Origin of the sequence: Actinokineospora enzanensis DSM 44649 (genome assembly GCF_000374445.1) — a bacterium.
In the GTDB taxonomy this organism is placed as follows: Bacteria; Actinomycetota; Actinomycetes; order Mycobacteriales; family Pseudonocardiaceae; genus Actinokineospora; species Actinokineospora enzanensis.
In genome coordinates this window covers 173015-229280 of sequence record NZ_KB894409.1, presented here as the reverse complement: position 1 = coordinate 229280, position 56266 = coordinate 173015, and the positions used below count along the sequence as shown (strand labels likewise).

The 56266-nt window shown below is 70.7% G+C and carries 57 protein-coding genes (1 of these 57 only partly in view); 27 read left to right on the top strand and 30 right to left on the bottom strand.

Annotated elements, in window-relative coordinates; translation table 11 throughout:
• Positions 1-936, bottom strand: the 5' portion of a protein-coding gene (locus C503_RS0112000) for a coiled-coil domain-containing protein (protein ID WP_084477040.1). 288 nt of this gene lie to the left of the window's left edge; only the first 936 of its 1224 coding nucleotides appear in the window; the start codon lies at positions 934-936; its stop codon lies beyond the left edge, outside the window.
• A 285-nt stretch (positions 937-1221) separates the two neighbouring features.
• On the opposite strand from C503_RS0112000, the gene C503_RS0111995 reads away from it, so the two are divergent.
• Positions 1222-2325 carry an adenosine deaminase gene (locus C503_RS0111995; protein WP_051114804.1) on the top strand — a complete coding sequence of 368 codons (1104 nt, stop codon included), beginning with the start codon at positions 1222-1224 and terminating at the stop codon, positions 2323-2325.
• A 643-nt stretch (positions 2326-2968) separates the two neighbouring features.
• Here C503_RS0111995 and C503_RS0111990 read toward each other — a convergent pair.
• The 5 genes from C503_RS0111990 to C503_RS0111970 form a co-directional block, all read right to left on the bottom strand.
• Positions 2969-4204, bottom strand: coding sequence for a hypothetical protein (locus C503_RS0111990; RefSeq protein ID WP_018682448.1), 1236 nt, complete (start codon positions 4202-4204; stop codon positions 2969-2971).
• A gap of 86 nt (positions 4205-4290) precedes the next feature.
• Complete coding sequence (locus C503_RS0111985; RefSeq protein WP_018682447.1) at positions 4291-4941, bottom strand: YbaB/EbfC family nucleoid-associated protein; 651 nt, start codon at positions 4939-4941, stop codon at positions 4291-4293.
• Positions 4938-5363 carry a YbaB/EbfC family nucleoid-associated protein gene (locus C503_RS0111980; protein ID WP_018682446.1) on the bottom strand — a complete coding sequence of 142 codons (426 nt, stop codon included), beginning with the start codon at positions 5361-5363 and terminating at the stop codon, positions 4938-4940. Before C503_RS0111980 ends, C503_RS0111985 begins: the two co-directional genes overlap by 4 nt.
• Before the next feature lie 40 nt (positions 5364-5403).
• Entirely contained in the window at positions 5404-6504 is a 1101-nt protein-coding gene (locus C503_RS47285; RefSeq protein ID WP_245572455.1) for a C40 family peptidase, read from the bottom strand.
• Between the two features lie 8 nt (positions 6505-6512).
• Positions 6513-6863, bottom strand: a complete 351-nt coding sequence (locus tag C503_RS0111970; RefSeq protein ID WP_018682444.1) for a hypothetical protein — start codon at positions 6861-6863, stop codon at positions 6513-6515.
• A gap of 177 nt (positions 6864-7040) precedes the next feature.
• Here C503_RS0111970 and C503_RS0111965 point away from each other — a divergent pair, with 177 nt between their 5' ends.
• Both C503_RS0111965 and C503_RS0111960 read left to right on the top strand, forming a co-directional pair.
• Positions 7041-7631 (top strand): Panacea domain-containing protein, encoded by a 591-nt coding sequence (locus C503_RS0111965; RefSeq protein WP_018682443.1) that lies wholly within the window; start codon positions 7041-7043, stop codon positions 7629-7631.
• A gap of 37 nt (positions 7632-7668) precedes the next feature.
• Complete coding sequence (locus tag C503_RS0111960; protein WP_018682442.1) at positions 7669-8247, top strand: Fic/DOC family protein; 579 nt, start codon at positions 7669-7671, stop codon at positions 8245-8247.
• A gap of 155 nt (positions 8248-8402) precedes the next feature.
• On the opposite strand, the gene C503_RS0111955 is transcribed toward C503_RS0111960, so the two are convergent.
• The 6 genes from C503_RS0111955 to C503_RS0111930 form a co-directional block, all read right to left on the bottom strand.
• Positions 8403-9305: a dioxygenase family protein gene (locus C503_RS0111955; protein WP_018682441.1), complete on the bottom strand. Its 903-nt coding sequence runs from the start codon at positions 9303-9305 to the stop codon at positions 8403-8405.
• 131 nt (positions 9306-9436) lie between these two features.
• Positions 9437-10351 carry a helix-turn-helix transcriptional regulator gene (locus tag C503_RS0111950; RefSeq protein WP_026316202.1) on the bottom strand — a complete coding sequence of 305 codons (915 nt, stop codon included), beginning with the start codon at positions 10349-10351 and terminating at the stop codon, positions 9437-9439.
• 109 nt (positions 10352-10460) lie between these two features.
• Positions 10461-11327 carry an aldehyde dehydrogenase family protein gene (locus C503_RS0111945; RefSeq protein WP_026316201.1) on the bottom strand — a complete coding sequence of 289 codons (867 nt, stop codon included), beginning with the start codon at positions 11325-11327 and terminating at the stop codon, positions 10461-10463.
• The gene (locus C503_RS0111940) at positions 11320-12750 is read right to left on the bottom strand and encodes an aldehyde dehydrogenase family protein (RefSeq protein WP_018682438.1); all 1431 of its coding nucleotides are present in this window, start codon (positions 12748-12750) and stop codon (positions 11320-11322) included. The genes C503_RS0111945 and C503_RS0111940 overlap by 8 nt, the downstream gene beginning before the upstream one ends.
• Positions 12751-13692 carry a deoxyribose-phosphate aldolase gene (gene deoC / locus C503_RS0111935; protein WP_018682437.1) on the bottom strand — a complete coding sequence of 314 codons (942 nt, stop codon included), beginning with the start codon at positions 13690-13692 and terminating at the stop codon, positions 12751-12753. It lies immediately after the preceding gene.
• A 358-nt stretch (positions 13693-14050) separates the two neighbouring features.
• Positions 14051-14653, bottom strand: a complete 603-nt coding sequence (locus tag C503_RS0111930; RefSeq protein ID WP_018682436.1) for a DUF4386 family protein — start codon at positions 14651-14653, stop codon at positions 14051-14053.
• 56 nt (positions 14654-14709) lie between these two features.
• On the opposite strand from C503_RS0111930, the gene C503_RS0111925 reads away from it, so the two are divergent.
• A complete protein-coding gene (locus C503_RS0111925; RefSeq protein WP_018682435.1) occupies positions 14710-15354 on the top strand; it encodes a TetR/AcrR family transcriptional regulator in 645 nt (214 codons plus the stop codon).
• 2 nt (positions 15355-15356) lie between these two features.
• Here the strand turns inward: C503_RS0111925 and C503_RS0111920 are convergent, their stop codons facing one another.
• Positions 15357-15995 (bottom strand): DUF1707 SHOCT-like domain-containing protein, encoded by a 639-nt coding sequence (locus tag C503_RS0111920; RefSeq protein ID WP_018682434.1) that lies wholly within the window; start codon positions 15993-15995, stop codon positions 15357-15359.
• A 103-nt stretch (positions 15996-16098) separates the two neighbouring features.
• Here C503_RS0111920 and upp point away from each other — a divergent pair, with 103 nt between their 5' ends.
• Positions 16099-16722 (top strand): uracil phosphoribosyltransferase, encoded by a 624-nt coding sequence (gene upp, locus C503_RS0111915; RefSeq protein WP_018682433.1) that lies wholly within the window; start codon positions 16099-16101, stop codon positions 16720-16722.
• A gap of 55 nt (positions 16723-16777) precedes the next feature.
• Here the strand turns inward: upp and C503_RS0111910 are convergent, their stop codons facing one another.
• Complete coding sequence (locus C503_RS0111910; protein ID WP_018682432.1) at positions 16778-17368, bottom strand: TetR/AcrR family transcriptional regulator; 591 nt, start codon at positions 17366-17368, stop codon at positions 16778-16780.
• Between the two features lie 61 nt (positions 17369-17429).
• On the opposite strand from C503_RS0111910, the gene C503_RS0111905 reads away from it, so the two are divergent.
• The 5 genes from C503_RS0111905 to C503_RS0111885 are packed head-to-tail and all read left to right on the top strand — an operon-like array spanning position 17430 to position 20479.
• On the top strand, positions 17430-17636 hold the full coding sequence (locus tag C503_RS0111905; RefSeq protein WP_018682431.1) for a ribbon-helix-helix protein, CopG family: 207 nt from the start codon (positions 17430-17432) through the stop codon (positions 17634-17636).
• Between the two features lie 23 nt (positions 17637-17659).
• A complete protein-coding gene (locus tag C503_RS0111900; RefSeq protein ID WP_018682430.1) occupies positions 17660-18040 on the top strand; it encodes a type II toxin-antitoxin system death-on-curing family toxin in 381 nt (126 codons plus the stop codon).
• A 53-nt stretch (positions 18041-18093) separates the two neighbouring features.
• Positions 18094-18489, top strand: a complete 396-nt coding sequence (locus C503_RS0111895) for a MerR family transcriptional regulator (protein WP_018682429.1) — start codon at positions 18094-18096, stop codon at positions 18487-18489.
• Positions 18486-19466 (top strand): aldo/keto reductase, encoded by a 981-nt coding sequence (locus C503_RS0111890; RefSeq protein WP_018682428.1) that lies wholly within the window; start codon positions 18486-18488, stop codon positions 19464-19466. The genes C503_RS0111895 and C503_RS0111890 overlap by 4 nt, the downstream gene beginning before the upstream one ends.
• Positions 19467-19483: 17 nt before the next feature.
• Positions 19484-20479, top strand: coding sequence for an aldo/keto reductase (locus tag C503_RS0111885; RefSeq protein ID WP_018682427.1), 996 nt, complete (start codon positions 19484-19486; stop codon positions 20477-20479).
• 75 nt (positions 20480-20554) lie between these two features.
• Here the strand turns inward: C503_RS0111885 and C503_RS0111880 are convergent, their stop codons facing one another.
• The 3 genes from C503_RS0111880 to C503_RS45870 all read right to left on the bottom strand — a co-directional run bounded on the left by C503_RS0111880 (position 20555) and on the right by C503_RS45870 (position 23545).
• The gene (locus C503_RS0111880) at positions 20555-20938 is read right to left on the bottom strand and encodes a peptidase inhibitor family I36 protein (protein ID WP_018682426.1); all 384 of its coding nucleotides are present in this window, start codon (positions 20936-20938) and stop codon (positions 20555-20557) included.
• A gap of 334 nt (positions 20939-21272) precedes the next feature.
• Positions 21273-22796, bottom strand: a complete 1524-nt coding sequence (locus tag C503_RS39080) for an FG-GAP-like repeat-containing protein (RefSeq protein ID WP_018682425.1) — start codon at positions 22794-22796, stop codon at positions 21273-21275.
• Between the two features lie 581 nt (positions 22797-23377).
• On the bottom strand, positions 23378-23545 hold the full coding sequence (locus C503_RS45870) for a hypothetical protein (protein ID WP_018682424.1): 168 nt from the start codon (positions 23543-23545) through the stop codon (positions 23378-23380).
• Positions 23546-23947: 402 nt separating this feature from the next.
• On the opposite strand from C503_RS45870, the gene C503_RS47820 reads away from it, so the two are divergent.
• The gene (locus C503_RS47820; protein WP_018682423.1) at positions 23948-24922 is read left to right on the top strand and encodes an AraC family transcriptional regulator; all 975 of its coding nucleotides are present in this window, start codon (positions 23948-23950) and stop codon (positions 24920-24922) included.
• On the opposite strand, the gene C503_RS0111860 is transcribed toward C503_RS47820, so the two are convergent.
• The 5 genes from C503_RS0111860 to C503_RS0111840 are packed head-to-tail and all read right to left on the bottom strand — an operon-like array spanning position 24919 to position 29153.
• Complete coding sequence (locus C503_RS0111860) at positions 24919-25371, bottom strand: flavodoxin family protein (RefSeq protein WP_018682422.1); 453 nt, start codon at positions 25369-25371, stop codon at positions 24919-24921. The genes C503_RS47820 and C503_RS0111860 overlap by 4 nt on opposite strands.
• Positions 25371-27011 (bottom strand): phospho-sugar mutase, encoded by a 1641-nt coding sequence (locus C503_RS0111855; RefSeq protein WP_018682421.1) that lies wholly within the window; start codon positions 27009-27011, stop codon positions 25371-25373. The genes C503_RS0111860 and C503_RS0111855 overlap by 1 nt, the downstream gene beginning before the upstream one ends.
• The gene (locus C503_RS0111850) at positions 27008-27820 is read right to left on the bottom strand and encodes a purine-nucleoside phosphorylase (protein WP_018682420.1); all 813 of its coding nucleotides are present in this window, start codon (positions 27818-27820) and stop codon (positions 27008-27010) included. The genes C503_RS0111855 and C503_RS0111850 overlap by 4 nt, the downstream gene beginning before the upstream one ends.
• A complete protein-coding gene (locus C503_RS0111845) occupies positions 27817-28263 on the bottom strand; it encodes an ABA4-like family protein (protein ID WP_018682419.1) in 447 nt (148 codons plus the stop codon). The genes C503_RS0111850 and C503_RS0111845 overlap by 4 nt, the downstream gene beginning before the upstream one ends.
• On the bottom strand, positions 28260-29153 hold the full coding sequence (locus C503_RS0111840; protein WP_018682418.1) for a hypothetical protein: 894 nt from the start codon (positions 29151-29153) through the stop codon (positions 28260-28262). The genes C503_RS0111845 and C503_RS0111840 overlap by 4 nt, the downstream gene beginning before the upstream one ends.
• Before the next feature lie 90 nt (positions 29154-29243).
• Between C503_RS0111840 and C503_RS0111835 the strand changes: the two genes are divergently transcribed.
• The gene (locus C503_RS0111835; RefSeq protein WP_018682417.1) at positions 29244-29903 is read left to right on the top strand and encodes a MerR family transcriptional regulator; all 660 of its coding nucleotides are present in this window, start codon (positions 29244-29246) and stop codon (positions 29901-29903) included.
• Positions 29904-30064: 161 nt separating this feature from the next.
• On the opposite strand, the gene C503_RS0111830 is transcribed toward C503_RS0111835, so the two are convergent.
• Positions 30065-31711: a serine/threonine-protein kinase gene (locus C503_RS0111830; protein ID WP_033400532.1), complete on the bottom strand. Its 1647-nt coding sequence runs from the start codon at positions 31709-31711 to the stop codon at positions 30065-30067.
• 154 nt (positions 31712-31865) lie between these two features.
• Here C503_RS0111830 and C503_RS0111825 point away from each other — a divergent pair, with 154 nt between their 5' ends.
• The 5 genes from C503_RS0111825 to C503_RS0111805 all read left to right on the top strand — a co-directional run bounded on the left by C503_RS0111825 (position 31866) and on the right by C503_RS0111805 (position 38720).
• Positions 31866-33719: a methylmalonyl-CoA mutase family protein gene (locus C503_RS0111825; protein WP_018682415.1), complete on the top strand. Its 1854-nt coding sequence runs from the start codon at positions 31866-31868 to the stop codon at positions 33717-33719.
• The gene (scpA, locus tag C503_RS0111820) at positions 33716-35896 is read left to right on the top strand and encodes a methylmalonyl-CoA mutase (RefSeq protein ID WP_018682414.1); all 2181 of its coding nucleotides are present in this window, start codon (positions 33716-33718) and stop codon (positions 35894-35896) included. The genes C503_RS0111825 and scpA overlap by 4 nt, the downstream gene beginning before the upstream one ends.
• 19 nt (positions 35897-35915) lie before the next feature.
• Positions 35916-36902, top strand: a complete 987-nt coding sequence (gene meaB, locus C503_RS0111815) for a methylmalonyl Co-A mutase-associated GTPase MeaB (RefSeq protein WP_018682413.1) — start codon at positions 35916-35918, stop codon at positions 36900-36902.
• 39 nt (positions 36903-36941) lie between these two features.
• Positions 36942-37214, top strand: a complete 273-nt coding sequence (locus C503_RS39070) for a hypothetical protein (RefSeq protein WP_018682412.1) — start codon at positions 36942-36944, stop codon at positions 37212-37214.
• Positions 37215-37415: 201 nt separating this feature from the next.
• Positions 37416-38720: an amidohydrolase gene (locus C503_RS0111805; protein ID WP_026316197.1), complete on the top strand. Its 1305-nt coding sequence runs from the start codon at positions 37416-37418 to the stop codon at positions 38718-38720.
• A gap of 126 nt (positions 38721-38846) precedes the next feature.
• On the opposite strand, the gene C503_RS0111800 is transcribed toward C503_RS0111805, so the two are convergent.
• Entirely contained in the window at positions 38847-40598 is a 1752-nt protein-coding gene (locus C503_RS0111800) for a glycerol-3-phosphate dehydrogenase/oxidase (protein WP_018682410.1), read from the bottom strand.
• A gap of 173 nt (positions 40599-40771) precedes the next feature.
• Between C503_RS0111800 and C503_RS0111795 the strand changes: the two genes are divergently transcribed.
• The gene (locus C503_RS0111795) at positions 40772-41512 is read left to right on the top strand and encodes an MIP/aquaporin family protein (protein WP_018682409.1); all 741 of its coding nucleotides are present in this window, start codon (positions 40772-40774) and stop codon (positions 41510-41512) included.
• 34 nt (positions 41513-41546) lie between these two features.
• Positions 41547-43058 (top strand): glycerol kinase GlpK, encoded by a 1512-nt coding sequence (gene glpK / locus C503_RS0111790; RefSeq protein ID WP_018682408.1) that lies wholly within the window; start codon positions 41547-41549, stop codon positions 43056-43058.
• Positions 43059-43219: 161 nt separating this feature from the next.
• Here the strand turns inward: glpK and C503_RS0111785 are convergent, their stop codons facing one another.
• Positions 43220-43540, bottom strand: coding sequence for a hypothetical protein (locus C503_RS0111785; protein WP_018682407.1), 321 nt, complete (start codon positions 43538-43540; stop codon positions 43220-43222).
• 825 nt (positions 43541-44365) lie between these two features.
• The gene (locus C503_RS0111780) at positions 44366-45766 is read right to left on the bottom strand and encodes an NAD(P)H-quinone dehydrogenase (RefSeq protein WP_018682406.1); all 1401 of its coding nucleotides are present in this window, start codon (positions 45764-45766) and stop codon (positions 44366-44368) included.
• Positions 45767-45906: 140 nt separating this feature from the next.
• Here C503_RS0111780 and C503_RS0111775 point away from each other — a divergent pair, with 140 nt between their 5' ends.
• Both C503_RS0111775 and C503_RS0111770 read left to right on the top strand, forming a co-directional pair.
• On the top strand, positions 45907-46371 hold the full coding sequence (locus tag C503_RS0111775) for a gamma-glutamylcyclotransferase family protein (protein WP_084477022.1): 465 nt from the start codon (positions 45907-45909) through the stop codon (positions 46369-46371).
• Positions 46372-46456: 85 nt separating this feature from the next.
• Positions 46457-46999, top strand: a complete 543-nt coding sequence (locus C503_RS0111770; RefSeq protein WP_018682404.1) for an AMIN-like domain-containing (lipo)protein — start codon at positions 46457-46459, stop codon at positions 46997-46999.
• A 122-nt stretch (positions 47000-47121) separates the two neighbouring features.
• Here the strand turns inward: C503_RS0111770 and C503_RS43235 are convergent, their stop codons facing one another.
• The 4 genes from C503_RS43235 to C503_RS39050 all read right to left on the bottom strand — a co-directional run bounded on the left by C503_RS43235 (position 47122) and on the right by C503_RS39050 (position 50320).
• A complete protein-coding gene (locus tag C503_RS43235; RefSeq protein WP_018682403.1) occupies positions 47122-48441 on the bottom strand; it encodes a PPE domain-containing protein in 1320 nt (439 codons plus the stop codon).
• A complete protein-coding gene (locus tag C503_RS39055) occupies positions 48441-48812 on the bottom strand; it encodes a hypothetical protein (RefSeq protein ID WP_018682402.1) in 372 nt (123 codons plus the stop codon). Before C503_RS39055 ends, C503_RS43235 begins: the two co-directional genes overlap by 1 nt.
• 145 nt (positions 48813-48957) lie before the next feature.
• The gene (locus tag C503_RS0111755) at positions 48958-49494 is read right to left on the bottom strand and encodes a GNAT family N-acetyltransferase (protein WP_018682401.1); all 537 of its coding nucleotides are present in this window, start codon (positions 49492-49494) and stop codon (positions 48958-48960) included.
• Between the two features lie 121 nt (positions 49495-49615).
• Positions 49616-50320 (bottom strand): hypothetical protein, encoded by a 705-nt coding sequence (locus tag C503_RS39050; protein ID WP_018682400.1) that lies wholly within the window; start codon positions 50318-50320, stop codon positions 49616-49618.
• Positions 50321-50450: 130 nt separating this feature from the next.
• Between C503_RS39050 and C503_RS0111745 the strand changes: the two genes are divergently transcribed.
• The 6 genes from C503_RS0111745 to C503_RS0111725 all read left to right on the top strand — a co-directional run bounded on the left by C503_RS0111745 (position 50451) and on the right by C503_RS0111725 (position 55870).
• Positions 50451-52223: an acetyl/propionyl/methylcrotonyl-CoA carboxylase subunit alpha gene (locus C503_RS0111745; protein WP_018682399.1), complete on the top strand. Its 1773-nt coding sequence runs from the start codon at positions 50451-50453 to the stop codon at positions 52221-52223.
• Between the two features lie 54 nt (positions 52224-52277).
• The gene (locus C503_RS43230; protein WP_018682398.1) at positions 52278-52733 is read left to right on the top strand and encodes a DUF1707 SHOCT-like domain-containing protein; all 456 of its coding nucleotides are present in this window, start codon (positions 52278-52280) and stop codon (positions 52731-52733) included.
• Between the two features lie 52 nt (positions 52734-52785).
• Positions 52786-53304: a DUF1707 SHOCT-like domain-containing protein gene (locus C503_RS0111735; RefSeq protein WP_018682397.1), complete on the top strand. Its 519-nt coding sequence runs from the start codon at positions 52786-52788 to the stop codon at positions 53302-53304.
• A 394-nt stretch (positions 53305-53698) separates the two neighbouring features.
• On the top strand, positions 53699-54313 hold the full coding sequence (locus C503_RS0111730) for a Maf family protein (protein ID WP_018682396.1): 615 nt from the start codon (positions 53699-53701) through the stop codon (positions 54311-54313).
• Positions 54314-54377: 64 nt separating this feature from the next.
• Positions 54378-54461, top strand: coding sequence for a putative leader peptide (locus C503_RS48855; protein WP_425393520.1), 84 nt, complete (start codon positions 54378-54380; stop codon positions 54459-54461).
• A gap of 41 nt (positions 54462-54502) precedes the next feature.
• Positions 54503-55870: a dicarboxylate/amino acid:cation symporter gene (locus C503_RS0111725; protein WP_018682395.1), complete on the top strand. Its 1368-nt coding sequence runs from the start codon at positions 54503-54505 to the stop codon at positions 55868-55870.
• The last annotated feature ends 396 nt before the right edge of the window (positions 55871-56266 follow it).

The window sequence follows — 56266 nt, the reverse complement described above, 5'->3', positions numbered from 1 at the left end:
GCCGCGCTCGATCGCGCCGCCCAGATCGCCCAGTCGCGCGGTGAAACCGTCCTCGACGGTGTCCAGCCGGGTGGCCATCTCGTCCAGGCGCGCGGTGACCTTCTCCAGCCGCTGGGCCAGCGACTCCAGGCGGTCGCTGGCGTCCACCGTCTCCTTGGTCTCGCGGAGCGCGTCCTGCAGCGCGCCGGTCGCCTCGTCCAGCTTGCCGTGCACCGCCGAGCGCGACTCGCCCACCGCGTCCCGGATGCCGGACAGCACCTGCGCGGCCGCGTCGTGCTTGCCGTGCAGCGCGTCCGAGGTCTCGGTGAACCGGCCCTGCAGCGCGTTCGTCGACTCGGCCACCGCGCCGCGCACCGCGTCGCCCTGCTCGCCGACCGCGCGGGCCAGCGCGTCCTTGGTGCCGTCGAGGTGCTCGTGCACGCCCTCGTCGACCTCGTCCAGACGGCCGCGCAGCGCGGTCTCCAGGATCTCGATGCGCTCGCGCACCGGGCCCTGCACCGCGCCGGGCACCTGCTCCAGCCTGCCGTCCTGCTTGTCCAGGTGGTGGTCCAGCTCGTCGATCCGGCGGTGGATGTTGGCGAGCTTGTCCTCCAAGCCGTCCATCCGGCCCGCGACCCCCTCGAACCGCCCCGCGACCCCGTCCAGCCGACCGTCGAGCTGCGCGAACGGGGTGGCGAGCTTGTCCACGATGCTCTCCACCGCGCGCCCGATCGCCGCGATCGCGGTGTCCTGCGCCTCCAGCTTGCCCATCGCCTCGTCCAGCCGCTCGGCGAGCACGCTCACCTCGGTGCGGTCGGGCATCTCGGACAGCCGCTTGCGCACCGACCCGATGGACTCCAGCGGCGACAGTCGCGCGTGGATCTCGTCCAGGGCGTCGAAGATCTGCTGCTGTTCGCTCTCACGAATCTCGGCCGCGCGCGTGAGCATGTTGCGCATCCGGTCGAACGACACCGTCGGGTTGTTTTCGTTCACGGAGGTGACCTTCGTCCTGGGGAGGGGAGAGGGAGTCGGTGGTGCGGGAGACGGAGCGGACGCAGGGGAGCCTAGCCAGTCCCAGAAGGCGTCCATACACCACCCGTTGCTCAGTCGTCGGTCCGGACACGCCAGATTAATCCGTTTGGTGGACGGCCATCCAGCGGTATCCCGTGCTCTCAACACACCTTACGTGACCACCCAGCTACCCGATCGGGTGGCGCCTCGGTGCTGGGTACCGTGGTGCCCATGTCGATTCCCGCGGCCGCGCCGGTCAGTCTGGACACCATTCGCAGCGCGCCGAAAGTGCTGCTGCACGACCACCTCGACGGCGGTCTGCGCCCCGGCACGGTGATCGACCTCGCCGAGGCGAGCGGCTACCGCGACCTGCCGACCACGGACGTCGCGGAGCTCGGCAGGTGGTTTCGCGCGGCGGCCGACTCGGGGTCGCTGGTCCGGTACCTGGAGACCTTCGCGCACACGTGCGGTGTCATGCAGGACATAGATGCACTCGTTCGGGTGGCGGCCGAATGCGCCGAGGACCTGGCGGAGGACGGAGTCGTCTACGCCGAAGTGCGGTACGCCCCGGAACTGTTCACCGAACGAGGCCTCGGCCTCGACCCGATCGTGGAGGCCGTCCAGGCGGGCTTCCGCGAGGGCGAACGCCGCGCGGCGGCGGCCGGGCGGACGATCCGGATCGGAACCCTGCTGTGTGCCATGCGCCAGAACGCGCGCTCGTTGGAAATCGCCGAACTCGCGGTGCGCTACCGGGACGCGGGCGTGGTCGGGTTCGACATCGCCGGGCCGGAGGCGGGCTTCCCGCCCACCCGCAACCTGGACGCGTTCGAGTACCTGCGCCGGGAGAACGCCCACTTCACCATCCACGCGGGCGAGGCATTCGGCCTGCCGTCCATCTGGGAAGCAATCCAACACTGCGGCGCGGAGCGCCTGGGCCACGGCGTTCGGATCGTCGACGACATCAAGGTCGGTGCGAACGGCGAGGTCGAACTGGGATTGCTCGCGTCCTACGTGCGCGACCGGCGAATCCCGCTGGAAATGTGCCCGACCTCCAACCTCCAGACCGGCGCGGCGGCCTCGATCGCCGAACACCCGATCGGCCTGCTGACCAAGCTCCGCTTCCGCGTCACGGTCAACACGGACAACCGCCTGATGAGCGGCTGCACGGTATCCAGCGAGATGGCAGCCCTGTGCGACGCGTTCGGGTACGGGTGGGCGGACCTTCGGTGGTTCACCATCAACGCGATGAAGTCCGCCTTCATCGGCTTTGAAGAGCGACTGGACATCATCAACAACGTCATCAAACCGGGCTACGCCAAGCTTCTGGGCGAGTGACTCAGCTGCACCGGGTGACGAGAGCTTCGCCCGACCGGGCGCTGTGGATACGGAACTATGCACTCTGATCAATTCGTTCGCTCAAATGAAACAGTGGCGGGCGAGCGGGGCGGGAGTGTGCGTGCGGGCCGAGGATGCCGACCGTCGCGGGCTGGTGGTTAGACGCTGACAGCCGCGGCGCAGACAGCAGTGACAGTCAGCTCCGCCTCCGGCCAGTCAGAAGTTGCCAGTGCCGACAGCCACTCGGTCGATCTGAGCCGCGATGCCGATAGCCACTCGCGTCAGGTGGCCTCGGCCTTGGGCAGCCGGGGCCGGCCGCCTTGGACCGGGCTGACCGGCCCGGGGGCACGGTGCCTGCGGGGTGGTGTCACGGGTTGGCGAGGGACTCGGCGTCGGGGGGAGTCGGGGCTGGCTGCCGGCCCGGGGTGCGAGTTTCCGTGGACTGGGCGTTGCCGGGGCGGCCCTCGTGGACGTGGCGGCTGAGGTCGGGAAGCGCGGGTGCGGGACGAGGCGGGGTGGCCGCGGGGACGAGGTCGGGTACGGGCAAGGTCGGGTGTGGCGGCGGCCAGGAGGTTGCGCCGGGGCTGGAAACGCGGAACGGGGGAGGCCCGGTGGACGGGCCTCCCCCGTTCGCGAGGAGTGGTTAGCGGGTGACCAGGCGGTCTTCCAGGTTTTGGACGAGCTTGGCCCAGCCTGCGGACTCGGTTTCGAACGGCGGGCTGGGGGCCAGCCGGGTGGGGTCGGGGGCCAGGATGAAGCTGACCAGCCAGCCCAGGCTTTCGGACTGGTTGAGGGCCTCAGCCACCGATTCGTCGCCTGCCCAGTCGGCGGCGTCGGTGAGGAGTTCGACGGCGAGGTCGAGCTGGACCGGGTCGACGGCGTCGACGCCCTCGCCGAGGTCGTCGGTCAGGCCCTGCAGCACGTAGGTGTTGTCGGTGTCGACGGCCAGGTCGAGGCTGCCGTCGGTGGCCTTGGCGGCGACATCGGACCAGGTGGAGACCTCGGTGAGGTCGTTGTCGGACAGGTCCTCGGTGGCCAGGTACTTGGCCAGGGCGCGCGGCGAGGTGGCGACGTCGATCTTGCCCGCGGTGCCCAGGAAGACCGGTTCGTCGTCGAGGTAGCAGCGCAGCGTGTAGTACTCGGCGCCGTCGGTGATGATCTTGATGGGGTCGATGCCGACCTCGGCCCAGAAGCCGACCGGGCCGGTTTCCTCGGCCTCGGGCTCCTCGGCCTCCAGGTCGTCGGCGTCCTCCGCGTCGGCGGACTCGGCGGCCTCGGCGTGGAAGGCGACGAGCTCCTCGGCGCTCTTCTCCAGCGCGGCCTCGTCCACGTCGGGGACGGCGATGACCGAGTCGAGGGCGTCGAGGACCTCGTCCCAGCGTTCGGAGATGGTCTCGGCCATGTCGGTCCACAGGCGTTCGCCGTCCCGGCCGGTGAACGGGAAGGTGCCCTGCTCCAGCACGGCGAAGCCGTCGGTGGCGTTGAGGACCTCGTGCACCTCGTCCAGCTCGCACACGTCGGCGAGCGCGCGGACGATGGTGATGATGTCGGCCAGCTCGTTGACCGTCCAGGTGTCCGGTTCCTCGGCGACCAGCTCCGGCACGCCGACCAGGTCGTACTGGTGGGCCTCGTCCGGCATCAGCTCGGCCACCGACAGCGCGGGCACCAGGTGCCAGGCCGGGTGGTCGGACAGGTCGTGTTCCTCGGTGGTCCGCACGAACGCCGCCAGGTGCGCGGCGTCGGGGAACGCGTAGAGGTCGTCCTCGTGGCCGAGGAACGCCTCCCACTCCTCACCGTCTTCCCGCCACCGCGGTGCCCACAGCGTGACGACGTCACCCTGGGGCAGCCCCAACTCGATCGGGACGATGTCCTGGGCCATTGGAGGTCCTCCTGGTCGCGCAGCCATCGGCGTACGTCGCGCCCCGCGGACAACGCGTGGCGCGACGGCAGCCTACGGGGTGCGGATCACCGGTCGGAACGTAGGGAGGACAGGTCGAAGGAGAGTGGGTCGTCGGGATCGAAACCGTCGTTTTCGACCGTGTCGCGGCCCACTCGCGCCGGGCCGGTGCCGTTGCCATCGGCCGGTCGGGACGACCCCGCGCCGGGTAACGGGTTGCCTTGTCCGGCAACCGAAGGCGCGGTGTCGGACCGGGTGGTCCAGTCCGGTTGGGACAGTGTGCTCGCACCGCCATGCGCGTGCATCCGCTCGTCGCGTCTGCGCTGGAACTCCTCGGCCGTGATGCCGGGGCCGGTATCACGGCGCGCGGGCGCCGCTCGACCGGACAGCATCTCGATCGCGTAGGTCATCGAGTCGCCGAGCAGCGGGGCCAGCCGGTTGTAGCCCGCCTGGGTGGCCTGGTCCATGGCCGCCTCGGCCACCAGGACGATCAACCGGCCCAGCTGTTCCGGGCCCCAGCGCACCGCGTCCGGGCGCAGCCACAGCTCCAGCAGCTTGCCGCGGCCGTCCACGGTGACCTTGATGCTGCCGTGGTTGTCGTACGCCGTGCCGCGCACCTCGGCCAGCACGGTGTCCACCGACGCCAGCGCCTCCTGCCGGGCCCGGCCGTCGGCGATGAGCTGCCGGGTGCTGCGCTCCACCGGCTCCCGCTCGGTCATCTGGACCCCCGCTTCGGCGGCCGGGCGCCCAGCGGGGCGTCGAAGACGGCGTTCTCCGGCGTGTCGGCCGGGTCCTCGGGGGCGGGCTCGTAGCCGAGCGAGCTGAGGTGCTTCTCGCCCTCCGGACCCAGCACGGGCGCCAGCGTGCGGTGCATGTTCGCCCCGGCGCGCCGGGTGGCGCGCTCGGCCACGGCCATGACCTGCGCGGCGAGCGCGTCCGCCCCGGCGTCGAGCGCGGCGGCGGTCAGCTTGACCTCGGAGAGCAGCCCGCCAGGGCGCACGACGACCGAGACCGAGCCGTCACCGCTGGTCGCGCGGCCGACCACCGGGCCGAGCCGCTCGACGCGCTCGCGCGCCTCCTCGGCCACCCGGTCGACCCGCCGCACCACCTGCTCGGCCTCGTACTCGACATCGATCTCCACGCGCTCGCCTCCCAGTTCGTCCTACCCGGCCCGTGCCCGGTCAACCCGTCGGGCGGAAGAAGCCCACGAAGGGCATCCCCATGTTGGTCGTGCGCAGCGGCCCGACCTGCACCGGGTCGCCCGCCTCGACGATCTGCCCGTTGCCGATGTACATCGCCACATGCCCCTCCCAACACACCAGGTCGCCGGGCAGCAGCTGGTCGGCCGACGGCACCTCGGCGCCGATGTCCTGCTCCCGCGAGGTGCGCGGCAGCTCCAGGCCGCCCTCGCCGTAGGCGTACTGGGTGAGGCCGCTGCAGTCGAGCCCCACGCCCGGGGTGGTGCCGCCCCACACGTAGGGCACGCCGAGCTGGCCCAGCGCGGCGCGCACGGCGCGGGCGGCGGTCTCGTTGGGCGCCTGCACGGTGCTGCCGTCGGGCAGGTTGACCGCCACGCCGGTGCCCGGCTGCGGCGGGATCGCCATCGGCAACCTGCGCTTGGTGACCGCGCCGCCACCACCCCCGCCGCCGTGGAAGCCGCCCCCGCCACCTCCGCCTCCGCCACCACCCCCGCTATTGCGCTGGGTGTAGGCGGCGGGTGCTGGCGGCGCCGAGGCCGACGCGGCCGATGTGGACCCGCTGTCTCCGCTCAGCCGGGTGACGACCCCGGTGAGCTGGGTCATCACCGACTCCAGGTTGGTGGAGGTGTCGCCGGTGAGCTGGGCGGCGTAGCGGGCCAGCTCGGTGAGCTTCTGCTGCGCACCCGCCGGGTCGCCCGCCTGCCGCAGCGCCGCCGCGGCCTGTAACAGCTCCGCGGCCTTCCGGTGGAACTCGTCGATCTGGTCCTGGTTGACCTTCTGGCCCACCTTGAGGATGTCGCTCGCCTCGCGCACCGCCTGTTGCACGTTGGCGCTGTACTGGCCCAGGTCGGCGCCGGTGGCCTGCTGCGCGGTGACATCCTGCTGGTGGCGCAGCGAGCTCTGCCCGGACCAGCCCTCGCGCAGGGTGGCCGCGTGCCGGGACGCGTCCTGGTCGAGCGTGGCCAGCGTGTTCGTGACGCCCGCGTGCGCCCGGCCCAGGCTGTCGATGGCGTCGTCGTCGGTGGCCAGGTGCCGCTGCGCGGTCGCGGCGGGCTGGACCATCGGGTCCAGCAGATCGCGCACCCCGGGATTCACGACGGTTCACCCGCCGCGCGGCGCAGCGCGGCGGCCGCGTCGTCCTCCGTGCCGGACAGGTTCGTCCAGGTGTTGCGCACGGCCTCGGCCGTGCCGCCCATGCTGTCGGCCAGCCCGCGTACCCCGTGCAGCTGCCGGGTGGTGGCCGTGCGCAGCGCGTCCGCCAGCCCCACCTCGCTGCCGATCCTGGAGAACGCGTGCTCGTGGAACCCCGCGTGCCCGTCCAGGTCGCGGTCGGCCACCCCGCGCAGCCGTTCGGCCAGCGGGGCCACCCCCGCCGTGTACGCGTGGAACGCCTCTTCCTCGCCGCGGTAGCCGCCCGAACCGCCCATGCCCGACTCGCCCATTGCCGCCTCCCCATTCCCCGCGCCGCCCCAACCGCCGCGAGCCCCGTCCGGAACGCTCCCCGCGCCCGGTTTCCCAAGGTTAGGACACCGCGCTCGACGGGGCGGCGAGTTGTCCACATGCCCTGGTCAGGGCCGGTATGATGGGGTCGTCCAGCGGTACGGCGGAGGGAGCCAGGGGTGGCCTCGGTGCACGATGTGGCGGCGGCCGTGCTGGCCCGCACGGGTCCCGAGTCGCCGATGAAGCTGCAGAAACTCCTCTACTACGTGCAGGGCTGGCACCTGGGGCGGTTCGGCGAGCCGCTGTTCCCCGACCGGATCGAGGCCTGGCGGGCCGGGCCGGTGGTGCCCGAGGTCTACCGGCGCCACGAGGGCAGCCGGGAGGTGGCCGACTGGCCAGGGGGTGATCCCGGAGCGCTGTCCGAGGCGGACGGCGAGCTGGTCGACACGGTGGTGGCCCGCTACGGCGGCTTCGACCGCCACCAGCTCAGCGCGATGACGCACGAGGAGGAACCCTGGCGGGCCGCCCGCGGCGACCTGCCGGACCACGCGCCCAGCCGGGCCCGGCTGTCCGAGGCGGTGATGGCCCGGTTCTTCGGCCGGTTGATGGCCGACCCGGCCACGGCCGCCGCGGAGGCGGAGGCGAACACCCGGCTGGAGGGCCTGACGGTCTCCCCGGCCGCGACCGCCGCCGCCCGCGAGGTCGCCGACGGCGCGCTCAGCACCGACGAGGCTGTCCAGCGGCGCCTGCGGGAGCTCCTCGGCACCTGATCCACCGGACCGAGCGACAACAGAACACGGGTATCGCGTGACCGACCCCTATCTGGACCCCGAAACCGGCGTGCTGCGCAACATCCATGGTTTCACCGACGCCACCACGCTGGCTGACGCCGAACGGGACCTCGCCTATCTTCGCGATGAAGAATTAAAGCGCTTACCCTTACCCGGCGGCTACGACACCGCGCATCTGCGCGCATTCCACCGGCACCTGTTCGGCGACATCTACGACTGGGCAGGCAAACCCCGCCTGGTCGATATTTCCCGCGGCGACTCGCCTTTCGCGCATTGGCGGCACGTCGAACCCGCGCTGGACGACCTGTTCGCGAAACTGCGCGCCGAGCGCCTGCTGTCCGGTCTGGACCCGGCGGCCTTCCTGGCGCGGTTCACCTACTTCTTCGCCGAGGTCAACGCCGTGCACCCGTTCCGCGAGGGCAACGGTCGCGCGCAGCGGGCCTTCTTCCGCCAGCTCGCGCTGTTCGCGGGCTGGCGCCTGGACTTCGCCCGCCTGGACCGGGCGGGCTACCTGGCGGGCTGCGTGGCCGCCATGGTCGGCGAGTTCGACGTGCTGGCCGTCCAGTTCGAACGGGCGCTCGTCGGGCCCGCCTGAACGGGCCGGTGCCCCCGCAGCGACCTGGACGGATCGCGACGGGGGCACGCGGTGGACTCCTCCCCGGCACAGGGCCACCGGGGGCGGTAAGCCCGTCTGACCTGCTCTGTCGGCGTCAGCAGCCGCCGGACTCGGCGAAGGCCAGACCGTGTCGACTAGGCCACGCGCCAGAGAGCGGGCACGTTCGGCGGCTCCCAGCCCGGCTGGGCCTGGTGGCCCTGCAGGCAGACGTAGTTCACGCCGCCGTAGCTGACCTTGGCGCCCGCCGCGTAGTTGGTGCCCGCGGCCCAGGTGCCGCTCGGCGGTGCGGTGGTCGTGGTCGGGTTGGTGGTGCTGGTCGGACCCGTGGGGCGGGTCGTGGTGGTGGTGGTCGGCGGGGTCCCGTTGACGTTCAGCACGAAGTCGTAGGACGCCGTCTTGCCGTTGCCCACGGTCTGCACGTTCATCAGCAGCCGGGGGTCGTAGATGGTGTCGGTGTTGTTGCGCGGCTCGCCCGGGAAGTACAGCTGGGTGGTGACGATCCGGCCGTTCGCGTTCTGCAGCTTGACGTGGATGTGCCGGGTGCGGCCGGGGTAGAGGCCGGGCACGATCGTGGTCAGGGTGAACTTGCCGCTGGCGTCGGTGTACTGGTGGCCGCGGTAGCGGTAGGTGGTGTTGTCGTAGTTGCCGCCGTTGTCGGCCTGCCAGAAGTCCAGCAGGACGTGGGCGAGCGGCTGGCACTGGCGGCCGAACACGTAGCCGCTGACGGTCAGCGCGGTGCCCGGGTAGCCGGGCTCCACGATCGAACCGCGCTCCGGGGAGCCCGGCTTGAAGTACGGGCCCTCGGTCTGCTCGATGGTCGGCGAGTCGCCGTCGTTGCAGTCCGGGGTGAGCTCCAGGAGGGTGCCGTTGGCGGCGTCCTCGGCCTTGGTGCGGGCCAGCGCGGGTACGCCGACCAGCGCGATCGGGGCCGCGACACCGGCGGCGATGGCGGCCCGCAGGACAGCCTTGCGGCTGACCTTGCCGTCGTGTCCGGGTGTCTGTTCAGGTGTGGGTTCGCCGTGCAGGGGCGCGTCCATGCCTAGCTCCTTGTTTGGTGGGGGCGCCGGGGAATGAACACGAACCTACGTAGACGATTCGTTGTGGACGATGGACTCAAACGGTCGGACATGGTGAATATCGCGGGGTCTGTTACCACTGTGAACGCCACTCACAGGTCGTCGGATCGGCTCCCGGAACCGGTACGGCGGAAATCTCCCGGGCTGACCCCGGTTTCCCGGCGAAAGAAACGGCAGAAGTAGGCGGCGTCGGCGAATCCCACCCGTCCGGCAATCTGCCGAACGGTCAGATCCGTTCGGACCAACAGCCGTTTGGCCTCGTGCGCGCGGGCTTCCCTGACCAGTTCGGACGGTGTCCGGCCGGTGGCCGCTTTCACCGCCTCAGTGAGATATCCGGGGGTCACGCCGATGCGTTCCGCGTACGCCCGGACGGACCACAGGTCGAGGTCGATCCGGGTCGTCAACCGGGTGAACTCCTCGGCGACCGAGCCCGCGCGGGCGGGCGCGGGCGGGGCGGCGGGCGGCGTCTCCGGGAGCCTGCTAGCGCGCACCACCAGGACGTGCAGCAGCGCCCGCAGCACCGTGTGCACGCCGTCGGCACCGCGCCGGTACTCGTCCTTGAGCTCGGCGAACAGCCAGGACGTCTGCCGGTGGGCGTCCGGGTCCAGGGTCAGCCAGGGGCGCTCGCTGAGCCTGCGCAGCAGGTCGCGGTCGGCCGGGTGGTCGAGCAGGAAGTCGTCGGTGAACAGCACGATGTCGCCGGTCAGGTCCCGGGCGTCGGCCCAGTAGTGCACCTGGCCGGGGGCGATGGCGCACAGGTGCGGCGGCCGCAGCTCCCAGCGGGCGAGGTCGACGACGTGCGTGCCGCTGCCGCCGGTGACGTGCACGATCTCGTGGAAGGTGTGCCGGTGCGGGAAGTCCGCGCTGGCCAGTGGGCCGAGCGAGGCGAAGGTGCCGACCACGAACGGCAGGGTGTTCGGCTCGGCCACCTCCAGCCGGTGCATCGGCAGCTCGCCCGCGCGGGGCGTCAGGCAGGGCGTCCCGGGTAATACTGTCGTGCCGCGCATTGTCCGATCCCCTCGCTTGCCGGACTGAAGGTCCAGACCAATCGTTCGCAGCTGCCACCTTGGCACGCGCGTCGCTCAGTGTGAACACGAAGGGGCATAACAGGAACCACTAGATCCCCATGGGATGCCACACCGTTTTGGTCTCGACCAGCGCCCGGAGCCTGCCGATATCCGGCTGGTCGGTCCACTCCGGTTCACTCGTGGGCACCCTGAGCACGCGTTTCACCGTGCCCGCCGCCGCCTTCTCCAGCTCGACGCGCTGGTCCGCGTCCGCGCCGGTCAGGTCGAGCGCGTTCACGTCCGCGTGCGCGGCCAGCCAGGGCGCCAGCTCGGCGGTGTGCCCGGTGAGCAGGTTGACCACGCCGCCTGGCACGTCCGAGGTGGCCAGCACCTCGGTCAGCGTCACCGCGGGCAGCGGCCGGTCCCGGCTCGCCACCACGACCGCCGTCGCACCCACCGCCAACACCGGCGCCACCACGCTGACCAGGCCCAACAGCGACGAACCCTGGGGCGCGAGCACCCCGACGACACCGGTCGGCTCGGGCACCGAGAACGAGAAGTACGGCCCGGCCACCGGGTTCGCCGCGCCAAGCACGGTCGCCAGCTTGTCCGTCCACCCCGCGTACCACACCCACCGGTCGATCGCGGCGTCCACAAGCGACTGCGCACGCTTGCCCGGCACGCCCTCGCCCGCCGCCACCTCGGCGGCGAACTGCTCCCGCCTGCCCTCCAGCAGCTCGGCCACCCGGTAGAGCACCTGGCCCCGGTTGTAGGCGGTGGCCCCGGACCACTTCCCGAACGCCGCCCGCGCGGCCACCACCGCCTCCCGCAGGTCCTTGCGCGAGGCCTGCGCCGCGTTGGCCAGGAACCGGCCGTGCGCGTCGGCCACCGGGTAGGTGCGGCCGGACTCCGAGCGGGGGAACGCACCGCCCAGGTAGAGCTTGTAGGTCTTGGACACCGTCACGCGGTCAGACATCGAGGTACGCCTCCAGCCCGGTCCGGCCGCCCTCGCGGCCGAAGCCCGACTCCTGGTAGCCGCCGAACGGGGCGGTCGGGTCGAAGCGGTTGAACGTGTTGGCCCACACCACGCCCGCGCGCAGCCGGTTCGCCATCCACAGGATGCGCGAGCCCTTCTCCGTCCACACACCCGCCGACAGCCCGTACGGGGTGTTGTTGGCCTTGGCCACGGCCTCGTCCGGGGTGCGGAACGTGAGCACGGACAGGACGGGACCGAAGATCTCCTCCTGGGCGATCCGCATCGACTGGGTGACATCGGCGAACACCGTGGGTGCGAAGAAGAAACCCTTGTCCGGCAACGGACACGCGCTTGTCCAGCGGTGCGCGCCCTCCTGCTCGCCCGCCGCGACCAGCTCGTGGATCTTGTCCAGCTGCGCCCGCGAGTTGATCGCGCCGACATCGGTGTTCTTGTCCAACGGATCGCCCACGCGCAGCGTCGACACGCGTTTGCGCAGCTTGTCCAGCAGCTCCTCGGCGATCGACTCCTGCACCAGCAGCCGCGAGCCCGCGCAGCAGACGTGCCCCTGGTTGAAGAAGATGCCGTTGACGATGCCCTCCACCGCCTGGTCCAGCGGCGCGTCGTCGAACACCACGTTCGCCGCCTTGCCGCCCAGCTCCAGGGTCAGCTTCTTGCCGGTGCCCGCGAGCGACCCCTGGATGATCTTGCCGACCTCGGTGGACCCGGTGAACGCCACCTTGTCGATCCCGGGATGGTTCACCAGCTGCGCACCGACGTCGCCCGCGCCGGGCAGGATGTTGACCACGCCCGGCGGCAGCTCCGCCTGCTGGATGATCTCGGCCAGCACCAGCGCGGTCAGCGGCGTGGTCTCCGCGGGCTTGAGCACCACGGTGTTCCCGCAGGCCAGCGCGGGGGCGATCTTCCAGGCGGCCATCAGCAGCGGGAAGTTCCACGGGATCACCTGACCCGCCACGCCCAGCGGCCGGGGGTCCGGGCCGAGCCCCGCGTAACCGAGCTTGTCGGCCCAGCCCGCGTGGTAGAAGAAATGCGCGGCGGCGGTCGGGACGTCGGTGTCGCGGGACTCCTTGATGGGCTTGCCGTTGTCCAGACTCTCCAGCACGGCCAGCTCACGTGCCCGCTCGGCGATCATGCGCGCGATCCGGAAGATGTACTTGGCCCGCTCGGTGCCGGGCATCCGGCCCCACACCTTGTCGTAGGCGCGGCGGGCGACCTTGACGGCGTGGTCGACATCGGCCTGACTCGCCGTGCTGACCTCGGCCAGCACCTCCTCGGTGGCCGGGTTGACGCTCTTGAGCGGCTCGCCCTTGCCCTCGACGAACTCGCCGTCGACGAACATCCGATAGCTCGGCTTCAGGTTCGCGATCGCCCGCGACTCGGGCGCGGGGGCGTATTCCCAGGTCATCTAGTCCACCGTCACATAGTCCGGGCCGCTGTAGTGGCCGCTGAGCTGGGTCTGCCGTTGCATCAGCAGGTCGTTGAGCAGGCTGGAGGCACCGAAGCGGAACAGCGCGGGCGTCAGCCACTCCGGCCCCGCGACCTCGTGCACCGCGACCAGGTGGCGGATGGCGTCCTTGGTGGTGCGGATGCCGCCCGCGGGCTTGACCCCGCGCAGCTGGCCGGTCGCGGCGTGCCAGTCGTGCACGGCCTGCAGCATGACGTTCGTGACCGGCAGGGTGGCCGCGGGGGAGACCTTGCCGGTCGAGGTCTTGATGAAGTCGCCGCCCGCCAGCAGCGCCAGCCAGGACGCGCGCCGCACGTTGTCGTAGGTGGCCAGCTCGCCGGTCTCCAGGATGACCTTGAGGTGCGCGTCCCCGCAGGCCGCCTTGATCGTGCGGATCTCGTCGAACACCTGCCCGTACCGCCCGGTCAGGAACGCGCCGCGGTCGATCACCATGTCGATCTCGGTCGCACCCGCCTCGACGGCCAGCTCGGTGTCGGTGAGCTTGACCTTCAGGCTGGACCGGCCGGACGGAAAGGCGGTGGCGACACTGGCGATGTTCACGCCGGTGCCGTCGAGCTTCTCGACCGCGGTGGCGACCATGTCGGGATAGACGCAGACCGCCGCCACCTTGGGTGTTCCCGGGGCGGGATTGCGGGCCTTGGCGCACAGGGACCGGACCTTGCCCGGCGTGTCCGCACCCTCCAAAGTGGTCAGATCGACCATGGCGATCGCGGTGTCGATCGCCCACAGCTTGCTGTCCTTCTTGATACTGCGGGTCGCCAACCCCGCACTCCGCTGCTCGACCCCGACCGCGTCGACCCCCGGCAACCCCTGCAGGAACCGCCGCAGCGACGCCTCGTCCCGGGTCGCTCCGCTGAACTCGTGCACTGTCGTGGCGGACATGGGCACGAGTCTAGGGGGCTCCTGCTCTTCTGGCGGTTTCCGCAGGTCGTAGGTTTTCGGTGGGGGTGGGGTGCCCGGATTTTCACTCCGGTGGGCGACAGAAGTTATCCACAGGCCGGGCCCTCTGAAGATCGACACTGGGGTCCCTGTCGGCCCCTCGCGGTAGAATGGCTGGAGGGGTGCCCCCGGGATGGGTGGGGGCTTGCGTAGGGGCCGGTCGGGGTTTCGTGGCTCGTGGCTCATGGGGTTGTCCGGATTCGGAATGTCAGGCATTCGGTGTGGGCGCGGTCATGCGTGCGCGTCGCTCGATGCCTTGGGCGTTGTCGCCGACTCGTGCGAGTGACCGGGGCTGGCTGGGTCAGGCGATCGCGGTCCGGACCCGGGCCGGGCGCCAGAGCTTGACGGCGAGGACGACGAGCCAGACTGTCCACAGGAGATAGCCCGCGAAGTTGGCCTGCTTGGTGCCAGGCACGTCCAGGGGGATGAGCACGCCGCAGGCGACCAGGACGGCGGCGGGCCAGGCCAGGAGTCTCGGGCCGAACTGGCGGGCGACCACGAAGGTCCAGGCGGCGGTGAGGGCGTAGCCGAGGGTTTCGCCGATCGCGGTTCCGAGCACTGTGGACAGTGCGCGGAAAGTGCCCGGGTCGTCGATGAACGGGACGATCAGCGGCCACCGGAGCAGGCCGATGACCTGCACACTCGCCGCCGCGATGCCGAGCGGGACGATCCAGCGGGGGTGCTCGGCGCGGCGGGCGAGGTGGATCGAGATGGGGGCGACCAGGCCCGCGGAGATGGCCAGGAGCAGGAAGAGTGCCGACACGGCGACCCGGTGTTGGGCGAATTGGGCGAGTACCTGGTCGGCTGGTTCGGCCAGGACGTCCGGGTAGTCGAAGACGCTGCCGAGGCCGAGGAAGGCGAGGTTGGCGCCGACGGCACCGGCGATGAGGAGCAACGGGAGCATGGTCGGGTCCTATCTCTGTACGGTGTTCGATATTGCACACTGTACAGTGTTGCCTCGTGGAAGAGAAGACCACCCGACCCGGGCCCAAGCGGAGCCTGTCGGCGGAGCAGATCGTGACCACCGCGATGGACCTCTTCGACGGCGAGACCCCCTCGATCCGGGGCGTCGCCGCGCGGTTGGGGGTACGGCCGAACACGCTGTACACGTACCTGCCGGACCGAGCGGCGTTGGAGCGCGCGCTGGTCGATCGACTGCTCGCGGAAGCAGACCCGGATCTACTACTCGGCCGCCGTTCATGGCGCCGCCGGATCGAGGACTACGCGTGCTCCCTGCGCACGGTGTTGCTACGCCGCCGGGGCGCTGCGGCGTTGTTCCATTCCGCGCCGATGGACGGTCCGAACGCGATGTTGGTGGGTGAGCGCCTACTGGCTCTGTTCACGTCGGCAGGACTGTCGCCGTCGGATGCTTCTCGCGCTACATACGCGGTGATCGTGCACGTACTGGGCTCGGCAACGTTGACAGCAGCCGACTTGGACGGTCACACGGAGGAGGAGGTCGTCGCCGCACGACAGGCAGTCCAGATCGACCCGGAACTCCTACCACTCACCGCGGCCGCGTGGTCGACAACGGCGACGTGGAACACCGAGACCCAGTTCCGCTGGTCCCTGCACGCCCTACTCGACGGCTGCGCCGCCCGCTGAGGTCAGGACTCCTCGATCTCGCGGGGTGCGTCCTTGTCCTTGCGCTTCTTCGGCGACCGCACCTCGACCCCGCCCATCAGTGCGAAACCGGTGATCCGGACGACCGGGCCGTTGTTGAACTGCTGGCCCTTCATGCTGTTCGCGAACGCGCCCATGAAACCGGAGCCGGTGACGTGCACGGTGACGTCCGGCGGGACGGTGATCTCGATGCCGCCCATCATGGCGAAGGCGTGGATGACGGTCTCGCGGGCCTCGAACCGGGCCTGGGTGAGGTCGATCTCGACACCGCCCATGACGGCGATGGCGTTGAACGTGGGCGGGATCGTCCACGGGCCTTTGACCTCGGACCCGGACAGCACCGCGATCGCCGAGGACTGGGTGCCGCGGCCGCCGACCCGGTTGGGCAGCGCGGGCTGCGGGGCGACGGCGGGTGCTACCTGTTGGCCGGGGAGGTCGCGCACCAGCGGTTCGAGCTCGCCGAAGGTGCGGGCGGAGTAGACGCTGTCCAGGCGTTCCTCCAGCTCGTTGACCGTGAGCCTGCCTTCGGCCATGGCGTCGTGCAGGACCTTCGCGAAGCGCTCGCGGTCCGCGTCCGAGGCGCGCATCTCGCGGGGGCCGGGCAGGTTGGGCTGCTCACTCACGGACAAGAGGGTAGCGCTATCGGGTGGTGGATTGGGCTGGACCTCGCGCTCGGTTAAGCGGACCAAGGTAGCGCTCCCCGTTCACCGGCTACCGTGTCGCCCCATGGACGTGCTCACCGTGGACCACCCGCTGGCGAAGGCCCGGCTCACCGTCATGCGCGACGCCCGGACCGACAGCGCCACGTTCCGGGCCGCCCTGCACGAGCTGACCGTGATGCTCATCTACGAGGCCACCCGCACCGCGCCGCTGCGTACCGAGCGCATCCACACCCCGGTCGCGCGCACGGACGGCCACTGGCTGGCGAACCCGCCGCTGCTGGTGCCGGTGTTGCGGGCGGGCCTGGGCATGGCCGACCAGGCGCACAAGCTGATCCCGGACGCCCAGATGGGCTTCGTCGGCCTGGCCCGCGACGAGACGACGCTGCAGCCGACCCCCTATATGGAGTCCCTGCCGGAGAGCCTGTCCGGCCGCCCGGTGTTCGTCCTGGACCCGATGCTGGCCACCGGCGGCTCGATGGTCCACACCATTCGCCTGCTGGTGGACCGGGGCGCCACGGACGTGACGGCCATCTGCGCGCTGGCGGCCCCGGAAGGCATCGAACACCTGGCCGCGGCCGCCCTCCCGGTCCGCCTGGTCACGGCCAGCGTCGACGACCGGCTCAACGACTCGGGCTTCATCGTCCCCGGGTTGGGTGACGCGGGTGACCGACAGTACGGAGCTGTCTGAGTTCACGCCCGGCGTCTGGGCGCCGTCACACTCGGGTGCACGTCCCATCCCGGGTTTACCGGTTCGACCAGCCGCGGACGTTGGCGCGGAGGGAGTGTTCGTAGGCGGTGGTGGTGTCGAGGTCCGGGGGGAGGCTGCCGCACAGTTCCAGCGAGACCAGGCCGTGCACGATGCCCCAGCAGCCGACGGCCATGGTGTTGTGCGGGTCGGTGAAGATGCCGGTGTGGACGCCGGTCTCGATGACCTCCAGGAGGGGCGATAACGCGGCCCTGGACTGTTCCGCGGCCGATTCGTCCGGTTCGAAGCCGGGGAGGGCGGCGCCGAACATGATCGAGTACAGGTGGGGGTCGGCGAGGGCGCTGGTGCGGTAGGCGAGGCCGAGCTGGATCAGGTCCTCGGCCGGGTCGCCGGTCGGGGTGACGGCGCGGAGGTGGGTGCCGAGGCGGCGGAAGGCTTCCACGTACAGCTCGCGCATCAGGGCGGGTTTGCCGCCGAACAGCGAGTACACGGCCGTGGTGGAGGTGCCCGCGTCGGCGGCGAGGCGGCGCAGGCTCAGCGCGGCCGCGCCCTCGTTCGACAGCAGTTCGCCCGCTCGGTCGAGCAGTCGTACCCGCAGCGCCTCGTCGTGGGTCCTGGGTCTGGGCACCGGGTGAGTCTACCGTTTTGTAACAGCGTCACAGTGGTATCACGGTGGTACCGTCGAGCGCATGGCGATGACACTGCGGTTGACCGAGGAGGACAACGCCCGCCTCGACGAGCTGGCCGCCGCCGAGGGGCGGTCCAAGCAGGAGGTGCTGCGGCTGGCGCTGGCCGACCGCTGGGCGCGGCTGCACAAGGAGGAGCAGCTCGGCGAGGCCCTCGGCCGCATCCTGCCCCGGTACAGCGGGCTGCTGGAGCGTCTGGGCGCGGTCTGACCGGCACATGTGATCATCTTCGGATGACCGTCTACCTGGACGCCAGCGACCTGCTCGTGCTTGCCGCCGCCGTGACCGGTGGTGACCTGGTCGTCCGGGATCTGGGCCTGCTCGACGCCGCCGCGTACCGGCCGCGAGCCACTGTGCTCGGTGTCGAGGCGTACGGCACGCTTTGGCTCAAAGCGGCCGCCCTGCTCGACTCGATCGTGCGCACCCGGCCGCTGGCCGAGGGGAACTGGCGGCTGGGCTGGGTGGCGGCGGTCACCCTCTGCGACCTCAACGGGTGGTGGATCGACGCCGACACCGAGGCCGCGCTGGACGTGGTTCGCGAGGTCGGACGCGGGTCGGTGGAGGTGCAGGCGATGGCCGGGCACCTGGCGGCATGGGCCGTGCCCAAGGGCTGAAACCACCGATTCTGGTTGACCTGGAGCGCACTCCAGCTTCTACCGTCAAGCACGTGACCTACGCGATCGCCGAGGCGGCCCACCGCAGTGGGCTGTCGATCGACACCCTCAGGTACTACGAGCGCATCGAACTGATCGACCCGCCCGCCCGGGACTCCGGCGGCAGGCGCGTCTACACCGACGACGACCTGGCCTGGCTGGCCTTCCTCACCCGGCTGCGCACCACCGGCATGCCCATCAAGCTGATGCGCGAGTACGCCAGGCTGCGCGACCAGGGCCCGGTCTCGGCCGGGGCGCGCAAGCGGATCCTGGAACGGCACCGTGAGGATGTGAAGGTGCGCATCGCGGAGCTCACCTCGTGCCTCGACGCGCTGGACTACAAGATCGAGAACTACGAGCAGATCATCCGGGCGGAGACGCTCAGCACCATCCAGGAGGCATCGGCATGACCATCCCCACCCGGACGCTCGGCGCGCTCGCCGTCGGCGCGCAGGGCCTCGGCTGCATGGGCATGAGCCAGGGCTACGGCACCGGCGACCAGGACGAGTCCATCGCCACCATCCACCGGGCGCTGGAGCTGGGCGTGACCCTCCTCGACACCGCCAACGTCTACGGCGCGGGCGCGAACGAGGAGCTGGTGGGCAAGGCCATCAAGGGCAGGCGCGACCAGGTCGTGCTGGCCACCAAGTTCGGCATCGCCGGACACACCCCGGACGGCCCGGTCGTGCGCGGCGACGCCGGGTACGTGCGGGAGAGCGTGGAGGCCTCGCTGCGCAGGCTGGGGGTCGACCACATCGACCTCTACTACCAGCACCGGGTCGACCCGGACACGCCGATCGAGGAGACCATCGGCGCCATGGCCGAGCTGGTCCGGGAGGGCAAGGTCCGGCACCTGGGCATGTCCGAGGCGGGCGCGGCCTCCATCCGGCGTGCGGCGGCCGTGCACCCGATCGCCGCGTTGCAGAGCGAGTGGTCGTTGTGGTCGCGCGACATCGAGGCCGAGATCCTGCCCACCTGCCGGGAGCTGGGCATCGGCATCGTGCCGTTCTCCCCGCTCGGCCGGGGTTTCCTCACCGGCAGGCTCACCGCGGACGCGCTCGGCGATGGCGACATGCGGGCCGCGATGCCGCGGTTCGCCGGTGACAACTTCGACCGCAACCGCGCGATCGTCGCCGCGCTTGAGTCGATCGCGGCGAAGCGCGGGGTCACCACCGGTCAGCTGGCGCTGGCCTGGGTGCAGGCACAGGGGTCCGATGTGGTCCCGATCCCCGGCACCAAGCGGCGGACGTACCTGGACGAGAACGTCGCCGCCGCCACCATCGAACTGTCCGATGCGGACATCGCGGCCGTCGAGTCGGCGGCCCCGGCCGAGGCGTTCACCGGGGCGCGGTACGCCCCCGGCATGATGCGCGCGGTCGGCAAGTAGGAGGGAATTCCCCGAACATGAGCACACTTCCCACCCGTCGACTCGGCGGGTTGACCGTCAGCGCCCAGGGCCTCGGCTGCATGGGCATGAGCGACTTCTACGGCGGCCGCGACGACACCGAGTCGGTCGCCACCATCCACCGCGCCCTCGACCTGGGCGTCACGCTGCTGGACACCGCCGACATGTACGGCCCGTTCACCAACGAGGAGCTGGTCGGCAAGGCGATCAAGGACCGGCGCGACCAGGTCGTGCTGGCCACCAAGTTCGCCATCGTCCGCGACCCCGACGACCCTACCCGGCGCGGCATCCGCGGCGACGCGGCCTATGTCCGGGAAGCGGTCGAGGGGTCCCTGCGGCGGCTGGGGGTCGACCACATCGACCTCTACTACCAGCACCGCGTCGACCCGAAGACGCCGATCGAGGAGACCGTCGGCGCCATGGCGGAACTCGTGCAGCAGGGCAAGGTCCGCTACCTCGGCCTGTCCGAGGCGGGCGCCGAGACCCTGCGGCGCGCGGCCGCGGTACACCCGATCGCCGCGTTGCAGAGCGAGTGGTCGTTGTGGTCGCGCGACATCGAGGCCGAGATCGTGCCGACCGCGCGCGAGCTGGGCATCGGGATCGTGGCGTATTCCCCGCTGGGGCGCGGTTTCCTGACCGGGCGCTACAACTCCACTTCGGACTTCGGTGAGGGTGACTACCGGGCGGCCGGTCAGCCCCGGTTCGAAGGGGAGAACCTGGAGAAGAACCTCGCGATCGTGGCCGCTTTGCGTGCGTTGGCCGAGCAGCGTGGGGTGACCGCCGGTCAGCTGGCGCTGGCCTGGGTGCAGCACCGGGGCGCGGACGTCGCGCCGATCCCGGGTACCAAGCGGCGCAAGTACCTGGAGGAGAACGTGTCCGCTGTGGACATCTCGTTGTCCGAAGAGGACTTGCGGACCATCGAGGCGGCGGTCCCGGTGGATGCCGTGGCGGGTGGCCGCTACCCGGACGAGGCGATGAAGCTGATCGGTCAGTGACCGGGGAGGGGCGGGGTCGTCGGACCCCGCCCCTTGTCTTTCGCTACGAGTCGTTCGCTATGAGAACTGTGCTCGTTAGGAGAACTGCAGGCAGCTGGCCGTGTTGTCGAACCAGTTGTTGGTGAGGTCGGTGTCGACGGAATGCGGTTTCGCGTCGTAGCCGGAACCGCCGCTGCAGTCGGCCGCGTCGTAGAGGTGCACGGTGTGGCCGGTCAGGTTCTTCATCGAGCTGGCGCCGTCGGTGACGTAGCTGTTGCCGCCCGCCCAGCGGACCTTGGTGAGGTCGACCGGCCCGGTCCCGATGTCGAACTGGGCGCGTTGGCCGTGGTAGTCGTCGTCCTCGTACAGGCAGAAATGGTTGTCGTCGCACACGCCGTCGGCACTGGCCGGTACCGGCGCGACGAGCGCTCCGACGACGGCGAGGGCACCTGCCGTGGCGAGGGCTGTTCGCGGTTTCATCTTTTCCCACCTCCAGGCCCGACCGGGACGAACACGGATCGGGCCGAATGGTCGTGGCGGTGGGCGCTTCCGGGACGTGGAGTTCCTTTCACTCCGCGCCTGCACGCCCACGCCAGCCACCGTAGCCGGGTCCGGAGTGGCCTCCTATGCCTCGCCCGGGTGACGCGGGAACTCTTCGTGCGGAACGAAAAACGGGGGCGAGACGGTTTGGTCTCGCCCCCGCTGGGGAACGTCCGGCGGGTTCCGCCGCGATGGGGGCATCAACGCGGCGGAACACCGGCCGGTCCGCGGGCCGCCCGTAGGAGGGGGACGGTCGACCCGCGGACGTCTTCGGTCAGTACAGCGAACCCGTGTAGCAGATCGCCGCGATGTAGCCGATGGTGGTGCAGCTGGACGGGACCGCGACGTCGTTGGCCGCGTTCGGGTCCGACGGCGCGCTGGCGGTGCGCTTCGCGGTGACCTTCCAGGTGCCGATGGTGGTCAGCTTCAGCGGCGCGGAGATGGACCTGGTCACCGACTGGCCGACCGCGAGCGGGCCGGTCTCGCAGACCACGTTGTTGCCCGACAGCGTGCAGCCAGGACCGGGGACCGGCTTGAGGCCGCTGGGGAACGTGGCGGTGACGGTGCCGGAGGTCAGCGCGTCCGGGCCGGTGTTGCGCGCGGTCAGCGTGTACTGCAGGGCGGGCACCATGATCCCGAACTTCGGCGAGGCCTGCATCGACACCGCCAGGTCGCTGGTGGCCGGGACCGGCAGCGTGGTCCGGTTGAGCAGTACCGAGATGCCTGCCGCGAACCGGTTGGTGGTGATCAGGTCCGGGCGGTTGTCATTGTCCACATCGGCCGCGTGCACCTCGGTCGGCGTAGTGCCGGTGCCGACGGTCGTGGTCTGGGTGAAGGTGCCGTCGCCGTTGTTGAGCACCGCGACGCTGTCCGCGCCGGAGAGCGAGACGGCCAGGTCGGGGTCGCCGTCCAGGTCGAGGTCCGCGACCGCGACGCCGAACGGGGCCGGGCCGACGAGCTTGGCGGTGGGCGCGGCGAAGGTGCCGTCGCCGTTGCCGAGCAGGACCGAGACGGTGCCCGCGGCGTAGTCCGCGGTGGTCAGGTCGGTCTTGCCGTCGTGGTTGAAGTCACCGGCCGCGATGTCGATCGGGTTGATGCCGGTCGGGAACGCGGTCGGCGCGGCGAAGGTGCCGTCGCCGTTGCCCTTGAAGACCGAGACGGTGTTGGTGAAGAACCCGCCGATGGCGATGTCGGTCTTGCGGTCGCCGTCCAGGTCGGCCAGCACCACGCCGCGCGAGTAGCCGCCGGACGCGATGTCGGTCGGGTCGCCGAGCGTGCCGTCGCCCTTGCCGAGCAGGACGGTGATGCCGGTGGGGCGGGAGATGACGACATCGGCCTTGCTGTCGCCGTTGAGGTCGCCGGTGGCGATGCCTTCCGCGCCCGCGCTGACCGGGTACCCGACGCGCGGCGCGAACGTGCCGTCGCCGTTGCCGAGCAGGATGGAGACCGCGCCCGCGGTGGTGACCGCGACATCGGTCTTGCCGTCGCGGTTGAAGTCCGCCGCGGCGATACCGGTGGGCTCGTCGCCCGGGTAGACGGTGTGGCGGGGACCGAGGACACCGTTGCCGGTGCCGAGCAGCACCGTCAGCTGCCATTCGTAACGGTCGGCGGTGACCACGTCGGTCTTGCCGTCACCGTTGAGGTCGGCGTCGATGACCGATTCCGGGTGGTTGCCGGTGGAGTAGTCCACCTTCGGCGCGAACGTGATCGGGTTCGCCGCGGCCGCCGGGATGGCGGCCAGGGTGACTGTCGCGGCCGTCACGGCCAGGACACCGAGCACCCGGGAACGAGCGGTCATGGGGTTCAACCTCCTCTTCGGCGAGATGCCGTCGAGGGCCGCATCGTCGGAAACGGGACGCCCGTTTCGGGTTTTGCCAGTTAACTCGCTGTGTGTCACGTCCGATTCGGACAGTGACCGCACCTGGTTACCGGCTGTTTCCGCGGGGCGGCGACGGGTGTCTTGACCGGTTCACTGTGGAGAGTCTGTGGTCTGAACCACCCACCACTGTGGAGCTTGACGCCCGCTCCTGGACGGCGCGGTGCGTGGCCATGAACGTCCGTGCGGCCTTTTCGCGCGGAATCTCCGTTGTCGGCCAAACCTGAACCATGAGGCTCTGACGCGGTGCACGGCGTCGGCAGGGGTGAGCCGCAGGAGTGCGGAATTGTCGGCTCCGCCCCAGCGGGAGCGCGGACTCGGTAATTGCCGTGCTGGCGAGGTCCAGGGGCCGGGGTGGCTCGGTGAACCACTCGGGCGGCTGGATGAAGATTTCGGGGTGCCCGAAAAACAGGACGGCTTCTTCGGCCACCGCGTCGGATGGGGTATCGGTATTCGGTTCAGCGGGCCATGATTCGAGTTGGATCAGCAAGTACCGGCTGCCTTCATGGGTGGTCATTGAGTGCCGCGCAGCCGGTTCGGGTCGACACCACTGTCTCGTGGCAGGCGAAGTGGAACAGTTGAGGTTCGATGGCGGCCCGGTTTGCGATGACGCAGTAGCCGTTGTCCGGCGGCACCAGGCCTTGTGCCGATCCGAGCAGATTTTCGATCACCCGCCCGATCGTAGCCACCCGGGTTGCCCGTGATCGGGCCTTTCGGCGGTGGCGATCTGTCGCTCGCAGGGCCCGCGACGGGGTGCGAAAACCTCGGACGAGGGCGTGCGCAAGCTCCCCTGCCGGTGGACACAGTTCGGACAAAACGGCGGAGTGGCGGCGATATGGCGTTCGGCAAATTGCCTATGGGCGGTGATTCCGTATTGCGTCGCAAAAGGTCGTTCGGGCTGGTCACATTGGGTGGGCGGGGGGCTTGGTCGGGTGAACATCGGAGGGCGAGAGGGTTCCGCGTTCGCGCGGGGATGGGTGAGCGGGGTAGCGTGCCGGGTACGGAAAGCGATGATGGTCAGGCGGGGGTGGCCTGGGCTCGATCGGACCTCGACAGCGGAGGGACCAACAGCCATGTCAGTCGACGCGCCCCCGATCACGCGTCTGGAGTTCGCGACGCACGTTGAGGACGAGGCGGCTGCGGCGGTGCAGCGGATGTTCCTGCAGCACCGCAGCAGCATGCGGCGCGGGCGGCGGGATGCCGAGTTCCGGGTGGCGACCGCGTCGGCCGGGGAGATGGCGGCGGACCGGGTGCGGACGTCGATCGACTTCGTGACCAAGGCCGATCCGTTGGACCACTTCATCTGCGTGCGGGCGGTGGACGGGCGGGCGCGCTACCGGATCGGCGACGAGGACGTGTGGATCGGGCAGGGTGGGGTCTGTCTGATCCGACCGGGCGTTCCGTTCCACGGCGAAACCGTGGGCGCGGATCTCGCGCTGTTGCGGTTGCCCACCGCGTCGGTTGCGGCGTTGGCGGCGGACATGACCGGGGTGGCGGCGAAGTCGGTGCGGTTCGAGTCGTTGGCGCCGGTGTCGCCCGCGATGGATCGTTACTGGCGGGGGCTGTTCGGGTGGGCGAACCGGGAGATCCTGGCGCCGGACACGTCCGTCGGACAACCGTTGGTCGCCGCCGAGATGATGCGGACCCTCGCGGGCGGGCTGATCAGCGTCTTCCCGAACTCGACCATGACTGTCGCGCACACGCCGGGGACCGGGAAGGTGCCGCCCGCGGTGGTGCGGCGGGCCGTCGCGTACATCGACACGCACGCCGACCAGGTCATCACCCTCGCGGACATCGCCTCCGCCGCCGGGGTCGGGGCGCGCGCACTGCAGTACGCGTTCGCGAGACATCGGGCCGTGAGTCCGATCGCGTACCTGCACCGGGTCAGACTCGAACGCGCGCACCGCGATCTCCAGGAGGCCGACCCGACGAACGGCGCCACCGTGGCGGCCATCGCGGCCCGGTGGGGTTTCGCCAAACCGGGCCGGTTCTCCACCAAATACCGCGAGGCCTACGGGCGCAGTCCCAGCCAGACGCTGCGCGCCTAATCCATCAGCGTCGCGGCGAGCGTGCCGCCCAATTCCCGGCAGGCCCCGATATCCGCCGTGGTCGGTTCCCCCGCGACCAGCACGTGCTCGGCGGCCCGGGTCCAGCCCATTCCTTTCGTGATGCCCTCGATTGCCCGGACGGCACCGGTTGTGTCGTTGTTGCCGTGGACGTACAAACCGAACGGACGGCCTCGGGTGGCGTCGAGGACCGGGTAGTAGACCTGGTCGAAGAACAGTTTCATGGCACCGCTCATATAGCCCAGGTTCGCGGGCGTGCCAAGCACATATCCGTCCGCTTCGAGCACGTCCATCGCGGTGGCGCCCAGGGCAGGCCGGGAAACGACCTGCACACCCTCGATCGCCGGATCGGACGCCCCCGCCAGCACCGCCTCGTACATCACCCGCAGATTCGGCGACGGCGTGTGCTGCACGATCAACAGCCGCGGCATCAGGATTCCAGGAGGGTCGCGATCTCGCCTGCCAGGGTGGTCAGGCGGTCGTTGGCCTCCGTGCGGGCGGCCGGGAGGGCCGCCGCGTCCGCCACCGGGATCACGACCTCCAGGTAGGCCTTCACCTTGGGCTCGGTCCCCGACGGCCGGATCAGCACCCGCACGCCGGAACCCGTGTACCGCAGCACGTTCGCGTCCGGCAGCAGGTCCTCCGCCGAAACCGGGATACCCGCGAGCTCGGCCGGGGCATTGGTGCGCAGCGCGGCCATGATGGCGCCGATGCGGCTCAGATCCGTGACGCGCAAGGAAACCTGGCGGGTCGCGTGCAGGCCGTGGCGCAAAGCCAGGTCGTTGAGGGCGTCCATCAACGTGTGGCCTGCCGCGCGCAATGTCGCGGCCAGGTCGCAGAGGACTACCGCCGCCGAGATGCCGTCCTTGTCGCGTACGACATCCGGGTCCACGCAGTGGCCCAGTGCCTCCTCGTACGCGTACACCAAACCCTCGCCTGCGCGCACCAGCCACTTGAAGCCGGTCAACGTCGAGGCGTACCGCGCGCCGTGCGACACAGCGATGGTTTGCAACAGCGACGACGACACGATGGTATTGGCCACCAACGGGTTCACCGCGTCCGAAGTGGACAGAAGGTACTCGCCAAGCAGCGCACCGACCTCGTCGCCGGTCAGCATGCGCCAGGCGGAACCGTCGCGGACGCCCACCGAGCAGCGGTCGGCGTCCGGGTCCAGGGCGATGGCGATGTCCGCGGCGGTCTCGGTCGCCAAGGCCAGCAAGAGGTCCGTGGCGCCCGGCTCCTCCGGGTTCGGGAAGCTGACCGTCGGGAAGTCCGGGTCGGGCAGCGACTGCTCGGTGACCAGCCGGATGTCGTCGAAGCCCGCCTTGTGCAGCGCCAGCCCGAGCGGCCCGGCGCCGACCCCGTGCAGGCCGGTGGCCGCGACCCGCAGGGCGCGGGCGGTGCCGCGGGGCAGCGTGGCCACGTGGTCCAGGTAGGACCCGAAGACGTCGTCGTCGATCGTCTTGCGGTCCGGTGCCAGCGGGATCGACACGGCGGCCGGGCACGCGGCGATCGCGGCCTCGATGGCCTTGTCCGCGGGCGGGATGATCTGCGCGCCCGCGTCCACATAGACCTTGTACCCGTTGTCCTGCGGCGGATTGTGCGACGCGGTGATCTGCACCCCCGCGACCGCCCCCAGTTTCCGCGTCGCGTACGCCACGATCGGTGTCGGCATCGGGTGCGCCAGCGCGTGCACGTCGAACCCGGCCGACGTCAGCACCGCGACCGTGTCCGACCAGAACGCCTCCGAGCCGTGCCGAGCGTCCCGGCCGACGACCACGATGCCGCCCGAGTGCCCCTGCGACACCAGGTATGCCGCGAGCCCGGCCGTGGTGCGGATGACGACCGCGCGGTTCATCCCGTTCGGACCCGCGCGTACCGGCCCGCGCAGCCCGGCCGTGCCGAAGGTCAGCGGGCCGGACATCCGGTCTTCCAGCTCCTCGACCCGCCCGGCCACCCCGCCCATCGCTTCGGCGACGAGCTGTTGCAGCTCGGCGCGGGTGTCCGGGTCTGGGTCGTCGGCGATCCAGCGGAACGCGCGGTCGCGCAGGTCCGGGGTCAGCCTGGTCACGAGCGCACGACCAGTTCGCGCAGCAGCCCGCCCATGCCCTCGGCGGCGACCCGGCCCGACTCCAGCACCTCCAGGTGGTTGAGCGGCTCGCCGGTGATGCCCGCGGCCAGGTTCGTCACCAGGGACAGGCCGAACACCTCGACCCCGGCCGCGCGGGCCGCGATCGCCTCCAGCACCGTGGACATACCGACCAGGCCCGCGCCCATGACCCGGAGCATGTTGATCTCGGCCGGGGTCTCGAAGTGCGGGCCGGGCAGGCCCGCGTAGACGCCCTCGATCAGCGACGGGTCGATCTCCCGCGCGATCGCCCGCAGGCGCGGCGAGTACAGGTCGGTCAGGTCGACGAACTCGGCGCCGACCAGCGGGGACCGCGCGGTCAGGTTGAGATGGTCGCTGATCAGCACCGGCTGGCCGACCCGCACCCCCTCCATCAGGCAGCCCGCCGCGTTGGTCAGGACCACCGACGACACCCCCGCCGACGCAGCCGTACGCACCCCGTGCACGGCGCGCGCGACGCCGTGCCCCTCGTAGAGGTGCGTGCGGCCGAGCATCGCCAGCACCCGCTTGTCACCGACCTGGATCGAGCGGATCGTGCCGCCGTGGCCCTGCACGGTGGGCACCAGGAAGCCGGGCAGGTCGGCCATCGGCACCTCGGCCGCCGCGTCGCCGAGTCTGTCCACCGCGGGCCGCCAGCCGGAGCCGAGGATCAGCGCGATGTCGTGGCGGTCCACCCCGGTCCGCTCGGCGAGCGCCTTGGCGGCCTCGTCGGCGGCGCGGCGGGGGTCGGTGTCGATGTCGATGGCGGTCACACGGCGGAGCCTACGCGTGCCCGCTCGGTGCGTGCCCGGAATCCCAGGCGCACCACCAGGTAGAGCGGTAGCCCGATGGGGGACAGCAGGATGGTGAACACCAACAGCGGCGCCATGATCAGCGGGTGGATGCCGCGGGCGCGGCTGTCCAGGAAGATCCAGCGGCCGATGAACAGGTCCCAGGCCAGCACCTGCGCCCAGATCGCGGCCACCGCGTGGTCGTCGCGCAGGAAGTCCGACCAGAACGCCAGGCTGGGCATGGTGACCCCGGTCCACATGTCACCGAACACCGGGATGGCGGCGACCGCCCAGACCACCAGGCCGGGGATCAGGATCAGCGGCGAGGTGACGATCCGGGTGGTCCAGGACCAGGTCGGCGCGAAGATCATCAGCGCCCAGAACGGGACGACGGCGAGGAACGCCAGGTTGAAGACCGTGCTCACGCGACCGCGACCTCGCTGCCGCGCCGGGACGACAGCGCGCCGAGCGCGACGCCCACGACCAGCACGCCGAACGCGGTGCCGGTGGCCCAGTCCGGGTGGATCAGCGACTGGCCGCGGATCGCCTGCCAGGTGAGCAGGGCGAACAGGCCCGCGTAGCCGAGCCCGAGCGTCCACACGAGCCGGACCGCGGACCGCTCGTCGGTGCGTCGCCGGAGCAGCAGCCCCACGATGGGCAGCAGCTGCACCGCGTGCAGGCCGAGGAAGTGCGGGATGCGCAGGTCGCCGCCGGTGGTGCTCCAGTTGGTCAGCGGCATGCCGGGGCCGCCGTCCGGGACGCCGACCGCGTGCGCGCCGACGATGCCCTCGACGCCGCTGCTGGTGTTGATCGTCATCAGGAAGCCGATGAGCATGCCGACCAACGAGATCACCATGCCCAGCCGGATCGCCAGCAGCTCCGGGCGGGGCGCCAGGCGCTGGGCGGCGAGCTTGATGGTGAGCAGCAGGGTGGCGACCCAGATGACCACCACCGTCGCGCCCATGATCTGGAACAGCGTCCCGTCCAGGGTGGTGGTGTTGTTGAAGTGGCTCATCCGGCCGCGCGCCGCCTGCACGGTGATGATCACCATCTCGACCAGCCCGCCGCCGACGAGCACGGTGGCGGTGCGGTTGAGGAACCTGGTGGTGTGCTCGGGCAGCGAGAGTAACCAGGCCCAGGTGAGCGCGAACAGGATGAACGATAAGTCGAACTTGAGCGGCTTGAGCCAGACGGACACGCCCTCCAGCTGCCGGTCGTCGACGACCATGCCCACGAGGGAGACCACCGTCAGGGCCCCCATCAGGACGGTGAACAGGACCAACGGCCGGTGCCAGGTGCGAACCCGGGTCAACATGTCTCCCCCTGCATTATGGATAGTGGCACTACCTACTATCCATAGATACACTATCCACCCGGGGGTTGTCCAGAAGATCGGAGCGAGTGGTTGCGGATCGCGGAGCTCAGCAGGCGCACCGGCGTGCCGGTACCGACGATCAAGTACTACCTACGCGAAGGCGTGCTGCCCCCCGGCGAGCGCACCAGCCCCAACCAGGCCAGATACGACGACACCCACATCCACCGGCTCCGCCTCGTCCGCGCGATGGTCGAGGTCGGCGGCATGCCGCTGGCCACCGTCCGGGAGATCCTGGACCAGGTCGACGCCGACGACGTGCAGAGCGACATCGACAAGCTCCTCGGCACGGTCCAACGCGCGGTGTTCTCCACGGTGCAGCCACACGCGGACGCTGAGCGGCAGACGGCGAAGGAAGCGGAGATCGTCGACTACCTGCGCAACGAACTGGGCTGGCACCTGCCATTGAACAATCCGGCGATCGCCGCCCTGGCCAGCGTGGTGGTGACCGCCGAGGACCTGGGGCACGCGCGGTTCGTGGAGTTCATCTATCGGTACGCGCCGATCATCGGGGAGATCGGGGTGGTGGACCTGGACTACGTCGCCACCGCCCAGGACTTGGACTTCATGCTGGAAAGCGTGGTCGTGGGCACGACCCTGGGCGACACGGCCATCCTCGCGCTACGCCGGATGGCCCAGACCAACGAGTCGGCCCGCCGCTTCCCGAACATCCGCCACCGAACGTTCGACTAACGGCTCGCCCAGAACACACTGACCGTGTACCGCTTTGCCTGACATTGGCTTCGGAATGGCCTCGTACCTGGATGTACTTGGTCGTTTTCGGCTGCGCCGTCAGGCGCGTCGTGGGCGGTTCGAGACACAGTCGACGTTCCGGGTCGAGCCGCTGCCGCTGATCAGTTGCGGCCCAGGACGCGGAATTCCGGGACTATGCGGGCGAAGAGGCCGCGGCGGCCGGTGTCCTCCTGTTCGATCGGTACCGTCACGCTGACCACCCAGAGATCCTTCCCCGTGGGCAGGATGTTCGCGATCGACGTCCGGCTGACACTGTTCGCGCCCGAATCCGCCGGAGTCTCGGCGACGTCGACCGCGCGGTAGGTGAGTTGGACGCCCATCTCTGGGTTGCCCGTGTTCAGGGACGTGTTGCTCACGACCCGATACCCCGGCGTACGCGTGGAAAGCACGCGGATGTACTGCTCCAACCCATGTGTCGGATAGAAGTTCGGGAAGCGCTCGACCACGACCTCGGAAGTCCCGTCCGGCGAGACCCAATGCACCCGCGTGCTGTTCGGCAGGGTCTTCGCCGTGCGCTGTTCCACGAACTTCACCCAGTTGTCCGGGATCGGGATCGTGAAGCCGCCGCCCTGTTCCCCGGCTAGCGTCGCCGCGTCGGCCGTCTGGGGAGCCAGTTCACGCAGCGGGGCCGACGCCTGTTGTGACACCGGGGCGGCGCCCTGGGGCAGGATCTGTTGGCCGCCGATGGTGCGGGTCAGGATGAAACCGCCCGCGGTGGCGGCCAGGAACAGGAGCACGGCGGCAGCCAACAGGGCCACGGTGGCGAGCGGGCCACGGCGCGGGGGCGGGGTGACGGTGAACGGCAGCGGTCCCGGGGCGGCGGCCAGTGGGATGCCCACCTCGGTCGGCGCGTCCACCGACACCGACGCCGGTTTGGTCACCACCGTTCGCGCGTTCTCCGGGGACGGGGTGTCCAGGCGGAAGCTCTCGTACACCGGGCTGCCCGGTTTCGGCAGCAGCCCGGCCAGCACCTCGCGCACCTCGCGCAGGGGCATGCGGGTGGCCGGGTCCTTGACCATCAGGCCGAGGATCACCGGGCGCAGCGGGCCGTCGTAGTCGGGGACCGGGACCTCGCCGTTGACGACCTTGGTGACCGTCTCCATGACCGGCGCGTCCGGGTCGTACGGGGCCCGGCCGTCGACCGCGGCGAACAGGGCGGCGCCCAGGCCCCACAGGTCGGCCTGCGGGGTGACCGCGCCGCCGGAGGCGACCTCGGGGGCGATGTAGCACGGGGAGCCGAGCATGACGCCCAGCTGGGTCAGGGTGCGTTCGGAGACGTTGCGGGCGATGCCGAAGTCGGTCAGCTTGACCCGGCCGTCCGGGCAGACCAGCACGTTGCCCGGCTTCACGTCCCGGTGCACGATCCCGGCGGCGTGCGCGGCCTGCAGCGCGGCGGCGACCGCGTGCCCGACGATGGCGGCCTGCTCGGTGGACAGCGGGCCGTTGCCGCCGATCAGCTCGGCCAGGCTGGTGGCCTCCAGGAACTCCATCACCACGAACGGCTCGTCGTCCTCGCGGGCCACGTCGTGCAGGGTGATCACGTTCGGGTGCGACACCACGGCGATGGCGCGGGCCTCGCGCAGGGTGCGCTCGCGCAGCTCCTCGATCTCCTCCAGGGCGTCGTCGGCGAGCAGGCGGACCTGCTTGACCGCGACCGGTCGGCGGAGGAACTCGTCGTACGCCTCCCACACGGTTCCCATGGAGCCCTGACCGAGCTGCCTGCGCAGGCGGTAGCGGCCCGCTACCAGGCGTTGTTCGGTCTCGGGGGTCGACACGGCGACATTCTCACCCACCACCGCGTCACCCACAGGTGAAAAGCTAAACCAACCCCTCTGTACTGATCAGTAACCGCGATGTGTCTCACATGACCCGCTTTAGCCGGGGTCCGTAAAGTCCAGGCACATGACGCCACCCGCCGCGCCCGACGCCGTGCCGGACGAGTTGGTGCTCGCGGGCGAGTTCCCCGCCGCGACCCGTGCTCACTGGCAGGCGCAGGTCGAGAAGGTCCTGACCAGGACCGGCGCGCTCCCCGATGGGTACGCCGACCCGGTCGAGACCCTGCTGGCCACCCGCACCTACGACGGCGTGACCGTCGACCCGCTCTACACCGCCGCCGACACCCGCCCCGGCTTCCCCGGCCTGCCGCCGTTCCTGCGCGGCGCCCACCCCGAGGGACACGTGTCCACCGGCTGGGACGTGCGGCAGCGGCACGCCGACCCGGCGACCGGCGGGTCGGCCCTGCTCGCCGACCTGGAGCACGGCGTCACCTCGCTCTGGCTGGTCGTCGGCGCCGCCGGGTTCCCGGTCGGGCGGCTCGGTGACGTGCTCGCCGACGTCTACCTCGATCTCGCCCCGGTCACCCTGGACGCGGGCGCCGACTACCGCGCCGCCGCCGCCGAGTTGCTGCGCGTGCACGCCGACAAGGGCATTCCCGCCAGCGCCGTCAAGGGCAACCTGGGCGCCGACCCGCTCGGCCACCGCGCCCGCACCGGCGAGGACGTCGATCTCGGCGGTGCCGTCGCGCTCGCCGCGGAGACAGCCCAGTACCGGAACCTGCGCACGATCGTCGTCGACGGCCTGCCCTACCACCAGGCGGGCGGGTCCGACGCCGAGGAGCTGGGTGCCGCGCTCGCCGCGGGCGTCGCCTACCTGCGCGCGCTCACCGAGACCGGCCTGGACGTCGACTCGGCCGCCGCCGAGCTGGAGTTCCGCTACGCGGCCACCGCCGACCAGTTCCTCACCATCGCCAAGTTCCGGGCCGCGCGCCGTCTCTGGTCGCGGGTGCTGCAGGTGTCCGGCGCGACACCGGTCGGGCAGCGGCAGCACGCGGTCACCTCGCCTGCCATGCTCACCGCCCGCGACCCGTGGGTGAACATGCTGCGCACCACCCTGGCCTGCTTCGGCGCGGGCGTCGGCGGCGCGGACGCGGTCACCGTGCTGCCCTTCGACACCGCGCTCGGCCTGCCCGACGGGTTCGCCCGCCGGATCGCCCGCAACACCCAGTCGGTGCTGTTGGAGGAGTCGCACCTGGCGGGCGTGATCGACCCGGCTGGCGGCTCCTGGTACGTGGAGACGCTGTCCGCCGACCTGGCCGAGGCGGCTTGGGCGTTCTTCACCGAGATCGAGGCGGCGGGCGGGTTCACCGCGGCTCTCGGCCTGATCGCCGACCGGCTCGCGGCCACCTGGACCGCCCGCTCGGAACGCCTGGCCACCCGTGCCGACGCGATCACCGGCGTCAGCGAGTTCCCCAACCTCGCCGAACGCGCCCCCACCCGCGCACCCGCGCCACCGGCACCGTCCGGCGGCCTGCCCGTGGTGCGCTACGCGGAGGCGTACGAGCGGCTGCGCGACCGTTCCGATCGGACACTCGCGGACACCGGCGCGCGCCCCAGGGTCTTCCTGGCCACCCTCGGCCCGGTCGCCGCGCACACCGCGCGCGCCTCCTTCGCCGCCAACCTGTTCCAGGCGGGCGGCATCGAGACCCCGAACGGCGGCGTGCTCACCGACCCGGAGACCGCCGTCACCCGCTTCGCCGAGAGCGGAGCCACCATCGCCTGCCTGTGCGGCTCGGAGCGTTCCTACGGCGAACTGGCCGGTCCGGTCGCCCGCGCGCTCAAGGCGGCGGGCGCGACCCGGGTCCTGCTGGCGGGCAAGCCGTCCGCCGACCACGCCGACGTGGACGGGTTCGTATTCACCGGCTGCGACGCGCTCGACGTCCTGCGCGTCACCCTGGAAACCCTGGGAGTCCCGGCATGAGCATCCCGAACTTCGCCGGAATCGAGCTCGGCGACACCCCCACCGCCACCGCCGCCGACTGGCACGCCGCGCTGCGCGAGCGGACCGGCAAGGACGCCGACGCACTGACCTGGGAGACCCCGGAGGGCATCGGCGTCAAACCGGTCTACGGCGACAACGACCTCGCGGGCCTGGACTTCCTGCACACCTACCCGGGCCTGCCGCCGTATCTGCGCGGACCGTATCCGACGATGTACGTGAACCAGCCCTGGACGATCCGCCAGTACGCGGGGTTCTCCACCGCCGAGGAGTCCAACGCCTTCTACCGGCGCAACCTCGCCGCGGGCCAGAAGGGCCTGTCGGTCGCGTTCGACCTGGCCACCCACCGCGGCTACGACTCAGACCACCCGCGCGTGGCCGGTGACGTCGGCATGGCGGGGGTGGCCATCGACTCCATCTACGACATGCGACAGCTCTTCGACGGCATCCCGCTGGACCGGATGAGCGTGTCCATGACCATGAACGGGGCCGTGCTGCCGGTCCTGGCGCTGTACGTGGTGGCCGCCGAGGAACAGGGCGTGGCCCCCGAACAGCTCGCCGGGACCATCCAGAACGACATCCTCAAGGAGTTCATGGTCCGCAACACCTACATCTACCCGCCGCGGCCGTCGATGCGGATCATCTCCGACATCTTCGGCTACACCTCGCGGCACATGCCCAAGTACAACTCCATCTCCATCTCCGGCTACCACATGCAGGAGGCCGGGGCGACCGCCGACCTGGAGCTGGCCTACACGCTGGCCGACGGCGTCGAGTACATCCGGGCGGGCCGGGACGTCGGGCTGGACGTGGACGCGTTCGCGCCGCGGCTGTCGTTCTTCTGGGCCATCGGCATGAACTTCTTCATGGAGGTGGCCAAACTCCGCGCCGCGCGGTTGTTGTGGGCCAAACTGGTGAAGGGGTTCGGCCCGAGCAACGACAAGTCGTTGAGCCTGCGCACGCACAGCCAGACCTCCGGCTGGTCGCTCACCGCCCAGGACGTCTACAACAACGTGGTGCGCACCTGTGTCGAGGCGATGGCCGCCACCCAGGGCCACACGCAATCCCTGCACACCAACGCACTCGACGAGGCGCTCGCGCTGCCCACCGACTTCTCCGCGCGTATCGCCCGCAACACGCAACTGCTGCTGCAACAGGAATCCGGCACCACCCGGGTGATCGACCCGTGGGGCGGCAGCGCGTTCGTCGAACGGCTCACCCACGACCTGGCCCGCCAGGCCTGGGGGCACATCAGCGAGGTGGAGGCCGCGGGCGGGATGGCCCGCGCGATCGACGCCGGGATCCCCAAGCTGCGCATCGAGGAGGCCGCCGCGCGCACCCAGGCGCGCATCGACTCCGGGCGGCAGCCGGTCATCGGCGTCAACAAGTACCGGGTCGACGCGGAAGAGCAGATCGAGGTCCTCAAGGTCGACAACGCGGGTGTGCGCGCGCAGCAGATCGAGAAACTCCGCCGCCTGCGCGAGGAACGTGACGACGACGCGGTCACCAGCAGGCTCGACGCGCTCACCAGGGCCGCCGACGGCGACGGCAACCTGTTCGAGCTGGCCATCGACGCGGCCCGCGCCAAGGCCACCGTCGGCGAGATCTCCGAGGCCATCGGCAAGGTCTGGGGCAGGCATTCGGCGCAGATCCGGACCATTTCCGGGGTGTACCGGGACGAGGTGGGTGCGGTGTCCGATGTGCAGACGACGCGCGCGGTGGTGGACGCGTTCGCCGAGGCGGAGGGACGGCGACCGCGCATCCTGGTCGCCAAGATGGGCCAGGACGGGCACGACCGCGGCCAGAAGGTGATCGCCACCGCGTTCGCCGACCTCGGCTTCGACGTGGACGTCGGCCCGCTGTTCAGCACCCCGGACGAGGTCGCCCGCCAGGCCGTGGAGGCCGACGTGCACGTGGTCGGGGTGAACTCGCTGGCCGCCGGGCACCTCACCCTGGTGCCCGCGCTGCGCGCCGAGCTGGCCGCGCTCGGCCGGGCCGACATCATGATCGTGGTCGGCGGCGTCATCCCGCCGCAGGACTTCGCCGAGCTGCGCGCCGCGGGCGCCGCCGCGATCTTCCCGCCCGGCACGGTGATCGCCGACGCGGCCACCGAGCTGGTGCGCGCCTTGGCCGACCGGCACGGGCACGAACTTGGCTGAGCCGACCGGGAAGGCGCCGATGGGTGTGGCCGAGTACGCCAAGGGGGTCCTCGCCGGGGACCGCGGCGTGCTGTCCCGGGCCATCACCCTGGTGGAGTCCCGGCGCGCCGACCACCGGGCGCTCGCCCAGCGGCTGCTCGTCGAGCTGCTGCCGCACGCGGGCGGCGCGCACCGGGTCGGCATCACCGGCGTGCCCGGGGCGGGCAAGTCCACGTTCATCGACGCGCTGGGCACCAACCTGACCGCCGACGGGCACCGGGTCGCGGTGCTGGCCGTTGACCCGTCGTCCACCCGCTCCGGCGGCAGCATCCTGGGCGACAAGACCAGGATGGCCCGGCTGGCGGTCGACCCCGCCGCGTTCATCCGCCCATCGCCCACCTCCGGCACGCTCGGCGGCGTCGCCCGCGCCACCCGCGAGACGATCGTGCTGATGGAGGCGGCGGGCTACGACACGGTGCTGGTGGAGACCGTCGGCGTCGGCCAGTCCGAGACCGCGGTGGCGAACATGGTCGACTGCTTCCTGTTCCTGACACTGGCCCGAACGGGTGACCAGTTGCAGGGCATCAAGAAGGGCGTGCTGGAGCTCGCGGACGTCATCGCGGTCAACAAGGCCGACGGCGACCACGCGCGCGAGGCGCAGCAGGCCGCGCGGGAGCTCGCGGGCGCGCTGCGGATGCTGCGCAATCCCGACGCCACATGGCATACACCCGTGCTGACGTGCAGCGGACAGGAGAACACCGGCCTGGACGCGTTGTGGGAACAGGTGGAGACGCACCACCGCGCGCTCACCCGCAGCGGCGAGCTGGCCGAAAAGCGCAGACAGCAACAGGTCGACTGGACCTGGACCATGGTCCGCGACGCGCTGTTGGCCCGTCTGCACGACCACCCGGCCGTCCGGGCGCTCACCCCGGAGCTGGAACGCCAGGTCCGCGCCGGACAGCTGACCCCAACGCTGGCGGCCGAATCGATCCTTTCGGCCTTCGCGGGCGAGGCGGGCACCGGATAGCCTGATCCACGGACCTGCACCCGAGCCTGCGGAGGGCACGTGCGCTTCACCCGGTTGCTGCTGGGCGCCGTTCTGTTCGGCGCGATCCTGTTGGGCGGCGCGCCGACCGCCTCGGCCGCGCCCGCCGCGGACTGGGGTGTGGCGCTCGCCCAGGCCGCGCCGACCGCCCCCGGCGTGGACATCCCGCAGGCGCCCACCGAGGCGGACAAGGACAAGGCGAAGAACAAGCTGGTCATCGGGGTCGCCGCGGTGGTGCTGCTGGCCATCGTGATCTACGGGAACCGGGTGCGCGCCAAGCGGAGGAAGAGCTGAGGCTGCGGCTCACCCCGGACCAGCGGCCGATCATCTTGATCACCCAACCAGTGCGGACGAACACCCCCTAGCCGTTCGGCGCAGCCCCGCGACCGCGGGCCGTACGACTCCGGTGATCCGGGCGGTCCGGCCCTCGACTTGGGGCAGGATCGTGGCAAATGGAAACGGAACCACGATCGAGACCAATCACGGGAGGGTCGCGTGACTGTGCTGGAATCGCGGCCTGACCTGCCGTACGAAGGTGGTCGGGGCACCCGAACGGGTGGCACCGACCAGGAGTCTGCCGTGCTGATCACCCCCAGTGGCGTCACCATGCCCCCTGTGGAGGATCTCGGAGCGGGCCGCGGGCCGGAGTGGCTGGACCAGTGGCTGGCCGCCAACGCGGCGGATGTGCTGGCCTGGTTCCGGCACATCCACGCGCACCCCGAGCTGTCCCGGCAGGAGTTCGCCACCACCGAGCTGGTGGCCGGGCTGCTCAAGTCGTTCGGTCTACAGCCGGAGCTGCTGCCCGGCGGCTCCGGCCTGATCTGCGACATCGGGGAGGGCGAGCGCTGCGTGGCGCTGCGCGCCGACCTGGACGCGCTGCCGATGACCGAGGCCACCGGCCTGCCGTACGCGGCGAGCACCCCGGAGGCCACGCACGCCTGCGGGCACGACGCGCACACCACCATCCTGCTGGCCACCGGCATCGCGCTGGCCTCTGGCCCGCCCCTGCCCGGCCGGGTGCGGCTGATCTTCCAGCCCGCCGAGGAGGTCATGCCGGGCGGCGCGCTCGACGTGATCGAGGCCGGTGGGCTGGAGGGTGTGGAACGCATCTTCGGCCTGCACTGCGATCCGCGCACCGAGGTGGGCAAGGTCGGTACCCGGGTCGGGGCGATCACGTCCGCCGCCGACCTGCTGGAGGTGCGGCTGACGTCGCCGGGGGGCCACACGTCCCGCCCGCACCTCACCGCCGACCTGGTGCACGCGCTCGGCACCGTGATCACGGGCCTGCCCGCGCTGCTGTCCCGGCGCGTGGACCCGCGATCGGGCACGGTGCTGGTGTGGGGGGCGGTGCACGCGGGCGACGCGCCGAACGCGGTGCCGCAGGACGGGTTGCTGCGGGGCACACTGCGCACCGGGGACCACGATGTGTGGTCGGACCTGGAGCCGTTGGTGTCCGGGCTGGTGCAGTCGCTGCTCGCGCCCACCGGGGTGGGGTATGAGCTGCTGCATCGGCGGGGGGTGCCGCCGGTGACCAATGAGCGGGAGAGCACGCAGTATCTGCGGACTGCCATCGAGTCGGCGCTGGGGGAGTCGGCGCTGGTCGGGACCAAGCAGTCCGCCGGGGGGGAGGATTTTGGGTGGTATCTGGAGCATGTGCCGGGGTCGTTCATGCGGCTGGGGGTATGGCCTGGGGAGGGGCCGATGCGGGATTTGCACCAGCCGACATTCGAGTTGGATGAGCGGGCGCTGTTGGTGGGGATTCGAGTAATGGCCCACACGGCGTTGGCCGCTCTGGCGTAGGCTGTTTGCCGCGCTTTGCTTGAGGTTTGTGCTTATGTGGTCGATCGGGGGAGACGACCATGTGTTTCCCCCGATCGACCGCTTTCCTGTGCTGAGGTTGCCTCGCCTGCGGCTTCGGGATCGGTTCTAGGCTGGGATTATGGGTTCCAAAAGGTGTGGCCTGACCTCGGGGGCGGCCGCGCGGATGGCGTCTGCCGATGGGTCGTCGGTGAGGTCCTGGGATTTGTGTTCGGCTTCCACGCGGGCCAGGTAGTTGGTGATCTCCTGTTGCGCCTGTGCCTCGTCCCAGCCGAGTACCTCGCCGAGAAGAGCGGCGGCTTGCTCGGCTGATTCGGTGCCTCGGTGGGCGTATTCGATGGAGATTCTGGTGCGGCGGGTGAGGGCGTCCTCGATGTGGAGGGCGCCTTCGCAGGCGGCGGCGTAGGTGAGTTCGACCTGGAGGTAGTCCGGGGCGCCCGCTACCGGTTTGAGGAGTTCGGGGCGGTCGGCGGCCAGGTCCAGGACCTCGTGGATGAGGGAGCCGTAGCGGTCCAGGAGGTGGCGGACTCGGTAGGGGTGCAGGCCGTATCTGGTGGCCAGCAGGTCTGCCTGGTTGACCAGCGCGTGGTAGCCGTCCGCGCCCAGGAGCGGGACCTGGTCGGTGATGGATGGTTGCAGGCGGCCCGGTAGGTCCACGGCGGCGGCGTTCACCGCGTCGGCGGCCATCACGCGGTAGGTCGTGTACTTGCCGCCCGCGATGGCGACCAGGCCGGGGGCGACTCGGGCCACCGCGTGTTCTCGGGAGAGTTTCGAGGTTTCCTCGCTCTCGCCTGCCAGCAATGGGCGCAGGCCCGCGTAGACGCCTTCGATGTCGGCGTGGGTCAGCGGGGTGGCGAGAACTGTGTTGACGTGGCCGAGGATGTAGTCGATGTCCTGCTTGGTCGCCGCCGGGTGGGCCAGGTCGAGGTTCCAGTCGGTGTCCGTGGTGCCGACGATCCAGTGGTTGCGCCACGGGATGACGAACAGGACCGACTTCTCGGTGCGCAGGATCAGGCCGGACTCGGCCACGATCCGGTCGCGTGGCACGACGATGTGGACGCCTTTGCTTGCGCGGACACGGAAACGGCCCCGGCTGCCGGAGGCTCGTTGGAGTTCGTCCGTCCACACGCCGGTGCAGTTGATGACGACGTTGGCGCGGACCTGGGTCTCCGCGCCGGTTTCCACGTCGCGGACGTGGGCTCCGGAGACTCGGTCGGCCTCGCGGGTGAAGGAGACGACCTGGGTGGAGGTGCGGACCACCGCGCCGTAGTGGGCCGCCGTGCGGGCGACCGTGGTGGTGTGCCGGGCGTCGTCGGATTGTGCGTCGTAGTAGCGGATTCCGCCGATGAGGGCGCTGCGGCGCAGGGCGGGGACCAGGCGGAGCGCGCCCGCGCGGGTCAGGTGTTTCTGGCCGGGGACCGATCTCGCGCCGCCCATGGTGTCGTACAGGAACAGGCCCGCCGCCGTGTACGGGCGCTCCCACAGGCGGTGGGTGAGCGGGTAGAGGAAGCTGACCGGCTTCACCAGGTGCGGGGCCAGCCGGGTGAGCATCAGCTCGCGTTCCCGCAGGGCCTCACGGACCAGGCCGAACTCCAGTTGCTCCAGGTAGCGCAGGCCGCCGTGGAACAGTTTGCTGGAGCGGCTGGACGTGCCGGAGGCCAGGTCGCGGGCCTCGACCAGGGCGACGCGCAGGCCCCGGGTAGCCGCGTCCAGGGCCGTGCCCGCGCCGACCACGCCGCCGCCGATGACCAGGACGTCGAACTGGTCCTCGGTCAGTCTGGTCCAGGCGCGGGCGCGCTGGGTCGGGCCCAGGGCACCGCCCGGGGTGTCCGATGTGGAGCGTGCGGTGGGGTCGACCATGTTCGCCTCCCTCGACGAGCACCGGGCAGCGCCACCCACGCTACCGGTCCCGGCGCGGTCGGGCAGTCGGGCCGTGGACAGTCGACCGGGCGGCGGGTAACGTCGGGGATCACTCAGGGTAGGCGAATGGTGACCGCCCCCCGGGCCTGCCCGGCGGCGCGAGGGAGACCGGCGTGGGCTTCTGGCAGATCGTCCTCTGGGAACTCCTGGGCACCGCCGTCCTGATCCTCATCGGCACCGGCGTCGTGGCCAACACCCACCTGCGCGAGTCCGCCGGGTTCGACGGCGGGTGGCTGCTGGTCACGCTCGGCTGGGGGTTCGGCGTGTTCGCCGGGGCCAGCATCGCCGCGCCCAGCGGCGCGCACATCAACCCGGCGGTCACCATCGGCCTGCTCAGCGCCGGGAAGCTGCCCTTGGCGCAGGTCCCGGCTTACCTGATCGGCCAGTTCACCGGCGCGTTCCTCGGGGCCGTGCTGTGCTGGCTGGCCTACAAGCTCCAGTTCGACACCCACGACGAGCCCGGTGACACGCTCGGGATCTTCGCCACCGGGCCGACCGTGCGCAACCCGCCGTGGAACCTGCTCACCGAGGTGATCGCGACGTTCGTGCTGGTGTTCTGGATTCTGACCAGCCCGGGTGCCAAGGTGGACGGCAGCGGGGTGCCGCAGTTCGGCAACGCCGCGCTCGGCTACGCGGGGGTGGCGTTCGTGGTGATCGCGGTCGGCGCCGCGCTCGGCGGTCCGACCGGGTACGCCATCAACCCCGCCCGCGACCTCGGGCCGCGCGTGGCCTACGCGGTACTGCCGATCCGGGGCAAGGGCGGGGCGGACTGGGGCTACGCGTGGGTGCCCGTCGCGGGTCCTGTGCTCGGCGCCATGCTCGCGGGCCTGCTCGCCCGCGCGTTGCCCATGTGACCGTGCTGCTTGATCGACCCCCGGAGAGGTGCGCATGACCGAGTACGTGGCCGCTGTCGACCAGGGCACCACCTCGACCCGGTGCATGGTCTTCAGCCACGACGGGCGGGTGGTCGCGGTCGACCAGCGCGAGCACGAGCAGATCTTCCCGCGCGCGGGCTGGGTGGAGCACGACCCGCTGGAGATCTGGGAGAACACCCGCGCGGTGGTCGCGGGCGCGTTGGCCAAGGCCGACCTGCACGACTCCGACATCGTCGCGGTCGGTATCACCAACCAGCGCGAGACGGCCGTCGTGTGGGACCGGGAGACGGGGGAGCCGGTCTACAACGCGATCGTCTGGCAGGACACCCGCACCGACCGCATCGCCGCGCAGCTCGGGGAACTCGGTGGTGGGCAGGAGCGGTACCGGGCCAGGACCGGGCTCCCGCTGGCCACGTACTTCTCCGGCCCGAAGGTGCGCTGGATCCTGGACAACGTCGACGGTGCCCGCGCGGCCGCCGAGGCGGGGAAGCTGCTGTTCGGCACCATGGACACCTGGGTGCTGTGGAACCTGACCGGCGGCGTCGACGGCGGCGTGCATGCCACCGACCCGACCAATGCCTCGCGCACCCTGCTGATGGACCTATCCACATTGGACTGGGACGCGGCGATCGCGGCGGAGATGGGCATCCCGCTGTCGATGCTGCCGGAGATCCGCTCGTCCTCGCAGGAGTACGGCCGGGTGCGGCCGCGCGGGGCGCTGGCGGGCGTGCCGATCGCGGGCATCCTCGGCGACCAGCAGGCGGCCACCTTCGGACAGGCCTGCCTGGCGCCGGGCGAGGCCAAGAACACCTACGGCACCGGGAACTTCGTGTTGCTCAACACCGGCACCGAACCGGTCGCCAGCGACAACGGGCTGCTCACCACGGTCTGCTACCGCCTGGGCGAGCGCCCGCCGGTGTACGCGCTGGAGGGGTCGATCGCGGTCACCGGCTCGCTGGTGCAGTGGATCCGGGACAACCTGGGGATGATCGGCAGCGCGGCCGAGATCGAGGAGCACGCGCGCACGGTCGAGGACAACGGCGGCTGCTACTTCGTGCCCGCCTTCTCCGGCCTGTTCGCGCCGTACTGGCGGTCCGACGCGCGCGGCGCGATCGTCGGCCTGACCCGGTTCGTGAACAAGGGTCACCTCGCCCGCGCGGTGCTGGAGGCCACCGCGTTCCAGACCCGCGAGGTCATCGAGGCCATGAACGCCGACTCCGGCGTGCCGCTGACCGCGCTCAAGGTGGACGGCGGCATGGTCGGCAACGAGCTGCTGATGCAGTTCCAGGCCGACATCCTGGGCGTGCCGGTGATCCGCCCGGTGGTCGCCGAGACCACCGCGCTCGGCGCCGCCTACGCCGCCGGGCTGGCCGTCGGCTACTGGGCGGGCGAGGACGACATCCGCGCCAACTGGGCACAGGACAAGGAATGGACACCCGCGATGGCGCAGGACGCGCGGGACCGGACCTACCGGCGCTGGAAGAAAGCGGTCACCCGCACCTTCGACTGGGTGGACGAGGACTGACCACCCGTGTGTCCCGACCCGTACGGACGAATGTCCCATCAGGCCGCACGGCTCTTTTCCGCCAGTGTTGGGGAATGTGATCGTGTCTTTGACAAAAGCGAGGACGCGGGGGACTTGTGGACAGCTCGGTCATAGTCCATGACGGACGGTGCGGCTCGGTGTCAATGGTGGGCCGCGAGTGTCACGGTAAGAGCGACTGCCCAGAACGCCAACAGTGCCGAACCCAGGATCACCCCGGTGATGGCCAGTCCTTTGAGACCGCCCATGCCGCGGTTGGCGCGGCCGATGGCCGCCGCGGACAGTGAGACGCCGGTGATGGTGATCGGGACTACGAAGATGAAGCCGAGGCCGAGGCCGCGGATCGCGAAGCCCAGCAGGACGAGCGTGACGGCGACCGCGCTGAGGGTGAAGCCCGCGATGGCCAGGCCGTTCTTCTGCGGCTGACCGTAGGGCGCGTACGGCATCCCCGGTGCGTATGGCATGCCTGGCTGGTATGGCATGCCCGGCGGGTACGGCGTGGGCTGTCCAGACGGGAACTGTGGACCGGCCGGGGGAAACGGTTGTCCTGTCGGGAGCGATGCAACCGGTGGAAACGACGGCGGGCCCGGCGAAGGCGGGAATCCCGGTGGTGGCGTGGGATATCCCTGCGGTGGCTGCCAGTACTGCGGCTGTCCGGGCGGCTGCGAGGGATAGGTCACGGCGATACCTCTCTGGGCGGGGATTACCGCACCAGGCTCGCGGTTGGCGCCGTACTCGTTAGCCCCTTCGGGAAAGCTTGCCCCGAATAGAGCAGTGACTGTCACGCGCGGTTCGCTTGGGCCGTTCAGTCCGCCCCGAACGGCCCAAGCGAAACGTTCTCACCTGTCGTCCGCACCGAATTCCTGAATCATGGTCAGTTCATCCCGTCGACCCGAGCACACTTCCGGACGATCGGGGACCGAGCACGATCTGGGGGACTTCGGCGTGGCCGGGGTGCTCAGACCCCGATTCTTTCCTGGACTCGCACCGCGAGAGCACCGGTCCACACTCGCGGGATCTGTCCGATCCCGCCGCAGCGCGGACAGAAGTCCTTGCGGTTGGGGGCGAGTCCTGAGCCCAGACATTCCGGGCACTCGGTCCGACGCGGCATGTCAGCCTCCATAACGGTTCGGTTCCCCAGGGGTACCGGCTCAGTAGCTCTATCGAAAGAGCGGCGACACAGTTTCACTCGTTCTCGCGTAAATGTGGTCACGGAGCAGCGAGCGAACAGCCACACGATATGCACGATCCGGTGAACCTGCCGGGCAAACCTGGAAACCGAGTGAATTTCAGTCCAGATCGTCGTGCCGCATCAGCTGACGGCCCGCCTCGGTGATCGAACCGGACAGCGACGGGTAGACCGAGAAGGTCAGCGCCAGATCGTCCACGGTCAACTGGTTCTGCACCGCCAGCGCGATCGGCAGGACCAGCTCGCTCGCGCTCGGCGCCACGATCACCCCGCCGATGACGACGCCGGTCGCCGGGCGGCAGAACAGCTTCACGAACCCGCGCCGCAGGCCCTCCATCTTGGCCCGCGCGTTCGTGGCCAGTGGCAGCATGATCGTGCGCGCCGGCACCTCGCCGGAGTCGATGGCGTGCTGGCTGATCCCGACGGTAGCGATCTCCGGATGGGTGAACACGTTCGCCGCCACCGTCTTCAGCTTGATCGGCGTGACACCCTCGCCCAGCGCGTGCCACATCGCGATCCGGCCCTGCATGGCCGCCACCGAGGCCAGCATCAGCACCCCGGTGCAGTCGCCCGCCGCGTAGATGCCCGGCACGCCGGTGCGCGACACCCGGTCCACGGTGATGAACCCGCCCGGCCCCGGCTCGATGCCGACCTTGTCCAGGCCGATGTCGGTGGTGTTGGGCACCGAGCCGACGGTCATCAGCGCGTGGCTGGCGCGCACCGTCTCGCCGCCGCGCAGGTGGACGGTCACCCCGGTGTGGTCGCGCTCGATCTTCTCCGCGCGCGCGTGCTTGACCAGCGTGGTGCCGCGCTCGGCGAACACGTCCTCCAGCACGGCCGCCGCGTCCGCGTCCTCGTGCGGCAGCACCCGGTCCCGGCTGGAGATCACCGTGACCTGAACGCCCATCTCGATGAACGCCGAGGCGAACTCGGCGCCGGTGACCCCGGAGCCGACCACGACCAGGTGCTCGGGCAGCTCCTCCAGGTCGTAGATCTGCCGCCAGTCCAGCACCCGGATGCCGTCCGGCTCCGCGCCCGGGATCACCCGGGGGGTGGCGCCGGTGGCGATCAGCACCACGTCGGCGGAGAGCACCTCGGTGGACGCGCCGGTGTCGATGGCGACCCGGTGCGCGGCCATGCCGGTGCGGTCGTCGCAGAACCGGGCGGTGCCGGTGACCACTCGCACGCCCTCGCGCTGCACCCGGTTGCGGATGTCGGCGGACTGGGCCAGGGCCAGCCCGCGCACCCGGCCGCGGACCACCGGCAGGTGCACGGTGGAGTCCACGTCGTCGGTGCCGATGCCCAGCTCGTCGGCGTCCCGGAAGGCCACCCTGGCGCCCGCGGAGGCGATGAACGTCTTGGACGGGACGCAGTCGTAGAGCACGCACGCGCCGCCGAGGCCGTCCCGCTCGACCACGGTCACCTCGGCCCCGTGCTGCGCCGCGACCAGCGCTGCCTCGTACCCCGCCGGACCCCCACCCATGATCACGATCCGGGTCACCCGAGCCTCCATCCAACCCCGCGCGTGTTCCGCGAACACGGTACGCGGAGCACCCCGACCGGGCCTCGGGTGGCCGCGAAAAGGTGATCCCTCCGCGCGGCTGCCTGCTAGCACCGCACGGTGTGGCTAGGCTGTCCGGCGTGCCGCTCTATGCCGCTTACGGGTCGAACATGGATCCGGGCCAGATGATGCAGCGTGCCCCGCATTCGCCGATGGCCGGGACGGGGTGGCTCGTCGGCTGGCGGCTGACCTTCGGCGGCGAGGACCTGGGCTGGGAGGGTGCCCTGGCCACGCTGGTCGAGGAACCGGGCTCCCAGGTGTTCGTCGTGCTCTACGACGTGCCGGAGGAGGATGAGGTCAACCTCGACCGCTGGGAGGGCGCCGAGCTGGCGCTGCATTCCAAGATCAGACTCCGGGTGCAGACCCTGGAGGGCTCGGTGCTCAGCTGGCTGTACGTGCTGGACGCCTACGAGGGCGGCCTGCCCTCGGCCAGGTACCTTGGCGTGGTCGCGGACGCCGCCGAGGCCGCGGGCGCCCCCGCGGACTACGTGGCGGGCCTGCGCACTAGGCCGTGCGACGGAATCGGACCGGCCACCGCCAGCTGACACGCAACTCGAAAGTGTGTCGCGCGTCTCCCCGGGTACGGCCTGCGCGTAGGCCGTACCGATGGTTCGAGGGGAGCCGAATGACATGCGCGCCTTCATGAAGATCGTCTTGGCGGTCACCACCGCCGCCACCCTCACGGTCGCCCTGCCCACCGCCGCGCCCGCGGCGGTCACCGCCTGCGAGTCCGGCTGGGGCTCGCTGACCAAGACCGCGGCCCCGAGCACGGCGGGCCCGGTCACCAACATCCGCTCCGGCCGCCAGGACTGCTACGACCGGCTGGTCATCGACCTGTCCGGCACCGCCACCCAGGGCTACTACGTGCAGTACGTCCCCGAGGTCACCATGGACGGCTCCGGCAAGCCCGTCCCGCTGCGCGGCGGCGCGTTCCTGCAGATCGTGGTCTACTCACCCGCCTACGACGACAACGGCAACCTCACCTACCACCCGGCGAACTGGACGGAACTGGTGGACGTCACCGGCTACCAGACCTTCCGCCAGGCTTCCTGGGCCGGCTCCTTCGAGGGCACCACCACGGTCGGCCTGGGCGTCCGAGCCCGCCTCCCGTTCCGGGTGTTCACCCTGACCGGCCCGTCCCGCGTGGTCATCGACGTGGCGCACAGCTGGTAGGACCCACCTATTCGGACGGCCCTGGGTAGCGCCGGGGCCGTCCATTGCGGAATATGGGCCTACACCAAAAGAAAGCCCCGACGGACACCAGGTCCGTCGGGGCTTTTGTCTACTGAGGACTATCAGCCGCCGATCACCCCGGGCGGCAGGTTGACGTCCTCCCCGTCGATCGTCACCGACTCGGTGACCTGCTCCGTCTGGCTCAACTCCCGCCGACGCCCACCCAACTGCCGACCGCCCGCACCGGAAGACCCGGCCCCCATAGTGGACTCGCCCGGGTCACCGAACCACTGGCTGGAGCCGAGCGCGTCCACCCCGAACCGCCGCATGGCGATCTTGTCGTTGGACGACATCGGCGCCCCACCGGCCGCGCCCGCACCGGGAGCCATCGGCGTCCCGGTGGCGGAAGCCGGATTGGCCCCGGCGGCCAGGCTGGGACTCGCGTTCAGTCCGGCATTCCCGGACCCCGACCCCGAGTTGAACGAGCTCGGGTCGCCCCCATGCCCGGGAGCACCCGCGCCGGTCATGGACGCCGAGCGTCCAGGTCGGCGGGTGGCGTTGTCCTCGGCATCGGTCGGTCCGGTCGTCATGCCGCCCAGACCGATCACCGAGTTGTCCAGCCCGACCGAACCGACGCCGCTGAGCAGCCCCGGCCCCATCGGCCGCACCCGCGGCAACGGTTCCACCGGAGCGGCCGCCGACAGCCCCAGACCCTGGCCCCCGACCGGGCCGCCCGAGTGCTCGAACCCACCCGGACCACCGTGGAAATGCTGCGGCCGGAACTGCTGCTGATCCAGGTCGGGCACCACCGGCACCGGGTTCACCTGCGGGGTCGACGCGAACGACACGTGCGTCCCCTGCACCCCGTCACCACGCCTGCTGTTCGAGGCGAACGAACCAGGCAACGCGGGCGGGTTGGCGAACCCGGTCAATGAGTGCAAGTTCGTCGAGGTGTTCTGCTCGTAGGTCGCCATGACCTCGAATGCCTTCTGCTCCCCGGCGGACTGCGCGGCCTCCACCGGCTCCGCGTCCGCCCCCGTGGTGGCGACCAGCAGCGCGGGCGGGACCGCCGGGTCCGGCTGCTGGGCCGGGACGTCCTCGGGCACCGGCATGTCGGCGCGGGCCCGCGCGATGTGCTCGGCCTGGTTCTCCACCGCGACGCGCATGCTCTCGGCCGTCGCCGCGCCCGCGCGCGCCCAACCGGCTAACGGGGACAGTCGGTCCACCGCCGCGCCCGCTGCCCGGCCCGCCCAGCCCGACGCCGAGCCGCCCAGCGCGGTGGCCAGGTCCTGGCCGATGTCGCTGAGCGTGGCGGTCAGCGCCGTCCAGCGGCGGGACGGCTCGGCGGAGGCCTGCGCCCCCGGGCCGTCGTGCAGCATCAGGTACAGCTCCTTGTGCGTGAAGCCGCGCCAGCGCCTTGCCTCGGTGTTCGGCTCGGCCATCAGCCCGTCGCCCCCTTCTGCGTGACCGTGGCGGCGTTGTCGTCCTCCAGCAGCCGGTACTGCTCGGCGACCTTGTCCAGGTTGTGCACGGCCGTGTCCAGCTGCGCCCGGTACGCGCGCAGCTGGTCGAGCGCGGCCCGTTCGGAGTGCGCCGTCAGTGCGTTCACCGCGCGGGTGGCGTCCTGGCTCACCGGGTCGTGCGCCCACGCCTCGACGGCCAGGCCGGTCTCGCCCAGCTCCAACTGCCGATCGACGCTGGCCAGCGCGTCGACGAACGCGGCGCGCAGCGCGGGCACCGCCTCCGGCGCCAGGTCGAGCAGGTCCTGCCCGCGGCCACCCCCGTGTCCGTCGGGCCTGTGGGTCCCTGGCACTTCCCCTCCCCGTCCCCAGTGTTCGCGGTTGTGTCACTGCCTGTGGTTGGGAGCAACTCTATCGAGTCATCACGGTCGGTTTCGACCGTTCCGGCTCGTTTTCGTAGACGTCCACCGGACCGGCTTGGTTCCGTCGCCTGCCGTTCTACTCAACGTCTACATCCACGGCCGGGTTACGCAGCATCAGGACGACATCGCCCGATGGTTCGTCACTCACCGGAGTGAAGCCGAGTTTCGCCGCCACCCGCGCGGACCCCTCGTTGCCGCGCTCGTGCCGATAGGCGATCGCGCGCAGTCCGAGTGCTCCGAAACCGAATCGGATGATCGCCGCCAACGCCTCGGTGGTCATCCCCTTGCCGCGCGCGTCCGGGTGCGCCCAACAGCCCGCCTCCGCCGTGCCGCCTGCCAGGTCCAGCTCCTTGAGCTGCACCTCGCCCAGCAGCACACCGGTCAGCGGGTCGGCCACCGCCCAGGACAGCCGGGTCTCGTGCGCCCAGTCCGCGGCGCGGCGCTCGATGTACTCCCCGGCCGAGGCCAGGTCGTGCACCTTGATGTGCGCCAGCCACTGCCTGCTGACCGGATCGGTGAAGCCCTCCACGACCCGCGGCCGGTCGTCGATCCGCGCGTCGTCGCGCAGTGCCCGCAGGTAATACGCCCCTGCGTTGATCTCCACCGGCTCCACGACAAGCACGTTACCGCCCCCCACCGACACTCCCGCACGACGCCCAAACGGCCCACAGCCCCGCTATCGCCTGCAAGATCCCCGAGAAGCGTCGTAGGCCGATCGCCGATTTCCGGGCGGTTCAGGGGCAGCCGCGAAGCTGGACCTCAAGCGGCACTATCCCCGGATAACCGGGCAGCTGGTCGATTTTCGGATAGGTCCTGGTGCACCCGAGCTCTTGGCCGCCCAATCCGAACACCTGCACATAAAAGGACCGTTTCGAGCAGTCCGGGGTGACCGAGCAATCCTGTTGCACCGCGATCACCTCGGGCGTCGAGTCACCCTGCACGTTGGCCAGGGTCAGGTAGTTGGCCTCGGAGAAGAACGCCCGGCCCAGCGGGCTCCATTTGTCCGACCGCCCGGCGACCACCTGGCCGGTGGTCCCCTTCTCGCTCACGCCCCGGACCAGGCAGGCGCTGACCGTGCCGGGCACGCATTGCAGCGAGTCCGTGGTCAGGGTTACTCCGAGGTCGGTCACCGAAAGCTCGATCACCTGCTCCGCGCTCGCCGCCCCGGCGATCCGCAGCCTGCCCGCGTTGGCGCCGGAGTCCGCGATCAGCTGCACGACCGTGCCGCCGACCGTGGCCGTGCCCAGCACCTGGCAGGGCTCCCGGCGGCAGGTGATCGGTCCGGGCGGCGCGGCCACCTCACTGGTCGACGGGGCCGCCGGGCCGTTCGGCGCGGCGCGCACGCGCAGCACCGCCGCGCCGGTGATCGCGGCGGCCACCACCAGGCCGCAGATCACCATCGCGAGCACCACCGCGGTGGGGGCGCGGCGACCGGCCACGGTGACCTCCGAGCAGCGGATCCGGCAACTGACGCGCAGAGTAGCGTCGGGATGTGGGTTTGCTCTCGGTTTGTGCGCTGATCGAGGTCGTAAACTCCGCACCAGCCCGCCAACCGGAGGAGGAACCGGCGTGTCCGCACCGGCCAAGGTCCTGCGCAAGGTCCTCATCGCGAACCGGGGGGAGATCGCCGTCCGCGTGGTCCGGGCCTGCGCGGACGCCGGTTTGAGCAGTGTCGCCGTGTACGCGGACCCCGACCGCGACCTGCCGTTCGTGCGGCTCGCCGACGAGGCGTTCGCGCTGGGGGGCAACACCCCCGGCGAAAGCTACCTCTCGATCGACAAGGTTCTCGACGCGGCGAAGCGCTCCGGCGCCGACGCCGTGCACCCCGGCTACGGCTTCCTTTCCGAGAACGCCGAGTTCGCCCAGGCCGTCCTGGACGCGGGCCTGACCTGGATCGGCCCCGACCCGCAGGCCATCCGCGACCTCGGCGACAAGGTCACCGCCCGGCACATCGCGCTGCGCGCGGGCGCCCCGCTGGTGCCCGGCACCAAGGAGCCGGTCGCGGGCGCCGACGAGATCATCGACTTCGCCCGCGAGCACGGCCTGCCGGTCGCGATCAAGGCGGCGTTCGGCGGCGGCGGCCGCGGCCTCAAGGTCGCCCGCACCGTGGAGGAGATCCCCGAGCTGTTCGACTCCGCGGTCCGCGAGGCGGTCACCGCGTTTGGCCGCGGCGAGTGCTTCGTGGAGCGCTATCTGGACCAGCCCCGGCACGTCGAGGCGCAGGTACTGGCGGACCAGCACGGCACCGTCATCGTGGTCGGCACCCGCGACTGCTCGCTGCAGCGCCGCCACCAGAAGCTGGTCGAGGAGGCCCCCGCGCCGTTCCTCACCGACGCGCAGCGCGCCGAGATCCACAGCTCCGCCAAGGCCATCTGCCGGGAAGCGGGCTATTCGGGCGCGGGCACCGTCGAGTACCTCGTGGGCACGGACGGCACCATCTCGTTCCTTGAGGTGAACACGCGCCTGCAGGTCGAGCACCCGGTGTCCGAGGAGACCGCGGGCGTCGACCTGGTCCGCGAGCAGTTCCGGATCGCGGCGGGCGAGAAGCTGCGGTTCACCGAGGACCCGACCCCGCGCGGCCACTCCATCGAGTTCCGCATCAACGGCGAGGACGCGGGCCGCGGCTTCCTGCCCGCCCCCGGCACGGTCACGCTGTGGCGCGCGCCGGAGGGGCCGGGCGTGCGCGTGGATTCCGGTGTGGAGAGTGGCACGGTCATCGGCGGCCAGTTCGACTCGATGCTGGCCAAGGTCATCGTCACCGGTGAAGATCGGACCCAGGCGCTGGAACGGGCGCGGCGCGCGTTGGACGAGCTGGTCGTGGAGGGCATGGCCACGGTTGTGCCGTTCCATCGCGCGGTCGTGCGCGACCCGGCGTTCATCGGCGACGAACACGGCTTCCGCGTGCACACCCGCTGGATCGAGACCGAGTTCGACAACACCATCGAGCCGTTCACCGGCGGCGCCGAGGCCGAGGACGCCGAACCACGGCAGAACGTGGTCGTCGAGGTCGGCGGCAGGCGGCTGGAGGTCTCGCTGCCGGGCGGGTTCTCGCTCGGCGGCGGCGGCGCGGTCGCGACGAAGAAGCCGCGCAAGCGTTCGGGGTCGGGTTCGGCGGCCGCGGTATCGGGGGACGCGGTCACCGCGCCGATGCAGGGCACCGTCGTGAAGGTCGCCGTCGAGGACGGCCAGACCGTGGCGGCCGGGGACCTGGTCGTGGTGGTCGAGGCGATGAAGATGGAGAACCCGGTCACCGCGCCCAAGGCGGGCACCGTCACCGGCCTCGCGGTCGGTCAGGGTGCGACGGTCGCCACCGGTGCGGTGATCTGCGAGATCAAGGACTGACCTCGCCCGGTCCGGGTCGTTATCGGCCCAGGGGCGCGCCACTAGGATGCCGCCATGGCGCAGGATCGCGACGCCGACATCCGGATCAGTGGGGCCGAGCGGGACGAGGCCGTCGCGCTGCTCGGCGAGCACATGAGCACGGGTCGGCTGGAAGTCGAGGAGTACGAGTTCCGTTGCGTGCGCGCGGTCGCCGCCCGCACCCGGGGTGATATCGAGCTGCTGTTCACCGACCTGCCCGCGCCGCACCCGGACCTGAGCGCCGCCGTCCGGCCCAACCCCAGCGAGCTGATCAAGCGCGCGGTCACCAAGCCGGTCGCCAAGCGCGGCCTGACCCAGACCCCGGCCAGCGCCGCCCTGGACGCGTTCACCGGGCTGTTCGTCCTGTTCGGCTTACCGGGCTCGATCCTGTTGACGATCTATTTCGGGCTGTGGTGGACGATCGTGCTCACGGTCGGTGTGGTCGTGGTCGCCGGATCGGCGGCGGAGGCGGCCAAGAAGAAGCAGTCGTGAATCCTGAGAGCCAAGCGGCCCGTCGGATCCGTACCATCGAGGTGTGAGCGATATGGAGCCGTCCGAGCTGCGCGTCGGGGATACCGAGCGCGAAGACGCCCTGCGCGCGCTCGGTGACCACATGGCGGCAGGTCGTATCGATCTCGACGAATACGGTGACCGCAGCGCGAAGGTGACCGTGGCCAAGACCCGGGGCGAACTACTGTCCCTGTTCAGCGACCTGCCCGCGCCCAAGCCCGCCTTCGGCCCGGCACTGCCCCCGCCGCCCACGCAGGCCACCCCGGCGCCACTGCCCGCCCCCGTACCGCGCACTGCGGTCAACGCGTGGCAGTCGCGCCCGCTCAACCAGCGCATCTTCGCCGCGCTGGTCCCGCTGGGCGCCATCACCGGCGTCATCCTCGCCATCACCCTGCATCTCTGGCCCCTGCTCCTTCTCCCGGTCGCCATCGGCGCCATCGGCGGCGCCCTCTTCGGCGACGACTGGCGCAACGAGATGCACCGCAACCGCCATCGAGGCCACGGCCACCGCCGTGACTACCGGCGAGGCCACTACGGCCGCGGCTGGCACTGACCCACCCAGCCCGCCCACCCAGCCCGACGACGCTGTCCGTCGCCCACCTTCAAGATCATCCGGCAAGATGGATCCCCGCCCACCCGGGCGCTGGCCCATTTCTGAACCTACCGACTCGGCGAACCTGTCAATAGGTGGTCGCACCCGCCTATGGATGATTCCGCCACCCCCACCCCCACCCCCACCCCCACCCCAGCCGCCCCAGCCACCCCCTGACTCGACCACCACGCGGGATCGCGCCGGTCTCTTCCCACCCGATCGCGTTCGGCCCCCCGGGCCGAACGCGATCGGGTGGGAAGAGACCGGCTAAAGGCGATCCCGCCGCCGAGGCGAAGCCGAGGCCAACAAACACGGCCCGGCGGCTTTCCGTCCGGCACCGGTAGCCTCACGCCCCGTGGAATTCGTGCTCGCGTCACAGTCGCCCGCCCGGCTCGGGGTGCTCCGGTCGGCCGGGATCGATCCGGTGGTCCGGGTCTCCGGGGTGGACGAGGACGCCGTGGCGGCGGCGCTCGTTGACCCGAGGCCGGAGGACGTGGTCGTCGCGCTGGCCGAGGCGAAGGCGCGCACGGTCGTCGGCGAGTTCGCCGATGCCGTGGTCGTCGGCTGTGACTCGATGTTGCACTTCGGCGGTGACCTGATGGGCAAGCCCGGCACGCCGGAGATCGCCCGGGAGCGGTGGCTGGCGATGGCGGGCGGGCGCGGGCACCTGCTCACCGGGCACGCCGTGCTGCGGGTCAAGGACGGCGTGGTGGTCGACAGCGCGGGCGGCGCCGGGAGCACGGCCGTCCGGTTCGCCGATCCGAGCCCGGCCGAGATCGACGCCTACGTGGCCACCGGCGAGCCGCTCGGCGTGGCGGGCGCGTTCACCCTCGACGGCCGGGGCGGCTGGTTCGTGGACGCCATCGAGGGCGACTGGTCCAGCGTGATCGGGATCAGCCTGCCGCTGACCCGCAGGCTGCTCGCGGCCATCGGGATCAGCGTCACCGACCTGTGGCGTCCCAACCCGTGAGAGTGATACCGCTCTCCGGGTGAGACGGGAAGTTATTCACCGGACAACTGGTTGGATCCGGGTGATGAGGTATTCCCCGGGTGTCGCGCTGACCGAGCGCCTGCACGTCGATCTCCGACGGCAGGCCAGCTCGTTGTGTCCGCACTGACACGTACCCGCGCGCGCCACCTCTCACCCCCTGGAGTCCCCATGTCCTCTGCCGTCGCCACCGACCCGCCGCAGGCCGCCCCGCGCAAGCGGAACGTCTACTTCGGACTCGCCGTGCTCGCCGGGCTGTTACTCGGCGCCGTGCTCGGCTTCGTCGCCAAACAGACCGATACGAGCTGGTTGACCACCACGCTCAAGACAATCGGCAACATCTTCACCAGCCTGCTCCAGTTCACCGTCATCCCACTGGTGTTCACCGCGATCGTGGTCGGCGTCGACAGCCTGCGCGGCCTCGGCGGCACCCGCACCGCGGCCCGGCTCGGCGGCAAGACGCTGCTGTGGTTCGGCATCACCTCGCTCATCGCCGTGCTCATCGGCATCGCCGTCGGCCTCATCGGCGGCGCAGGCCAGGGCGTGCACGTCGAACCCAGCCAGGCGACCGTGGACAAGCTCGCCAGCCGCACCCAGGGCGACTGGTTGACCGTGCTCAACGGGCTGGTCCCGGAGAACCTGTTCGCCGCCTTCAGCAACGGCGAGGTCCTGCAGGTCGTCTTCGTCGCCGCCCTGGTCGGCGTGGCCGCGTATGCGCTCGGCGACAAGGCCGCGCCGTTCGTGGCGTTCAACCGCTCGGCGTTCGACATCATCCAGAAGGCCCTCGGCTGGATCATCCGACTGGCCCCGCTCGGTGTTCTCGGACTGATCGGCACCGCGTTTGCCACGTACGGCAATGAGTTCGTCAAGCCATTGATCTCGCTGATCGCCTCGGTGTACATCGCCGCCCTGCTCGTGCTCTTCGTGGTCTACCCCATCCTGCTGCGGTTTGTGGGCAAGGTGAGCCCGTTCACGTTCTACGCCAAGGCATGGACGGCCCTCCAGTTCGCCTTCGTCTCCCGCTCCTCGGGCGCGACCCTCCCGCTGAGCAGGCAGACCGCGGTGAACCTGGGCGTCGAACCCGGCTACGCGGGCTTCGCGGTCCCGCTGGGCACCACGACGAAGATGGACGGCTGCGCGGCCCTCTACCCGGCCATCGCGTCGATCTTCATCGCCAACCTGTTCGGCGTACACCTGAGCTTCTGGCAGTACGTCGGCATCGTCGCGGTCGCGGTCTTCGGCTCCATCGCCACGGCAGGCACGACCGGCTGGTTCACCATGCTCACACTGACCCTGAGCACGATCAACCTGCCCACGGAGGTCGTCGCCACCGGCGTGGCGATCGTCTACGGCATCGACCCGATCCTGGACATGATCCGCACCGCGACGAACGTGGCGGGCCAGATCACTGTCCCGGTCCTGGTCGCCCGCGGCGAAGGGCTGCTGGACGATGAGGTGCTGCACCGGCCTAGCGCGCCGCCGTTGCTGAACGGGGAGGTGGCGGAGGCGCGGCCTCCGCAACAGCTGGTCTCCGCCTGACGCTTGCGTGAATTGCCCCCGGGATCACCCGGGGGCAATTTGCTGCCGCCGAGATCCGCCCCCACCACATAGCCCGCCGCTCCCAGGGGGATCCCCCGCTGGCCATTCTACCCGGTGGGGGCGGCAAAGGATCTTGGTTGGCCGGGGTTCGGGGTCGGCCTGTGGATAACTTGTGTCGCTCGATGGAGGGATTTCCTGGGCTGGAGGGTGTGCTGACCTGGGGGTCGGGCGGGGTGAGGGGTCGGTCTGGAAAGTCGCTCGGCGGGACGTGTCTGCGTTGGGCTGGGGGCTCGGTTGGCGAGGGCGGGTATCGCCTACGGCGAGTTGGGCGATCATGTCTGTGTGGACGACGCGATACCGACGACGGCCAATGCGTTGAGTGGCCGCGTGGACAAG

Coding starts and splice junctions, on each gene's coding strand:
- C503_RS0111995 (WP_051114804.1), top strand. CDS start 1,222: ATGTCGATTCCCGCGGCCGCGCCGGTCAGTCTGGACACCATTCGCAGC.
- C503_RS0111990 (WP_018682448.1), bottom strand. CDS start 4,204: ATGGCCCAGGACATCGTCCCGATCGAGTTGGGGCTGCCCCAGGGTGAC.
- C503_RS0111985 (WP_018682447.1), bottom strand. CDS start 4,941: ATGACCGAGCGGGAGCCGGTGGAGCGCAGCACCCGGCAGCTCATCGCC.
- C503_RS0111970 (WP_018682444.1), bottom strand. CDS start 6,863: ATGGGCGAGTCGGGCATGGGCGGTTCGGGCGGCTACCGCGGCGAGGAA.
- C503_RS0111955 (WP_018682441.1), bottom strand. CDS start 9,305: ATGGACGCGCCCCTGCACGGCGAACCCACACCTGAACAGACACCCGGA.
- C503_RS0111950 (WP_026316202.1), bottom strand. CDS start 10,351: ATGCGCGGCACGACAGTATTACCCGGGACGCCCTGCCTGACGCCCCGC.
- C503_RS0111945 (WP_026316201.1), bottom strand. CDS start 11,327: ATGTCTGACCGCGTGACGGTGTCCAAGACCTACAAGCTCTACCTGGGC.
- C503_RS0111940 (WP_018682438.1), bottom strand. CDS start 12,750: ATGACCTGGGAATACGCCCCCGCGCCCGAGTCGCGGGCGATCGCGAAC.
- deoC (WP_018682437.1), bottom strand. CDS start 13,692: ATGTCCGCCACGACAGTGCACGAGTTCAGCGGAGCGACCCGGGACGAG.
- C503_RS0111930 (WP_018682436.1), bottom strand. CDS start 14,653: ATGCTCCCGTTGCTCCTCATCGCCGGTGCCGTCGGCGCCAACCTCGCC.
- upp (WP_018682433.1), top strand. CDS start 16,099: ATGGACGTGCTCACCGTGGACCACCCGCTGGCGAAGGCCCGGCTCACC.
- C503_RS0111905 (WP_018682431.1), top strand. CDS start 17,430: ATGGCGATGACACTGCGGTTGACCGAGGAGGACAACGCCCGCCTCGAC.
- C503_RS0111900 (WP_018682430.1), top strand. CDS start 17,660: ATGACCGTCTACCTGGACGCCAGCGACCTGCTCGTGCTTGCCGCCGCC.
- C503_RS0111890 (WP_018682428.1), top strand. CDS start 18,486: ATGACCATCCCCACCCGGACGCTCGGCGCGCTCGCCGTCGGCGCGCAG.
- C503_RS0111885 (WP_018682427.1), top strand. CDS start 19,484: ATGAGCACACTTCCCACCCGTCGACTCGGCGGGTTGACCGTCAGCGCC.
- C503_RS0111880 (WP_018682426.1), bottom strand. CDS start 20,938: ATGAAACCGCGAACAGCCCTCGCCACGGCAGGTGCCCTCGCCGTCGTC.
- C503_RS39080 (WP_018682425.1), bottom strand. CDS start 22,796: ATGACCGCTCGTTCCCGGGTGCTCGGTGTCCTGGCCGTGACGGCCGCG.
- C503_RS47820 (WP_018682423.1), top strand. CDS start 23,948: ATGTCAGTCGACGCGCCCCCGATCACGCGTCTGGAGTTCGCGACGCAC.
- C503_RS0111860 (WP_018682422.1), bottom strand. CDS start 25,371: ATGCCGCGGCTGTTGATCGTGCAGCACACGCCGTCGCCGAATCTGCGG.
- C503_RS0111840 (WP_018682418.1), bottom strand. CDS start 29,153: ATGTTGACCCGGGTTCGCACCTGGCACCGGCCGTTGGTCCTGTTCACC.
- C503_RS0111825 (WP_018682415.1), top strand. CDS start 31,866: ATGACGCCACCCGCCGCGCCCGACGCCGTGCCGGACGAGTTGGTGCTC.
- scpA (WP_018682414.1), top strand. CDS start 33,716: ATGAGCATCCCGAACTTCGCCGGAATCGAGCTCGGCGACACCCCCACC.
- meaB (WP_018682413.1), top strand. CDS start 35,916: ATGGGTGTGGCCGAGTACGCCAAGGGGGTCCTCGCCGGGGACCGCGGC.
- C503_RS0111800 (WP_018682410.1), bottom strand. CDS start 40,598: ATGGTCGACCCCACCGCACGCTCCACATCGGACACCCCGGGCGGTGCC.
- glpK (WP_018682408.1), top strand. CDS start 41,547: ATGACCGAGTACGTGGCCGCTGTCGACCAGGGCACCACCTCGACCCGG.
- C503_RS0111785 (WP_018682407.1), bottom strand. CDS start 43,540: ATGCCATACGCACCGGGGATGCCGTACGCGCCCTACGGTCAGCCGCAG.
- C503_RS0111770 (WP_018682404.1), top strand. CDS start 46,457: ATGCGCGCCTTCATGAAGATCGTCTTGGCGGTCACCACCGCCGCCACC.
- C503_RS43235 (WP_018682403.1), bottom strand. CDS start 48,441: ATGGCCGAGCCGAACACCGAGGCAAGGCGCTGGCGCGGCTTCACGCAC.
- C503_RS43230 (WP_018682398.1), top strand. CDS start 52,278: ATGGCGCAGGATCGCGACGCCGACATCCGGATCAGTGGGGCCGAGCGG.
- C503_RS0111735 (WP_018682397.1), top strand. CDS start 52,786: ATGGAGCCGTCCGAGCTGCGCGTCGGGGATACCGAGCGCGAAGACGCC.
- C503_RS48855 (WP_425393520.1), top strand. CDS start 54,378: ATGAGGTATTCCCCGGGTGTCGCGCTGACCGAGCGCCTGCACGTCGAT.
- C503_RS0111725 (WP_018682395.1), top strand. CDS start 54,503: ATGTCCTCTGCCGTCGCCACCGACCCGCCGCAGGCCGCCCCGCGCAAG.